Origin of the sequence: Xanthobacter variabilis (assembly GCF_043831965.2) — a bacterium.
Lineage (GTDB): Bacteria > Pseudomonadota > Alphaproteobacteria > Rhizobiales > Xanthobacteraceae > Xanthobacter.
On record NZ_CM195533.1, the window covers coordinates 674,513 to 732,044 of the forward strand.

Genomic DNA, 57,532 nt, shown 5'->3' on the forward strand with positions numbered 1-57,532 from the left:
TTCAGCCCGGCCCTCGGGCGCGGAGGAGGAGGAGGCGGCTGAGGAGGCGGCAAGGGCCATGCGGCCCGGTCCCATCCCCACCGCCACGACCACCAGCATCAATGGCACCACGCGCTTCATCTTGTCGGTCCAGGCCATCGCGTCGTTGAAACTCCGGCTCAGGTTCGCACCGGGCGGCAGGCCAGGAGGCCGTCGCCGGTCCCGATGCGCCTGGCTCCGCGGCCGCGTCCCCCGTCGCGGTCGGCGTCGGGCGAGCGGGGGCAGACCAGCTCGAACCGGCAGCCGCCGCCGGGCGCTTCCACCACCCGAACGGTGAAGTCATGGAGTGCGGCAATGGCCGCGACGATGCTGAGGCCCAGCCCGTTGCCATCGATGTGCCGCTCCGGAGCGGAGCGGTAGAAGCGCTTGAACACCTGATCCCGCTCCTGCACCGGAATGCCGGGCCCGGTATCCTCGACGCTGATCACCGGCGCGCCCTCCACCTCCCGAAGCCCCAGTCGCACGGCGCCCCCCTCGGGCGTGAACTTCACGGCATTGTCCACGAGGTTGGCCACGGCTTCGAAGATCAGGTCGCAATCGCCGGTCACCACCGCATCCCGCGCCGAGATGTCGACGGTCATACGGATCGCCTTTTCCTCCGCCGTCGGCTCATAGAGCTCGGCCACCTCGCGCAGCATCGGGGCGAGGTCGAAGGGCTGGAAAGCAGCCCGCCGGCGCTCGTGCTCAATCTCGCCGATGCGCAGCACGGCGGTGATGAGGGCCAGGGTCTGGTCGAGCCAGACCAGCGCCTGGTCGATGGTCTGCTGGAACTCCTCGATGCTCCGCGCCCCGTCGCGGCTGCGCTCCAGCCGCGCGCGCAGGCGGGTGAGCGGCGTGCGCAGGTCGTGGGCGATGCTGTCGCCCACCCCGCGCACCTCGTCCATGAGCCGCTCGATCTCCGCCAGCAGCACATTCACGCCGGCGGACAGCCGGTCGAATTCATCGCCCGTCCCGTTCACCGGTAGGCGATGCTGCAGATCCCCGCGCATCAGCTTGGCGAGCACCGCTTCGACAGAGGACACGCGCCGGCGGGCCTGCGCGGCCAGCACCACGCCGCCGAGAATGGAGAGCAGCAGCGTCGGCGCCGCCGCCAGCGCCAGGGCCCGCATCATCACGCTGCGGCCACGCTGCACCTCGTCCAAATCGTGGGCGACCACCAGTCGCTGCCCGTCATCGAGCCGCACGGCCACCGCCCGAAGCTCCTCGGAAACGCTCTGCCCGGCAAGCTGCACCGTCATCTGGATGCGCCGGGCGACGCCGTCGGTGGGCAGCCCCGCCGGGAAGTATCCCAGATTGCCGGCGACCGGCCGCCCATCGGGCGCGAACAAGGCGGCGAAGCGCACGCTGTGCAGGTCTTCCATCAGCCACATCTGCAGCCGGTGCGCGCTTTCCGCGGGGGCCGCGGCGGCGAACTGCGCCTCGTGCAGCACCATATGGTCGAGCTGCTCGCGCGCGAACGTCACCGTGCGCCAATACACGAAGGCGAACAGAGCGAGCGAAAGCAGCGCCGACCAGAGCGCGATGGCGAATGCCCAGCGAAAAGCGGTGGTCTTGAAGAGATTATGCATCGGGGCTGAAAACGAAGCCGACACCGCGAACGTTCTGGATCAGGCTCGGCTCACCCGGTCCATCGAGCTTGTGCCGCAGACGCCCGATATGGACATCCACGAGATTGGATTTCGGCACGAAATTATAGTTCCACACATCCTGGAACAGCATGGCGCGCGTGATGGTCTGGCCCGGGCGCCGCATCATGTATTCCAAAAGTCTGTATTCGCGCGGCAAAAGCTCTATCTCGCGCCCGCCGCGCTTGGCGGTGGAGGAGATGAGGTCCAGCTCCAGCGAGCCCACACGCAGCAGGGTTTCCTTCGGCTCCGCCGGCCGCCGCAGCAGCGCCTCAATGCGCGCCGCCAGCTCGGCGAAGGCGAACGGCTTGACGAGGTAGTCATCCCCGCCCGCGCGGAGGCCGCGAATGCGCTCGTCCACACTGCTGAGCGCGCTCAGCACCAAAGCCGGCGTGCGCACTCCCTCGCTCCGCAATTCCTGAAGCACGCTCAACCCGTCCCGCCCCGGCAACAGCCGGTCGGTAACGAGAATGTCCCAGGTCCGGTCCCGGGCGAGGTCGAGACCGGTGGGGCCGGTGTCGGCCCACTGCACCTCGTGCCCGCGCCCGCGCAGGTCCGCAACCACCTCCTCGGCGGTTTCCCGGTCATCCTCAATCAATAATACCTTGGCCATCCCACGTCCTTCGCCGGTTTTTCCTCGCATGGCCGGCTGATGCCTAAAGTCATAGCGCATTCCCGGGCGAGATAACTCTAAACTCGAATTTAATGGCTCCGATCGGCGCCATGACGTTTAAAGACATCGCTGCGATCCGCTGCCGGGCCTGTGCGGCCGGTGAACGGAAGAGGTGCGCCTGTCGAATGACGCCACCCTCGTGCAGACGAAGCAAATCGGCGACCCGCATCACATGACGACAACTGTCTGCGTGGACTGAAGACGCATGAATACAATTCAAAAAGGCATTATCGTCAGTGCTGCACTCGCCGCGCTGGGCACAACCGCCTCCTATTACATGCCACTCACCGCGGCCGAGGCGCCGCCGGTGAAGAGCGCGCAGGCCCCGGCCCCGCAGGTCGACGGCGATGTGGTGAGCCTGGCCCCTCAATTGCGCCAGGAGCTGGGCATCACCACCGCCAAGGCGGAGGAGCGCGAGATCCGGAAGGTCATCCGCACCCCTGGCATGGTCGCCTTCGACGAGCGGCGCGTGGCCCGTGTGAAGCCGCGCACCCAGGGGCGCGTGCTGTCCCTCGCCGTGCGTCCCGGCGACCAGGTGAAGGCCGGCGCGGTCCTTGCCACCCTCGACGCCAGCGGCGTGCTCGACGCGCGCAATGGCCTCGCCGCCGCCAAGGCGGCCCTGGCGGAGGCGCAGGTTGCCGCCAAGATCGCCGAGACCGCGCTCGACCGTGGCAATGTCCTCATCCAGAACGGGCGCGTGGCGCAGATCGACCTGGAGCGGCGGCAGGTGGATGCCGCCAAGGCCCGCGCCGCCGTCCAATCCGCCCAGGCCCAGGTGGACCTTTACGCCGCCCAGTATGAGCGCCTGGCTCCGCCGCCGGGGGAAGATCCCGGCACCAGCGCCATCATCTCCCCCATTTCCGGCGTGGTGGTGGACCTGGCCGTGACCCTCGGCGACGTGGTGGACACGGGCCGCGACGCCCTCACCATCGCCGACCCCTCGCAGGTGCTGGTGAAGGCCAACCTGTTCGGCGACGACATCGCGGTCGTGAAGGCCGGCGACCCGGCCGTGGTGACGGCGCCCGGCGTCGTGGAGCGGCAATATGAAGGCCGCGTCGCCTCGGTGAACCCGGCGCTCGACCCCACCACCAACACCGCGCCCGCACGCATCGAGATCGCCAATCCCGGCGGGGCGCTGAAGGCCAACATGTATGTCACCGCCGAGATCACCGCCGATCTCGGCCGGCGCGGCGTCACCGTGCCCGCGGGCGCCATCCAGCAGACCGAGGACGGCCCCGTGGTGTTCGTGGAACGCGCCGACGGCACGTTTGAGCGCCGCCCGGTGAAGCTCGGCCTGCAGCGCACCGACTGGGTGGAGCTGCGCGAGGGTGTCGCCGCCGGCGAGACCGTGGCCGGCACCGGCAGCTTCGCCTTGAAGGCGGTGCTGCTGCGCGCCCTGCTCGGCTCCGAGGAGTGAGGACACATCCATGAAAGCCTGGTTCTCCCTCCTCATCGCCCGCCGCCGGCTCATCCTGGTGCTGGTGCTGGCCGGTGCCATTGCCGGCCTCATCAGCGTCAAATCCCTCTCGGTGGACGCGGTTCCCGACATTTCGCCCAAGCAGGTGATGATCCTCACCCAGTCGCCCGGCCTCGGCCCGCTGGAGGTGGAACGCCTCGTGACCTTCCCGGTGGAGAACGCCCTGGCCGGCGCGCAGGGGCTGGAGAGCGTGCGCTCGGTGTCCCGGTTCGGCGTCTCGGCGGTCTACGCCACGTTCGAGGAAGGGATGCCGCTCGCCCAGGCGCGCGACGACGTGTTCCAGCGCCTCACCCAGGCCAAGGCCATGATGCCGCCCGGCGTGGGCGATCCGCAGATGGGCCCCATGGCCACCGGCCTCGGCGAGGTCTACCAGTTCGAGGTGCGCGGGCCCGGCTATTCGCCCATGGCCCTGCGGCGCCTGCTGCAATGGACCATCGCGCCCCGCCTGCGCCTCACCCCCGGCGTCGCCGACGTGAACATCTATGGCGGCGAGATGCCCACCTATGAGGTGCGCGTCTCATCCGACGCCCTGCGCCGCTACGGCGTCACCATGGCCCAGCTCTTCGCCGCGCTGGAGCAGAACAATTCCGCGCGCGGCGGCGCCTATCTCAGCCACAACGACCAGCAGGAAGTCATTCGCGGGCTTGGCCTGGTGAAGACCATGGACGATATCGCGGACATCGTGGTGGCCACCGGCGAAGGCGGCGTGCCCATCACCGTGCGCACCCTGGGCGAGGTGGTGGAGGCCCCCAAGGTGCGCCTGGGCGCGGTGACCCACGATGCCGCCGGCGAGACCGTGGTGGGCGTGGTGATGATGCAGTACGGCGCCAATGCCAGCGCCGTGGTCAACGCCATCAAGGAGACGGTGGCCGACCTCGACGCCCAGTTGCCGCCGGGGGTGGAGATCCGCCCCTTCTACGACCGGTCCACCCTCGTGGAGCGCACCATCACCACGGTGACGCACAATCTGGTGGAAGGCGCGGTGCTGGTCATCGTGGTGCTGTTGCTGATCCTCGGCAATCTGCGCGCCGGCCTCATCGTGGCGGCCGCCATCCCGCTGTCCATGCTCATCGCCTTTGCCGGCATGCGCGCGCTGGGCCTTTCCGGCAACCTCATGAGCCTGGGCGCCATCGACTTCGGCCTGATCGTCGACGGCGCGGTGGTGATGATCGAGAACGTGATGCGCCGCCGGGCCGAGGAGCCGGGCCGCAATGCCTATGAGGTGATCCGCGATGCCACCACGGAGGTGGCCAAGCCCATCGCCTTCGCGGTGGCCATCATCATCGTGGTCTATGTGCCGATCCTGTCGCTGGACGGGGTGGCGGGCAAGATGTTCCGCCCCATGGCCATCACCGTGATCCTGGCGCTCGCCGGATCGCTGGTGCTGACCATGACGGTGGTCCCCGCCCTGGCCGCCCTGTTCCTGGCGCGCGGGCGCATCAACGAGCATGAGACGCGGCTCGTGCGCGGCGCCCGCTGGCTCTACACGCCCACGCTGCAGCGCGCGACCCGCCATCCGGCGATGACGGTGGCGCTGACGCTCGCGGTGTTCGGCGTCAGCGTGTTCCTGGCGAGCCGGCTGGGCGGCGAGTTCCTGCCCAAGCTGTCGGAGGGCTCCATCGTCATCACCTCGGAGAAGCTGCCGGGCATCAACCTCGAAGCGTCGATCCGCACGGTGACGCGCATGGAGCAGGTGTTGAAGGAGTTTCCCGAGGTCAAGCGCGTGGTGTCCCTCACCGGCAGCGCCGAGATCCCCACCGACCCCATGGGGGTCGAGGCCACCGACACCTTCATCACCCTCAACGACCCCTCCACCTGGACCACCGCCCACACCCAGAACGAGCTGGTGGCCGCCATGGACGAGCGCTTGCGGGCCAAGGTGCCCGGCGTCTCCTTCAGCTTCTCCCAGCCGATCCAGATGCGCATGGACGACCTCCTGGAAGGCATTCGCGGCGATGTGGCCATCAGCCTCTATGGCGATGACCTGAAGGTGCTGCGCGAGAAGGCAGACGAGATCGTGCGGGTGGTCTCCGGCGTCGAGGGCGCGGCCGACGTGAAGGCGGAATCCCAGGCGGGCCAATCCTCCTTCTCCATCACCATCGATCGCGCCATGGCCGCGCGCTACGGCATCAACGTGTCCGAGATCCTCGACGTGGTCGAGAGCATCGGTGGGCGCACCGCCGGCATGGTCTATGGCGACGACAATTCCATCACCGACATCGTGGTGCGGGTGCCGCCCGAGGACCGGGGCGATGCCGAGCGGCTGCGCAACCTGCCGGTGGGCCGCTCGGGGCGCGCCATGGTGCCGCTCTCCCGCGTCGCCTCGGTGGAAGTGGCCTCAGGCCCGGCCCAGATAAGCCGCGACCGCCTGCAGCGCCGCATCTCGGTGCAGGCCAATGTGCGCGGCCGCGACGTACAGAGCTTCGTGGCCGAGGCGGAAGCCGCCGTCGCCGCCAAGGTGAAGCTGCCGCCGCGCTATTCCATGGTCTGGAGCGGCCAGTTCCAGAACATGCAGGCGGCAACCGCGCGGCTCGCCATCGTGGTGCCGGCAGCCATGGCGGCCATCGCCGTGGCGCTGGTGGTGATGTTCGGTGACGCGCGGGTCGCGGCGCTCATCTTCCTCAACGTGCCGGTGGCGGCCACGGGCGGCATCATCGCGCTCTATCTGCGCGACATGCCGTTCTCCATCTCCGCCGCCATCGGCTTCATCGCCACCTTCGGCATCGCCATCCTGAACGGCGTGGTGCTGATGAGCTATGTGCGCGACGAGGAGGCGCACGGCCTCTCGCCCCGTGCCGCCGCCCAGAAGGCCGCCGCCATGCGCCTGCGGCCGGTGATGATGACGGCCCTGGTGGCCAGCCTCGGCTTCCTGCCCATGGCGGTGTCCACCAGCGCCGGCGCCGAGGTGCAGCGCCCGCTCGCCACCGTGGTCATCGGCGGGCTGGTCTCGGCCACCCTGCTCACCCTGGTGGTGCTGCCGGTCATCTACCCTTACGTCGCCACCTTCGACTTCCGCCGCCCCTGGGCGCGCCAGGCCCGCCGCCGGCATTGGCCGGGGCAGCCGGCAGCCCCGGCGAGCGCCCCAGCCCGGATCGAGGAGCACGCTGCATGAACGCGTCCGCGCCCCGCGCCAGAACCGCGAAAGCAAGGCCCGCCTCGCCTGCGGCCGGCCCCTTCCCCTTCATTCCAAAAGGAAAAAGAAAATGAAGAACTCCATCCGCATGCGGCCGACCATGTCGGCGGGAGCAGCCCTCGCGTCGGTGATGCTGCTGTCCGTGCCCCTGGCCGACACCGCCAACGCCCTTGATCCTCGCCCGCAGACCTACCGCGCGCGGGCCAGGCACGACTTCCGCGATGTCCAGCTGGGGCTCTGCCATCCGGCGAACGGCAGCGGCAACGCGAAGTCCACCAAATGCAGCGAGGCCCGCCGGCAGCTCGAAGTGAAACAGGACGGCAACGCCAAATAAACAAACCGTCCTGCCCACCCCAGGGCCGCGGGCCGAGCGCCACAGGCGACCCGCCTCGCGTCGGCGGCCTTGGGGAAGGGGGCTGAGAGCGTTTTCGCGCGAGGTGGAGACCCGTCAAGAACGCGTAGGAAGTGGCTTTGTCGTGCGGAACGCAAAACAAAGCCCCCCAGGAGATCTCCCTGTCATCCACGACCAAGCGTTTATTTGGACCGGCACGCGAGAGCGGATCGAATATTGGCGCCCCGCCGCATCGCAATGAACTCGCTGAGACCGTCTCACGACACTCCCTCCAGAGACATCATATGCCTTCGCCAAGATTGACGAAGTCGTTGAGAAGCTGCGCCTCGTTCCGGCGCAACGGCCCCGACGTCCGGCAGAGAGCTTCCACCAGCCGCTGAACCTGCACGGCAATTTCCGGCACGGCGGTGACCTCCCAGTAGGATGGGCGCGTGAGGGGCCCCACCGCGAACAGCCAATCCGAGGGGTGGCCGTAGCGATCCAGAACCGCCGAGGCCCGGGTTGAGATGCCAAGTCCCAAGGGATCAGGGACAATGTGTCCCGCCTCACGCAGTCCGTCGAAGGGCGGCACGGCGAGCCCGGAGAAATCGGACCGCGGACCGGTGCAGTTGATGACCCGCAGCACCTCCAAGGTGAGCGTTCGGCCGGTGCGCTGCAGCTTCAAGGTTGCCGCGATGCCCCCCGGCACCGGCTCCAGGGCGGACAGGCGCCCCGCCATGACCCGGAGCTGACCGGTCTCGACAAGGCCGCGCAGACGCCGCGCGATGCGCGGGGCCATGCGGTGGCGGTGAATGTCCCAATAGGTGCGGGCGTGCCGCAGAAAGCGGGCCTGCGCCACCCGCGTCCAGTTGCTCCAGACGGCAGCCGCCGAGGGGCGCACCGCGTCCATCACCTTCTGCCAGGGCACGCCCTTTTCAGCCGCCTGCGCCACCATGGCCCGCACCAGGCGCAGCGCTCGCGCCGGATCGCCGGCCTCGGCCGGGTCGAGAAAGGGCTCGACGCCGGGATTGCCCGCCGCCACATGGCTGTGTGGCAGGAGGCCATGGCGCGACACGCTCCAGAGCGGCCCACGGTGCCCGCGCGCCGCAAGCCTCAGGGCCACATCCACCATGGTCAGCCCGGAACCGATCAGCAGCACCGGCGCATCGGACGGCACGGTGTTCAGATCCGCCCGGCACCACGGGTCCGGCACGAATAGCGGACTGTCATACACCCCATGGTCGCGCGATCGCGGCGGTTTTGGCGGAAGGTTTCCGGTCGCAAGAACCACATGGTCGCCCTCGATGCGCCGACCGTCGGCAAGCTGGACGAAGGGCATGGGGCGGTCGCCGACACGCACGACCTGCCCGCGCACACGCCGAAGCCGTCCATCATGGGCCGCGATGGCCTCTTCGAGCCGCTCGGCGAGATAGGCGCCGAACAGAGTGCGCGGCACGTAGGCCGAGGCGAGATCCCCGCCGGCTTCCTCCAGCGCCTCCGCAAGGTCGGCGCCCGACGCAGCCAACCACTGCGCGAAGCCGGGCTTCAGCCCCAGTTCCATGCGCGCCACGGGCACATTGAGCAGGTGGATGGGGTCGCAGGCCCCATAGGCCAGCCCCCGCCCGGCCTCCCGGGTACGCTCCACCAGCACCACGTCGAGGCCGCGCGAGGCGACCGCCAGGAGTGCGAAAAGAGTTCCGCTGAAGCCACCGCCGACGACAATCGCGGATCGCCGCGACCTGACCCGATTCAACATGCCTCGTCCGCTCCCCTCGGGCCAGGCTCAGGACGCCGACGCGCGGCGTTCCGCCGGGACGATGGCATTGCCGATGATCTCGCCGAACGGCCCGCGATGGTTGGTCACCGCCCCCGGGGCCCCGGTTTCGGCGGCGCGCGGCAGCAGCGGCAGGACGCTCTCGCCGAACCGGTAGGCCTCCTCCAGATGCGGATAGCCGGAGAGCACGAAGGTATCGATGCCGATGGCCATGTATTCCTTCATGCGCTGCGCCACCGTCTCAGGGTCGCCCACCAGGGCCGTGCCCGCGCCACCGCGCACAAGACCGACGCCGGCCCACAGGTTGGGGGCAACCTCCAGCCGGTCACGGCGCCCGCCGTGCAGCGCGCTCATCCGCCGCTGCCCTTCCGAATCCATGCGCGAGAACACCTGCTGCGCATCGGCGATGGTCTTATCGTCCACGTAGCGGATGAGTTCGTCGGCCGCCACCCAGGCCTCGGCCTGCGTATCACGGACGATCACATGCAGGCGGATGCCGAACGTCACCTCCCGGCCCAGGGCGGCGGCGCGGGCGCGGATATCGCGGATCTTGGCGGCCACCTGCGCCGGCGGCTCGCCCCAGCTGAGATACTTCTGCACCTGCCGCGCCGCCACATCATGGGCAGGCGCCGAGGAACCGCCGAAATACAGCGGCGGATGGGGCTGCTGCACCGGCGGATAGAGCAGCTTGCCGCCCTCCACCTTCAGGTGCTTGCCCTCGAAGGTGACCTCCTCGCCCTTCAGCAGGCGGGTGTAGACGTCGAGGAATTCGGCTGTGATCTCATAGCGCTCCGCATGATCGGAGAAGAAGCCGTCGCCGCGATTCTCCACCGGATCGCCGCCGGTGACCACATTGATCAGCGCCCGCCCGCCAGAGATGCGGTCCAGCGTTGCCGTCATGCGCGCGGCCACCGCCGGCGAGAGTAGGCCCGGCCGGACCGCCACCAGGAAACGCAGCCGCTCCGTGAAGCCCGCCAGCGCCGAGGCGACGATCCAGGAATCCTCGCATGAGCGCCCGGTTGGGATCAGCACGCCGTAATAGCCGAGCTGGTCCGCCGCCTGCGCGATCTGCCGCAGATAAGCAAGGTTCACCTCACGCGCCTTGTGCGAGGTGCCGAGATAGTGGCCGTCGCCGTGGGTGGGTAGGAACCACAGGACATTGGCCTGCTCGGCAGCGGGCAGGGACGGCTCGACGGCGTTCACGGACATGGGCGTGCTCCAGGCGGATCGGCAACGGGAACCGCGCGCGATCTATAATTTATAAAATCCGTAGAATTTATTGACTACATGAAGGCAGCCTGTCTATCCTTTTTTCCGATCCGCCGCTTTCGGCCCGTTCCGAAGGCGGTTCAGACCACCCGAGGGGCCGGCATCGCCGATGCAGGTCCGGTGCCCGCATGCCTACCGAGAGCTTAAAGATGAACGCTCACTCCACTGCGGATGCTGCCGCCGCCACCACGACCGCCGTGCTGCCGCCGGCTTCGCTCGCCTTCCGCGCCGCCATGCGCAAGCTCGCCGGGGCGGTGAGCGTCCTCACCGTCGGCGCGGGCGAAGAGCGCACGGGGCTCACCGCGACCTCGGTGAGCTCGGTGTCGGTGGAACCGCCGACCCTGCTCATCTGCGTGAACCGCACCGCCTCCTCTTTGGCGGCGCTGCTGAAGCACCGGACCTTCGCCATCAATGTGCTGCGCCCGCAGCACGAGGAGGTTGCCGGCCGCTTCGCCGGCCAGGACGGGCTGAAGGGCCCCGCGCGCTACGAAGGCGCCGACTGGACCCGCCTTTCCACCGGCGCCCCGGTGCTGGCCGACGCCCTCGCCGCCTTCGACTGCGAGCTGGAAGACGCCATCGAGCGGCACTCCCACGTCATCGTCATCGGCCGGGTGGTGGCCTCGCGCGTCACCGAGAATGCCGAGCCGCTCCTCTATTGGGCCGGCGGCTATCGCAGCCTCGCCCTCTGATCCAGTCTTGAAGCAAGGGGTTTCGCCCATGACATCCGGCATCACCCGCCGCCGCTTTGCCCTCGCCGCCGCAGCCCTGGCCGGCAGCCTTGCCCTCCCCACCGCGCCCGCATTGGCGCAGGAAAAGGTGGTGCGCATCGGCTACCAGAAGTACGGCACCCTCATCCTGCTCAAGAACAAGGGCCTGCTGGAGGAGCGGCTGAAGCCCTTGGGCTACACCGTGAAGTGGGCCGAGTTCCCGGCCGGTCCGCAGCTGCTGGAGGCGCTCAATGCCGGGGCCGTGGACTTCGGCAATACCGGCGAGGCACCGCCCATCTTCGCCCAGGCGGCCGGCGCGCCTTTGGTCTATGTGGGCTACGAGCCCGCCGCGCCCACGGGCGAGGCCATCCTGGTGCCCAAGGACAGCCCGCTGAAGAGCGTGGCCGATCTCAAGGGCAAGACGGTGGCCCTCAACAAGGGCTCCAACGTGCACTACCTGCTGGTGAAGGCGCTGGAGAAGGCGGGCGTGCCCTATGCCGACATCAAGACCGCCTTCCTGACCCCGGCCGATGGCCGCGCCGCCTTCGAGCGCGGTTCGGTGGACGCCTGGGCCATCTGGGACCCGTTCCAGGCGGCCGCCGAAAAGACCATCGAGGCGCGCACCCTGGCCGACGGCACCGGCATCGTTTCCAATTACCAGTTCTATTTCACCACCAAGGCCTTCGCCGAGCGCGCGCCGCAGGTGGTGGACGCCATCCTCGACGGCGTCGCCGAGATCGGCGCCTGGGTGAAGGCTAATCCGAAGGCGGCGGCCGCGCAGTTCTCGCCCCTCATCGGCATCCCTGCGCCAATCCTGGAAGTGGCCCTCGCCCGCCAGCAATATGATGTGAAGCCGGTGACGCCCGAGGTGGCGGCGGCGCAGCAGAAGGTGGCGGACGCCTTCTTCACCCTGGGCCTCATTCCCAAGCCCATCCGCATTTCCGACGCGCTCCGGCCGCCGAAGTCCTGAAGGCACCGGCGATGAGCTCCACACTGACTTCGGCGGCGGCATCTCCCTCCGCCGCCGAAAGCCTCCCCCAGGCCAGGGAGCCCAGCGCGCCCCGGATAACGGCTTACGTCCGGTCCGTCAGCCGCGCGTTGCTGCCCTGGGCCCTGCCGCTCGGCGCGCTGATCGGCTGGCAGGCGGCGGCGAGCCTCGGCCTCCTGTCCACGCGGGTGCTGCCGGCCCCCAGCGATGTCGCGCTGGCCTTCTGGCGGACGCTGAAGGACGGCTCGCTCATCGCCAATATCTCGGTCTCCACCGGGCGGGCGCTGGTGGGGCTCGCCATCGGCGGCGCCATCGGCCTTGCCCTTGGGGTGCTCAACGGGATCTGGCGGCCGGCGGAGACCATTTTCGATTCCACCCTGCAGATGCTGCGCAACGTGCCGCACCTCGCCATCATCCCGCTGGTGATCCTGTGGTTCGGCATCGACGAGGAAGCGAAGATCTTCCTGGTCGCCATCGGCGTCGCCTTCCCCATCTATCTCAACACCTTCCACGGCATCCGCACGGTCGACCGGGGGCTGGTGGAGATGGCGCGGGTCTATGGGCTCCCGCCCGGCGCCCTGTTCCTGCGCATCGTGCTGCCGGGGGCGCTGCCCTCCATCCTGGTGGGGCTGCGCTATGCGCTCGGCATCATGTGGCTGACGCTGATCGTGGCGGAAACCATCTCCTCCACCTCCGGCATCGGCTACATGACCATGAACGCCCGCGAATTCCTGCAGACCGACGTGGTGGTGCTGGGGGTGGTCGCCTACGCCCTGCTCGGCAAGCTGGCCGACAGCCTCACCCGCGCCATCGAGCGCCGGGCGCTGGCCTGGCACCCCGCCTATCAAGGCGAGGCGGGAGGCATCGCATGAGCGAGACCCTTGCGCCACGGCCCGGCTCCGCCACGGCACCCGCCCAATCGGCGGACATCCGCGCCACCTTCCGCCCCGCCGCGCCGCCGCCCGAGCCCTCCCTCCGCTGGGCGGGCTCACCCGTTCGGCTGGACGGCGTCACCAAGAGCTTCGGCAACCGGTCGGTGCTGCGCCGGCTCAATCTGGACATCCCCGCCGGCCAGTTCGTCGCCGTGGTCGGGCGCTCCGGCGGTGGCAAGACCACGCTCATGCGCCTCGTCTGCGGTCTTGACCTCGCGACATCCGGCGAAGTCTTCGTGGGCGACGGGAAAGTGAACGGCCTGATGCCGCAAGTGCGCCTGCTGTTCCAGGATCCGCGCCTGGCCCCCTGGCAGCGTGTGCTTGCCAATGTGGGCATCGCCCGTGGTCCCGGCTGGCGCGAGGCGGCCGACGCCGCGCTGCGCGATGTGGGCCTTGCCGACCGCGGGCGCGACTGGCCCAGCGTGCTCTCGGGCGGGCAGAAGCAGCGCGTGGCCTTGGCGCGGGCGCTGGTGTCCCGCCCCGGCGTGCTGCTGCTGGACGAGCCGTTCGGCGCCCTCGACGCTTTGACCCGGAGCGAGATGCACCGCCTCATCGAACGGATCTGGACCGAGCACGGCTTCACCGCGGTGCTCATCACCCATGACGTGGCCGAAGCGGTGGCGCTGGCCGACCGGGTGGTGGTGCTCCGCCAGGGCGAAGTCGCCCTCGACGTGAGCGTGGACCTGCCCCGCCCGCGCGCAGCCGCCACCACCGAGGCGCTGGAGCTGCAACGCCGCATCCTCGCCGCCGTGTGACGCCCGGGCGAGCACGAGAGCAGCGTGCGGAGGCGCAGGTTCTGCGGAAAGGGGGGCTTGGAGCATCTCCCCCATTTTTCGGGGTGGATGACATGCCTCGCGTGTTGAGTTCGCGCGTCTGTCTTATGCGAGCCGACGCGCGCGTGGTGTGAGGAAGTTCTATCCCCCTTGGGGTCGGCCTGCGGCGATCAGGGCCTTGCGCAGCCTCTCATGGGGCTCGCAACCGTCCGGGAAGCACAGCAGCCGCAGCAGCTCCAGATTTTTCTCCGCCTTGTCGAAATCCCCGACGGCGATGAACAGCTCGCCCTGATATTCCAGCGCGGGGCGATGGCCGGGATCATAGAACAGCGCTTCCTTGTACCAGCGCGCGGCTTCGTCATATCGCTTCAGGCTGCGGTTGGCGAAGCCCAGCAGATTATAGAGGTCGGCGTGCCGCACGGTGGCGGTGAGCGGCATCAGCAGCGCCAGCGCGCGCTCATAATCGCCGGCATAGAGAGCCGCGCGGCTCTCCGACAGATCCGGCAGGTCGGTGGAGGGCGCCGTGTCCATGGCGGCGGCTTCAGCCACAAGCGCAAAGGTGAAAAGGGCGGCGCAAAGGCCGCCCGTCCGGCGTGCCGCGCGCCGCCTCACGCGGCGTGCACGGATCGCCCGTCCTCTCCCATGGCGGTGAGGATGCGGCGCTTCACGGCCGCGAAGTCGCCGGCCGCCCGGTCGCGGGGGAAGGGCAGATCCACGGCAACCTCTTCGACAATGCGGCCCGGCCCGGCGGCCATCACCACCACCCTGTCGCTGAGAAAAATGGCCTCGTCCACGTCGTGGGTGACGAGAATCATGGTGGTGCCCTCCGCCTGCCAGATGCGCTGCAGCTCGCCTTGAAGGTGCACCCGCGTGAGCGCATCGAGGGCGCCCAGCGGCTCGTCGAGCAGCAGGATCTCCGGCCGGTTGACGAGCCCGCGGGCGATGGCGGCGCGCTGCGCCATGCCGCCGGACAGCTCGTGGGGATAGGCCTTCTCGAAGCCCGAAAGCCCCACCAAGGCGATATGCTCGGCCACGGTGGCGGCCTTCTCCCTCGCGCTCAGGCGCGCATTTTCCAAACTCAGCGCGATGTTCTGCTCCAATGTGAGCCAGGGCAGCAAACGGTGGTCCTGGAACACGATGCCGCGCGACAGCGCCGTGCCGGCGATGCGCGTGTCGTTCAGCAGAATGTCACCGCGATAGGTGTCGTCGAGGCCGATGATGAGGCGCAGCAGGGTGGACTTGCCGCAGCCCGAGGGACCGACGATGGACACGAACGCGCCCGGCGCCACGTCGAAGCTGACGCCGGAGAGCACGTGGACGAGGGGGCGGCCGGGCACCGCATAGGTCTTCGACACATTGCGGATTTCAAGATGCGCGGGGGAGGCCATGGGCGGTCCTTTCTCGCTCCGGGGGTCAGCCGTCATAGCCCTGCTTCCATTTCAGAACCCGCTTCTGGGCCAGGAACATGGAGCGGTCGATGGCAAAGCCGACGAGGCCGATGATGATCATGCACACCAGCAGCTGATCGGTGAGCAGCAGTCCCTGGGCGCGGAAGATGAGGAAGCCGAGCCCCTCGATGCCCGACAGGCCCTCCGCCACCACCACCAGCGCCCAGGCGAGGCCCGCCGCATAGCGCAGCGAGACCATGATGGAGGGCATGGCGGCGGGCAGGATCACGCGGCGCACCAGCTGCCAGCGCGTGAGCGTCAGCACCTGCGCCAGCTCGATATAGTTTTTCTCCACATTGCGGATGCCCTGCAAAGTATTGAGGAACACCGGGAAGAACACCGACTTGGCGATGACCAGGATCTTGGCCGGCGCGCCGATGCCGAGCCACAGCACGATCAGCGGCAGCCAGGCGATGCCGGGAATATGGCGGATGGTGTCGAAGGTGGGCCCGAAGAATTCCTCCACGCGCCGCGACAGGCCCGCCGCGATACCCAGCGCCACCGCCGCCAGTGAGCCATAGAGGAAGGCCTGCCCCACGATCCGGATGGAGGCCAGGAAATCGAAGGCCAGGTGCTGCTTGGTCACCATGGTCCAGAAGGCGGTGACCACCGTGAGCGGAGCGGGCAGGAACACCGGATCGATCCAGCGGTAAGCCGCCGCGATCTGCCACAAGGCAAGGATGAGGAAGGGCAGGATGAAGCCGGTGAGGTTGGGCAACCTCAAGCCGGCCCAGGCCGGAGCGGCGGGCGCCGGCAGGTCCACCGTGCCGGCTTCGATCGCCGCGGCCTCGATGGTGTCGGAAGTGTGGGCCATATCTGTCTCGTCGTGCTGTGTCGCGACCAGGCGATGAGGACAAGCAGGCGGGAGCCGGGCTCCCGCCGGCCGCTCAGTTGTAGATGGAATACGGGCCGCCGACGAAGAACCGGCCGTCCACGAAGGCGTTCACCTGCTCATCGGACAACTGCCGCTCGGCGAGGATGTCGTCGCCATTGGCCACGTACCAGGCCTGAAACGCCTTGATGGCGGAACGCGCCCGGTCGGCATTGGGCTCGCCGGCCATGAACTCCCACTCGCCCGCATGGGTGATCTGGAACTTGGCCACCTCCAGCGGCACGCGGGTCTTGTCGGAGATGATCTGGGCGGCCTCGTCCACATGGTCGAGGGTCCAGGCGCGGGTCTTCTCGCGGGCCGCGAGGAAGGCCTTCACCACCTCGGGATACTTGTTCACGAAGTCCCTGCGGGCGAAGTAGGTCACCCGCCCGGCATTGTTCACGTAGACGCCATCGTCAGGCGAATGGCCCACCACCTTCAGCCGGCCGGAAAGCCACGCCCCGGTGAAGGCGCCGGCGGCGAGATGCGCGGTGGTCGCGTCGGTCGCGCCCGAGAGCACGGAGGAGATGGCCACCGCCGAATTGTCGATGGAGGTGTAGCGGATGCGCCCCTTCTTCTCGCGGGAGTCGAAGGGTAGGCCGGCCTTGGTGGTGATCTCGAACGGCGACGACCAGTAGCAGGAGATGCGGGACGAGCCGAACGACTTGCCGTCGAGGTCGGCCACTGAATTGATCTTGTCGTTGTCGGCGCGGGCCAGGATGGGCGCGCGGTAGCGGTTGGACGGCTCCGAGGCCCAGATCACCACGCCGTCGAGCCCGTTGGCCCGGTGCACGGTCGCCGGATAAATCATGCGCTGGGCGATGGCGATGGCGCCGCCATTCACCGCCGCCGATTCCGCGCCGAGCAGATCCGCCGCGCCCGACGCGATGAGATTGACCTTCGTGGTGCCGATGGGCGCGAACTCTTCTTTGAAAAAGCCCTTCTCCTGCGCCACCACGGTCCAGGGCGTCAGCTGAAGATTGATGGCGGGCAGCGCTTCTGCGGCGCCAGCGGGACCGGCGGCAAGCGGCCCGCCGGCGGCAACGGTGAGCCCAAGGCCGAACAGGACACTCTTGAACGGGCCGGCGGGCGGGGTGCGGAAGGAGGGCATCGCGGGTTCTCTTGGCAGGAAAATCGGGGCTCCGGCATCAGCCGGCTTGCTATTTATATATATTCGATCATTTTTATCGACAAAAGCAAGCGGTCTTTCGTCCTTTCCCCCTGACGGGTCCGGCGCCGGTGCCTTCTCTGCCCGAAAGCCAGCCCCCGCCCTGTGTTCGCCGGTGGTCCGAGAATGATCTTCCTTTCCCGTCATCCCATTGTTCTTGCGTTGGTTCTCCTGCTTTCCGGGGCCGCGATCACAGTCGCCCTCGCTTTGCGGCCACTCCAAGCCCATGTTGTCGACGCCCCGCCGGAGCGGATTGATGGAGCCCTGCTGGCGCGCGCTTTGGGCGAGCGCCCGCTGCGGATCGGCGTCCCCTGGCTGCCGCCGCCGGATACGCCCGACATGCGGCTCTATGTGGAGGAGGGGTTCGAGCTTGACCTGGCCGCCGAGATCGCGGGGCGCTTCGGGGTGGAGCACCGGCTTATCCGCATCGCGCCCGGCGACGCCGCTCGGGCGCTCGCCTCCGCCGAGGTGGACCTCGTGCTCACCCGCACCGCGGAGGATGACCCGCTGCGCCAGGCCGCCCTCATCGTCGAGACCGGCTACCAGTCCGGCCAGAGCCTCGCCACCCGTTCGGATCGGCCGCTGACATCCTGGGACGCGTTGAAGGGGCAGACGGTCTGCGTCTCGCAGGCCAATGGCCAGGGCCGCGAACTCGCCGAGCGCCTGGGGGCGAGGGTGACCAGCGTGCGCGCGCCGGCCCCCGCGCTCATGCAGATGCGCACCGGCGACTGCGTGGCGGCGCTCCACGACCGCGCGTTGCTCGAACCACTGCTCGCCAAGGCCTCGTGGCAGAAATTCTCAGCCACCCTGCCGCCGGTGGAGTCCACCGCGCTGGTGGTGGCGGTGGCGCCGGCGCACGCCCGGCTCGCGGAGGCCGTGGGACGCATCCTCGCCACCGCAGCCGCGCCCCCGCGCTGGCGCCAGCGGGCTGAAAAATGGGCCTCGACGGTCTCGTTCGAGGTCTATCGCGATCAGGTGGCTGCCGATTGCCATTGAACCATTATGCCTCACGCGGGTCTGGCCCCGCGGCCGCGCTGATGCTGCTCACCCTGCTTGGAGCGGATGCCGGGGCGGAGCGGCCAGGGTTGCGCGCCATGCCGGCCAATGCCGCGAGCGCCCCCCGGCCACAGGCGGACGGCACCCCGCCCGCCCTTCTCGCCGACCTGCGCCGGGCCTATTCCGGGCCGCCGGAAACCTGGCCGGCGGCCGCCATCGATCCGGGTCGCACCATCCGCGAACTCGCGGCAGCGCCTGCGCCACCGGCACCCGGCCCAGCAGCCGCTTTGGGCGCGCGGCTGTTCTCGGATCCCGGCCTGTCTGTCGACGGGCGCGTGGCCTGCGCCGATTGCCATGATCCGGCGCAGGGCTTCACGACTGGGCGGAAGGTGGGCCTTGGCGTCGGTGGCCAGCCGGGCCGGCGCAACCCGCCCGCGCTCTTTTCGGTGGCACGACAGACCCATCTCGACTGGGACGGTCGCGGTACTGAGCTGGAAGGTGACATCGACGCGCTTTCTTCCCGCGAACCGGTATCCACTTCGCTCGAACACGCTCTGGCCGCGCGGGTCCTGGTCCCTCTCGCCGACGCCCGGGAGATGGGGCCGGCGGATATGCGCGCGCTGTGCGGCCAGCTCGCGAGCGCCACCTACGGCGCCGCCTTTACCGCGCTCTACGGCGCTGAAGGCGCCTCGCCGCGCACCCTGGCGGCGGCGCTTGTGGCTTATCTCGAAACCCTCGACACACAGAGCCGCTTTGACAGCTTCCTGCGCGGCGATCGCTCAGCGCTCACCGGCACCGAGCTGCACGGCCTTCACCTCTTCCGCACCAAGGCGCGCTGCATGAATTGCCACTTCGGGCCGCTGCTGACCGACGAGGGCTTCCACAATCTCGGCCTCTCCTTCTTCGGCGAGCCGGCGCAGGATCTGGGACGTTACGACGTCACCGGACGGGCGGAGGATGCGGGCCGGTTCCGCACGCCCAGCCTGAGGCATGTGGCGGCCACCGCGCCCTATATGCACAACGGCCTGTTTCCGACCCTCGAAGGCGTGGTCAACCTCTATAACCGGGGCGGCGGCGAGGTGTGGGCGCGCAATGCCGCGGAGGCCGCCCGGCCGCTCCATCAGGACGCGGCCCGGCGCTCCCCGCACATCCGCCCGCTCGGCCTCTCGCCCGAGGAGAAAGCCGCGCTGGTGGCCTTCCTCCGGACATTATGAGGGGCCCAGCGCAACGGGGCTCTATTCCGCCGCCACAGCCGGGGCGCTCGCCCGGTGGGCCGGGTGGACGGGGAAGGGCAAGCCGAGATTCTCTCGTAGCGTGGTGCCCTCATATTCCTTTCGGAACAGGCCCCGGCGACGCAGGATGGGCAGCACCTGCTCGATGAAGTCCTCGAGCCCGCCCGGCAGGTGCGGCGCCATGATGTTGAAGCCGTCGGCGCCCTCCTTCGCGAAGCGCTCTTCCAGCTGGTCGGCGATCTGCTCCGGCGTGCCCAGCACCTGCCAATGGCCGCGCGCCCCGGCAATGGACAGATAGAGCTGGCGGATGGTGAGATTGTCGCGCCGCGCGGCGTCGATCACCAATTGCTGGCGGCTCTTGGGCCCGTTGGTTTCGGGCAGATCGGTCAGCGGGCCGTCCACGTCATAGCCGGACAGGTCGGGCACGCCCATGATGGTGGACAGGAGCTGGAGGCCAACCTGCGGCTCGATGAGCCCTTGCAGTTCCTCGAACTTCTCCCGCGCCTCCGCCTCCGTCCGGCCGATGACGGGGAAGACGCCGGGCATGATCTTCACATGGTCCGGGTCGCGCCCGGCCTTGGCGGCGCGGGCCTTGATGTCGGCATAGAAAGCCCGGGCCTCGGCCAGGGTGCGGTGGGCGGCGAACACCACCTCGGCGCTGGCGCCGGCAAGATCGCGCCCATCCTCGGACGCGCCGGCCTGCACGATCACCGGATGGCCCTGTGGCGAGCGGGCGACATTGAGCGGCCCGCGCACCGAGAAATGCGGGCCGTGGTGGTCCAACTGATGGAGCTTGCGCGGATCGAAGAAGGCGCCCGACACCTTGTTGCGGATGAAGGCGTCGTCCTCCCAGCTGTTCCACAGCCCCTTCACCACCTCCACGAACTCGCGGGCGCGGTCATAGCGCACGGCATGGGGCGGGTGGCCATCACCGCGGAAGTTCGCCGCCTCCTCGTCTCCGGCAGAGGTGACGAGGTTCCACCCGGCGCGCCCGCCGCTCATGAGGTCGAGGGACGCGAACTGGCGGGCCAGGTTGAACGGCTCGTTGAAGGAGGTGGAGGCGGTGCCGATGAGGCCAATATTGTGGGTCACCACCGAGAGGGCCGACAGCAGGGTCAGCGGCTCGAAGCCCACATTGCGGGACGTCCGGCTCACCGAGCGGATATTGGTGTCGCGGATGCCCAGCGCATCGGACAGGAACAGCGCATCGAGCTTCGCGGCCTCGGCCAGGCGCGCAAGGCGCAGATAATGGTCAACCCGCACATGGGCATTGGCGGGCGAACGGGGATGACGCCACGCCGCGATATGGTGGCCGTCGGTCATCAGGAACGCGCCGAGCTTGATCTGCCGGGTCTTGGCCATAACGTCCTCGAATTGCCGTTCGGGAGGGCCGAGGGCATCTGGCCCCTCGCCCCTCCACCGTTCGTGAAGCGGTCAGCTTCCGCGGCGGCTTTCGAGCGCGGCCACCAGCGGGAGAGCAGCTACCCTGATCTCTATATTTGATAAAATCAATAAAATTTATTGTATTTAGAACAAGGCCCGCCTCCCCCCATCCACCGGCGCGCTCCGCCGTCACCGTCGACGGTGAGCTGAAGGGCCGTGGGGGCAGGGCGCCGATCCGCGTTGCGGCCCCCGGCAGGCGCCCGGCAGGCGCCCGCCCCAACCCCGCACGCCTCAAACCCCCGGTTCATGCCGCCTCGCCCATCATTGGCCGCTCAGGCGGCGGAGCCGGCGGCCGGGGCCCGCATGCGCTCGGACCGCCGGGCGCAACGCGCGGGCGGCCCCGCGCTCCGGCGCGGACGGGGCCGATGCCTTGCCAGCGGAGGGGCCGACCCGGATCGGTTCAGCGCAGGCCGAATCCCAGCGTCTCCAGCGCCTCGCGCATGCGGTCGCGCCCGCTCAAGGCTTCCGGACCACGCACGCGATGGAGGGCGGTCCGGGCCCAGCCCACCTGCGGCAGGCCCTGCCCCTGCTGGAATGCGGCCAGGGCTTCCTCGTAACGCTCCAGCGGTGCGGCGGGCAGGCTGGCGTCATAGCGCTCGCGATGCAGCACCAGCTTCTGCGAGAGGCGCGGCTTCACCTCCGCCGGGCGGGCGGGATCAGGATAGCCGACGCACAGGCCGAACACGCCGAGCACATTGGGCGGCAGGCCCAGCAACTCCGCCACCTCCTGGGGCCGGTTGCGCAGGGCGCCGATATAGACCCCGCCGAGCCCCAGGGCTTCGAGCGCGACCAAAGCATTCTGCGCGGCCAAGGCGGCATCGATGATGCCCACGAACAGGGTCTCGAGGTAATCCAGCCCTTCGGTGGGGGCATCGGCGCGACGGCCGATCTCCTCCAGTCGCGCCAGGTCGGCCAGCCAGACCAGCACAAGCGGCGCCTCGATCACATGCCTCTGGCCACCGGCCACCTCGGCCAGGCGGGCCTTGGTGGCCGGATCCTCCACCGCGACCACGCTGAAGGTCTGCAAGTTCGAGGAAGACGGCGCCGATTGCGCCGCCGCCACCAGGGTTTCCACCAGTCCCTCCGGCAGCGGCCGGTCCAGGAAGGCGCGCACCGAGCGGTGGGCGATGAGGCCGGCAATGGTGGGATTAATCAGGATGCCCTGGGGCGTCTCGTCCGTGCCGTAGCGGGCGTCGAGCAGGGATCGGGCGTTCGACATGGCAACCTCCACGGGGGATCAGGCGGAAACGGCGTTCGGGAGCGGTGCCGCGGCATCCGTCGCGCCCGGCCGGCGGAAGGCCGCCGCCGGATGGGTGGCCGGCAGGCGCGCGCCACGGCCGGGGAACAGCTTCTGCCGCAAGGTCCCCTCGCCATAGGAGGTGGGATAAACGCCGCGCGCCTGGAGCTCGGGCACCACCAGATCCACGAACGCTTCAAGCGTTTCCGGCGAGACCAGCCGGTTGAGGTTGAAGCCGTCCACGTCGGTGTCCTCCACCCAGGAGATCAGCTCGTCGGCCACGTCCCGCGGCGAGCCGACGATGAACGGCGCCCGCGCCCCGGTGGCGGACAGGGTGGCCAGATCCTTCACCTTCAGCGGCACCGTGCTGCGCAGGGTCAGGTTCTCCAGGGTGGATTGGATGGCATTGCTCTGCACATAGGCGATGGGCTCCTCGGGATCGGCCTTCGACAGGTCGACCCCGGTCCAGCCGGACAGCAAAGCGAGCTGCCCGGCCGTATCCACATGGCGCGCATAATCCGCCAGCAGGTCCTCGGCCTCGGCCCGGGTCGGCGCCACGATGACGGTGGCGCCCGCATACAGGCGGATGTCGTAAGGATCGCGGCCGGCGGCGGCGGCCTCCTGGCGGATGGACTTCACCGCATCGGCGAGGATGGGCCGGGTCTGGCCATTGAGGAAGATGCCCTCGGCATGGCGCGCGGCGAAGGCGCGCCCGCGCCCGGAAGTGCCGGCCTGGAACAGCACCGGCGTGCGCTGGGGCGAGGGCTCGGTGAGCTGGATGCCGTCCACCTGGTAATAGGGCCCGTCATGGACGATGCGATGCACCCGCGCGGGATCGGTGAAGACGCCCCGCGCCCGGTCGCGCCGCACGGCGCCATCCTCCCAGCTCGCTTCCCACAGCTGGTAGACGGCGGCGAGGAAATCCTCGGCCGCCTCATAGCGGGCATCGTGGGCACGGTTGGCCGCCTGGCCCATGCCCTTGGCGCCGCTGTCGAGATAGCCCGTCACCACGTTCCAGCCCACCCGGCCACCGGTCAGGTGGTCCAGGGTCGCGAAGCGGCGGGCGAACGCATACGGGTGCTCGTAGGTGAGGTTGGCGGTCACCCCGAAGCCGATATGCCGCGTGGCATGGGCCATGGTCGGCACCACCAAAGTGGGGTCGATCTGCGGGGTCTGCGCGGCGGTGCGCAGCGCGGTGTCGGGGCTTGCGCCATAGACGTCGTAGATGCCGAACACGTCGGCGATGAAGACGCCGTCGAACAGGCCGCGCTCGGCGGTCCGGGCCAGCTTCACCCAATAATCGAGGGTGTTGTAGTCCGCCGCCGTGTCGCGCGGATGGGTCCACAGGCCGGCCCAGGTGTGGCTCGGGGCCGCCATGTTGAAGGCGTTGAAGCGCAAGGGCCGCGATCGGCTCATGACAGGTCCTCCTGACGCGTCGCGAGGCGCGCTCTCAGCTGTAGAGGGGCGTGGGGGTGATGCGGCCGTTGAGGGCGTAATTGCCCACCTCGCGGGCCTTGTAGACCACCGGGTCATGCAGGGTGTGGGTGCGGATGTTGCGCCAGAAGCGGTCATAGCCGTAATGGCTGGCGGTGGCCCGCGCGCCCATCAGCTCGAAGATCTTCGAGGTGATCTCCAGGGCCGTGCGGCTGGCCTGGACCTTGGCGGCATAGATGGCGGCGGCGGCCACGTTGCGCTCGTCGGGCGAGAGGGCATTGCCCCGCGCCACCGCGGTCTCGAACGCGCCCGCAGCCACGTCCGCCAGCGCCAGCGAGGCGCGCAGCGCCACGTCGAGATTGCCGTAATGCTCAAGGATATAGGGATCCTCGCTGGCCCGCTCCACGCCGGAGGCCTGCCAGGGGCGGGAGATCGTGCGCACATAGCGGTTGGCCTCCGCCAGCGCCCCCTCCGCCGTGCCAAGATAGAAATTGACGATGAGGAGCTGGTGGAACGGCACGACCAGGCTGGTGCGCGCCGGTGGCGGGGCGGAAAGATCGCCCAGCACCTCGTCGCGCTCCACCTTCACATGGTCGAAGGTGATCGTGCCGCTTTCCGACAGGCGCTGGCCGAAGGCATCCCAGTCATTGCCATGGCTCACGCCCGCCCGGTCGCCTGGAACCACCAGCACCGCGAAGCCATTGCCCAGCGCCGCGCGCAGGGTGATGCGATCGGCCAGGGCCGCGTTGGAGGCGAAGGTCTTGCGCCCGTCAAGGCGGAAACCCTCGCCATCGGGCGTGAGCTGCGATTCCGGATCGCGCGGGTTGGAGGCCCCGCCCCAGAACCATTGCCCCGCCACCGAGGCCCGGGACAGGCGCTCCGCCTGGGCCGCGTCCGCGCGCCACAGGGCATTGGTGAGGTGCAGGTAATGGTAGGACAAAAGCTGGGCGATGGAGGCATCGGCGCGCGCCACCACGCGGGTCGCCAGCAGGGCATCGGTGAAGCGGCCGCCGCCCCCGCCATGCTCCACGGGATTGAGCAGGCTGAGCAGGCCGGCCTCGCGCAGCAGCGCCAGCTCGCGCACCGGCGAGGCGCCGGCATGGTCGCGTGCGGCGGCGTCGGACGCCAGCGCGTCGGCCACCGTGCGGGCGATGTCCACCCAGTCGGCGCCGGGGCTTCGCGCGGGCACGAGGGATGAGCGCGTGAGGGGTTGGTTCATGGGGAAAGGCTCCTGTCACGGAAATCGGGGGATGGATGCGCTCACCAGGCGGGCAGGATCGTTCCCTTGAACTTGGCGAGGATGAATTCCTTCACCGGCTCCGAGCGGTAGATTTCAATGAACTTGGCGATGCGCGGATCATCCTTGCGATCTGCGCGGGCGGCGAAGATCAGGGTGAAATAAGGCTTGGCCTCCGCGTCCGTGGTCTCCGCCACCAGCGCCGTGTTGAGGTCGAGGCCGGCCAGGTAGGCGTAGTTGGAGGAGACGAAGGCGGCGGCCACGTCATCGAGCGAGCGCGGAAGCTGGGCGGCGTCGAGCTCGACGAGCTGAAGCTTCTTCGGGTTCTCCACCACGTCGAGGATGCTGGCATTGAGGCCCGCGCCCGGCTTCAGCTTGATGAGCCCCGCCTTCTCGAACAGCAGCAGCGCGCGCGCCGCATTGGTGGGATCATTGGGGATGGCGATCTTCGCGCCGGCCGGGATGTCTTCGGCCTTCTTGAAGGTCTTTGAATAGATACCGGCCGGCACCAGCAGGGATTCCTCAAGACCCACCAAGTGATAGCCGCGCGCCTTCACCTGGTTGGCGAGGTAAAACTTGTGCTGGAAATTGTTGAGGTCGAGGTCGCCGGCCTCCAGCGCCGCATTGGGCTGGTTCCAGTCGCTGAACTCAATGATCTCGGCCGGAAGACCCTGCTGGGCCGAAAGCCGCGCCGCTTCGCGCAGTACGTCCCCATAGGGCCCGGCCGAAACGCCGACCTTCAGCGGCTTGTCGGTGCCCGGCGGCTGCGCTCCCGGCTGGGCAGCCGCCGGGCTGGCGAGCGCGGCCAGGGACAGGGCGACCAAAGCGGGGGCGAGAAAACGGAACAGGCGGGGAGGAAGGATGTTGATCATGGGATCCGTTGGGTTGGAGCCGGGCGGAGCGGCCGGAAATATCCGGCGGCGGCGATGGCAGTGCGTCTATATTTAATTATATTGATTGATTTAGTGAATTAAAATCAACGACGGCCCGATACCCCTGCCGTCATTAGGGCCCTGCCGCGACTAGGCCTCGGGGGCCCTTCTCACGCCTTCGGAAAGGCGCCCTCGAAGGCGGTTTCTGTGATGGGGCGGCGGCCATTGGGGCTCTCACCCTTATGGAAGCTCTCCGGCAGGATGGATTTGTCTCCGTGCCGGCCGATGGCGATGGCCGCCTCGATCTCGTAATCGTCCGGCACCTTGAGTTCTGAGCGGGTTTTTTCCACGTCGAAGCCGCCGATGCCGTGGGCGTGCCAGCCGAGCTTGGTCGCCTGCAGGGCGAGGCTTCCCCAGGCCGCCCCGGTATCGAAGGAATGGTTGCGCGCCGGCTGCGCCTCGGTGGTGCCGGGCCGCACGAAGGTCCTGGCGGAAAGGGCGATGATGAGCACCGCCGCATTCTTCGCCCATTGCTGGTTGTAGGGGATGAGCAGGCCGAGAAAGGTCTCGAACTCGGGCGTGCCGCGCCGGGCGTAAAGGAAGCGCCAGGGCTGCGAATTGAAGCTCGACGGCGCCCAGCGCGCCGCCTCGAACACGGCGTTGAGCTCGCCCTGCGGGATCTCCTCGCCGGTGAAGGCCCGCGGCGACCAGCGATCGAGGAACAGGGGCTCGATGGGGTGTTCCGCCTGGCGCGGCGTGACGGCAATGGTCATGGCTTCAGGAACCTTGTGTGAGGTTGAAAGGAGGCGCGCGGAGGCTCACAGCCGGAGCCCGGCCTGCTTCAGCAGCGGCAAGGTGGATTGCGCGAAGTAATCGAGATCGGGCGCGAAGTCGTGGAAGTTGAACTGCACGCCATCGATGCCCGCCTGCTTGAGGGCGGCGAGCTGCTCCACCACCTGCTCGGGCGTGCCGATGATCTCGATATTGCCGCCGAGGTTGAGGCCCTGCTTGTGGCGGGCATCGCTGCGGCCCTTCCAGGCCACGGCATCGCTCTCATAGCCGCGATGGCCGAACGAGGTGTGGGTCGGCTTAGGCACCCCCGCGGCGATGGCGCGCGCATAGGCATGGGCCTCGGCCTCCGTGTCGCGGCTCACCACGATGGGGTTGATGATGGTCTTCACCTCCCGCCCCCTGGCCCGCGCCCGCGCCTTGATGGCGGCGATATGGGCCGGCAGCGTCTCGAGGGCGCTGTCGATATGGGCCCCGCCCGGCGAGGTGATGAAGACGAGGTCCGAATGCTCGGCAGCGAAATCCATGCCCGCTTCCGAGCCGGTGGCAGTGACCAGGATGGGCCGCCCATAGCTCGGCTTCGGCGTGATGTAGCCGTTGACGATCTTCCACGGATTGAGCCGGCCCTCGTGGGAATAATTCTCGGTGTCGCGCCACAGGCGGCCGAGCACCTCGAACAGCTCCCCCGCCATCTCATAGCGCTGGTCGTGCTCGATGCGGTTCCAGCCGAACATCTCGTGCTCGATGGCGCGATGGCCGGTGACGATGTTGATGCCCCATCGCCCCTTGGAGATGTGGTCGAAGGTGGCGCCGATCTTGGCGATGTGCAGGGGGTGCCACGGCCCGTAGAGCACGTGGAGGGTGGAGATCAGCAAGATGTTCCGGGTGGTGGCCGCCATGGCGCCAAGCGCCACGAAGCTGTCGAGAGAGGCTTCCCCGTCATAGCCGCCCTTAGGCAGCCACTGGGTGCGCGAGAAGGCGATGTCGAAGCCCAGCGCGTCGGCCTTCTGCACCAGGGCCGCGTTGTAGTCGTAGGTCCAGCTGTTGCTGGTGGGGTGATCCGAGAAATGGATGTCCTGCAGGTTCAGGAACAGGCCCAGCATGAGCGGCTGGCGCGCCGCCCGCGACAGCGGGCTGTCGGGCAGATCAAGCGGCCCCGGAGCGCGGAGCGCGCCTTGCCTGACGCGACCGGAATGCGGGGCGCCGAGGGAAGCGGTGGAAACGGCGAGGGACATGGCAGACCTCCGGCGAGACGGACATGGGCGGTGGCCTTCCCCGGATGGACGGGGAAGAGCCCTGATCGCGGCCGCGCCGCTCCCGACGGCAGCGGTGCGGAACCGGGGGATCACGCGGTGGCGCGGGCCTCGGCGGCGTAGAGGCTGGGCGGCCGCGGCAGGCCGTAATGCTCGCGCAGGGTGCGGCCGGTATATTCGGCGCGGAACAGCCCCCGCCGCCGCAGGATGGGCACCACTTCCGACGCGAACAGGTCGAAGCCGGCCGGATACCAGGGCGGCATCACGTTGAAGCCGTCGGCGGCCCCGCTCTCGAACCAGAGCTGGATCTCGTCGGCGATCTTCTCCGGCGTGCCCACCGCCACATAATGGCCGCGCGCCCCGGCGAGACGGTCGATGAGCTGGCGCAGGGTGGGCTTTTCCCGCCTCACGATGTCCACCACCAGCTGGAAGCGGCTCGCCACCTTCCTGGTCTCGGCCGCGTCGGAGAAGGCGTCGAGCGGCACCGTCCCGTCCAGCGGAGCGCCGGAGAAATCGACGCCGGTGATCTGCTTCAGCTGGGTCAGCGAATATTCGGGCTGGATCAGCTCGTTGAAGGCGTCATGAAGCTGGCGCGCCTCGAACTCGCTCGATCCGATATAGGGGCTGACCCCGGGCAGGATCTTCACATGGTCCCGATTGCGGCCCAGCCCCTCCGCCTGCGTCTTGATGTCCGCATAGAAGGCGCGGGCGCTCTCCACCGTCTGATGCGCGGTGAAGATGGCCTCGGCATAGCGCGCGGCGAAGGAGCGGCCGTCGTCGGAGGAGCCCGCCTGCACATAGACCGGGCGGCCCTGCGGGCTGCGCGGGGTGTTGAGGGCACCTTTCACCCGGAAATGCCGGCCCACATGGTCGATGGGATGGATCTTGCGATCGTCCGCGAACAGGCCGGATCGGGGATCGGCGACGAGGGCATCGTCCTCCCAGCTGTCCCAGAGCTTGGTCACCACATCGACGAACTCGGCCGCGCGGGCATAGCGCTCGGCATGGCTCGGGGTCTCCGCGAGGCTGAAATTGCCCGACGCCTGCGGCACGGCGGTGGTGACGATGTTCCAGCCCGCGCGCCCGCCGGAAAGATGATCCAGCGAGGCATAGAGACGGGCGAGGTTATAAGGCTCGTAATAGGTGGTGGAGGCGGTGCCGATGAGGCCGATATGGCTTGTGGCCGCCGCGATGGCCGAAAGCCAGGTCAGCGGTTCCAGGCGGAAGCGCGAGGCGTAGCGGATATTGTCCACCTGCGCCGGGCCATCGGCAAAGAACACCGCATCGAGCTTCGCCGCCTCCGCCGAGCGAGCGAGGTCCTGGTAGAAGCCGATGTCCAGGAGCCGCTCCGGCCGCGCGCCGGGATAGCGCCAGCCGGCCTCGTGGTGGCCGCCCGGATAGATGAACAGGTTGAGGACGAGCTGGCGGCCGGCGGCCGTACGGTTCAGGGCGGGTGCCATGGGATCTCTCCTTTGATCGCTCAAGGCGTGACGGGGCAGAACAGGGGGCCGGCTCAGCCGGCGCGGGCGATGGCGGGGGCGGCATGCTCGACGGCGCGCGCCCGCGCCCGCTCGGCCACGCGCGCGGCGGCACCGCCTCCCCCGGTCAAGGGCGCGCGGCCCTCCACCGGGTGGCTGGGATCGGTGTAGAACTGGGTCGAGACGTGCCCCTCTGGCACAAGGGACGCCACCAGCGCCTCGTCTTCGGCGGTGAAGTCGTAATCGAGGGCCGCCACATAGGCCTGCCACTGCTCCGGAGTGCGCGGGCCGGCGATGGCGGAAGTGACCAGCCGGTTGTTCAGCACCCAGGAGAGGGCGAAGGTGGCGGCCGAGATGCCGCGCTCCGCCGCATGGCGGGCGATGGCCTGGGCGATGGCGACGGATTCCGGACGCCATTCCGTTTCCAGGATGCGCCGGTCGCCGCGCCCGGCGCGGCTGTCGGCGGCGGGCGCGGCGCCGGGAAGGTATTTCCCGGTCAGCACGCCGCGCGCCAGCGGCGAATAGGACACCACGCCGAGGCCGTGATGATGGGCGGCGGGAAGCTGCTCCACCTCGGCGGTGCGATCCACGATGTTGTAGAGCGGCTGGCTGGCGATGGGCCGGTCGATGCCGAGCTGATCGGCCAGGTGCGCCACCTCGCCGATGCGCCAGCCGCGGAAGTTGGACACCGCGAAATAGCGCACCTTGCCGGCGCGGATGAGGTCCGCCACCGCCCGCACCGCCTCGCTCAGGGGCTGGTCGAAGATGGCGCGGTGGAAATAGAGGATGTCGATATAATCGGTGCCGAGCCGCCTGAGGCTGGCCTCGGCCGCCTCGATCACCCATTTGCGCGACAGGCCCTGCCGGTTCGGCCCCTCCCCGCCGGGATTGGCGAGCTTGGTGGCGAGCACATAGGCATCGCGATCCGCCTTGATGGCGCGGCCCACCACCTCCTCGGTCGTACCCTTCTGGTAGGCGTCGGCGGTGTCGATGAAGAAGAAGCCGGCTGCCTTGGCCTGGTGGATGATGCGGTGGGAGGTAGGCTCGTCGGTGGGGCCGCCGAACATCATGGTGCCCAGCGCCAGCTTCGGCACCTTGAGCCCACTTCGGCCGAGATAGCGATAATCGGGGGAACTCAGCGAGGAGGTCATGGGAGCATCCTTCAATGGGGGGCGCCCGTGGGCGCGTGATGGCAGGCCACCTGCTGGCCGCCCCCGGCCGGGCGCAGCACCGGATCGGCCTCGGTGCACAAAGGCGTCGCGAGGGGGCAGCGGGGATGAAAGCGGCATCCGGCGGGAACGTTGCGCGCGCTCGGCAGGTCCCCCGAAAGGGGCGCGGCATGGCGCCGGCGCCCGGGTGTGGGCACCGCCTCCATCAGGGCGCGGGTATAGGGATGGAGCGGGCGGCTGAAGATCTCCTGCCAGCTCCCGGTCTCGACGATGCGGCCGAGATACATGACCAGCACCCGGTCGGCGAAATAACGCACCACCGACAAATCATGGGAGATGAAGAGATAGGAGAGGCCAAGCTCGGCCTTCATCTTCGACAAAAGGTTCAGGATCTGCGCCTGAATGGACAGGTCGAGCGCGGAGACCGGCTCGTCGCAGATGACGAGGCGCGGCGACAGGATGAGGGCGCGGGCAATGCCCAGGCGCTGGCGCTGGCCGCCCGAGAATTCGTGCGGATAGCGCGACAGTGCCGCGCGCGGCAGGCCCACCCGCTCCAACGCCGCGCCCGCCGCCTGCGCCCGCTCGGCGCGGCTGCCGAGGCCGTGCACCTCCAGCGGCCCCTTGAGGATCTCGGCCACGGTGTGGCGCGGGTTCAGGGAGGCGAAGGGGTCCTGGAACACCATCTGCGCCTGCCGGCGATAGCTCTTCAGCGGGCCGCCCTTCAACGGCCCCACATCCGTCCCATCGAACAGGATGCGCCCCGCCGTGGGGTCCACGAGGCGCATCAGCACCTTGGCGAGGCTGGACTTGCCGCATCCGGATTCACCCACAAGGCCCACCGTCTCCCCGGTGTTGACCGTGAACGAGACGCCATCCACCGCGCGCAGCATCTGGCCGCCCACGGCATAGCCGGCATGAAGGTCCTCAACCGACAGGAGCGGCATGGCACGCCTCCGAGACAGGTGCTGCTGTGGTGACAGGGCAGGCCGACAGGCGGCCGGGCGCGATGCTCACGAGGTCCGGCACGGCGATGCGGCACGCGGCACGCGCCAGTGGGCAGCGCGGGGCAAAGGCGCAGCCTTTCTCTCCGGCCGCCGAGGCGATGGATCCACGGATCTCGTTCAGCGGTCCCGCCGAACAATGCTGCCCCGCCTCAAGCCGGGGCGAGGCGGCGAGCAAGCCGCGCGTATAGGGGTGCAGGGGAGTAGCAAACAGCGCCTCGAACGGCGCTTCCTCCACCTTGCGGCCCGCATACATCACCGCCACCCGGTCCGCCCATTCGGCCACCACGCCCAGATCGTGGGTGATGAGAAGCAGGCCCATGGAAAGGTCCCGCCGCAGCGCGTCCAGAAGGTCCAGCACCTGCGCCTGGATGGTCACGTCCAGCGCCGTGGTGGGCTCGTCGGCGATGAGCAGGCGCGGGGAGCAGGCCACCGCGATGGCGATCATCACCCGCTGGCGCATGCCACCGGACAATTCGTGGGGATATTCCGCCACCCGCCGCTGCGGCTCCGGGATGCGCACGAGGTCGAGGAGCTCGACCGCCCGCGCCCGCGCCGCCCGGCGCGAAAGCCCCTGGTGGAGGCGCACCACCTCGGCGATCTGGTCGCCCACGCTGAGCACCGGGTTGAGGGCGGTCATGGGCTCCTGGAACACCATGGCGATGTCGCGCCCGCGCACGTCGCGCAGCTCCCGGTCGCCCAGGCGGGCAAGGTCGCGCCCACCGAACAGCACCTCGCCGGAGGCGATGCGCGCCCGCTCGGGCAACAGGCGCAGCAGCGCCAGAGCGGTGAGCGACTTGCCGGAGCCGCTTTCGCCCACCAGCGCCACCGTCTCGCCCGGCTCCACCGTGAGCGAGACATCGCGCACCGGCGTCGCCCGGGGGAAGGCGATGGAGAGGCCCCGCACGTCGAGAAGCGCGCTCATCCCTGGCCCTCCCCCGACAGGCGCGGATTGAGCGCGTCGTTGAGGCCGTCGCCGATGAGGTTGAGGGCGAGCACGGTCGCGACGATGGCAAGCCCCGGCACGGCGGCGAGGTACCAGGCCGTGCGCAGAAGCTCCCGCCCGGCGCCGATCATGGACCCCCAGCTCACCACATTGGGGTCGCCCAGCCCCATGAAGGAGAGCGCGCTTTCCATGAGAATGGCGGTGGCCACCGTCACCGAGATGAGCACGATCACCGGCGGCAGGGCATTGGGCAGGATCTCGCGGAAGATGATGCGGGCATGCCCGTAGCCCAGCGCGTGGGCAGCGGCCACGAACTCCTTCTCCTTCAGCGCCCGGAACTGGGCCCGCACGAGCCGCGCCACCTGCGGCCACGACACCGCGCCGATGGCCAGGGCGATGGACGGGATGGACGGCGCGGCGATGGCCACCAGGACGATCAGCAGGATGAAGCTGGGAATGGTCTGGAAGATCTCCACCAGCTTGACCAGCCCGTCATCCACCGCCCCGCCGAAATAGCCGGCGGTGGCGCCGATGAGAATGCCGGCGAGGAGCCCCACAATGGCGGCGGACGCGCCGATGAGGAGGCTCACCCGCGCCCCGTGGACCAGCCCCGCCAGCACGTTGCGCCCCAGGGCATCGGTGCCGAGGGGAAAGCGCGGATCCTGCCCCGGCCACAGCAGCGGGCGGCCCGCCATCTCCAGCGGATCGTCCGGGAAGAGCAGCGGCGCCAGCAGTGCCGCCGCCGTCACGAAAACAAGGATGAGGCAACCGGCCACCGCGGTCGGATTGGCGAGGAAGGCCCGGAGCGCCCGGCGGCCGCTGGCGGGCGTGAGGCGCTGCACCTCCTGCGTCGCCGCGCGGGCGGCATCGGGGGCATGGACATTGGGCCACGCCTCGGCCTCGGGGGAAGGCGGCAGGTTCTGCTCGCGGCTGGCCGCGACGCGGGCGCCGGCGGTTCGATTGAAGGTGTCCGTGCCGTGCATCAGCGCACCTCGATCCGCGGGTCGAGCGCGGCCTGCAGGATGTCGATGGCCGCATTGATGGCCACCACCAGCAAAGAGGAGAGCAGGAGGATGCCCAGCAGCACGTGGAAATCGCGCCCCAGCACCGCCTCATAGGCGAGCCGCCCCAGGCCCGGCCAGCTATAGACCGTCTCCACCACCACCGCTCCGCCGAGCAATCCGGCGAGATGAATGCCGGCCATGGTGGTGACGGGGATGAGCGCGTTGCGCAGCACGTGGCGGGTGGCCACAGCGAACGGCGAGAGCCCCTTGGCCCGTGCGGTTCGCACATGGTCCTGGGCCTTCACCTCCAGCATCTCGCCGCGGGTGAGGCGGGCATAGATGGCCACGTAGAACAGCGCCAGGGACAAGGCCGGCAACACCAGATAACGCGCCCGATCCAGCAGCATTTCGCCACCGGAGAGCCCGGCGCCGATGGTCTCGGCGCCGCCGCTGGGCAGCCAGCCCAGCTTCACCGCGAACAGCACGATGAGCATCAGCCCGATCCAGAAGCTGGGAATGGAATAGAACAGCAGCGAGAGCACGCTCAGCACCTTGTCCGGCACGCGCCCGGCAAAGCTCGCCATCACGGCGCCGAGGGCGATGCCCGTCAGCAGCGCGAAGCCGAGCGCGGCGCCCATGAGGCTCAAGGTGTTGGGCAGGCGCTCGGCGATGAGGGCCGCCACCGGCTGGTTGTAGCGTGGCGAGATGCCGAGGCTGAAATGAGTGAGGTTCCACAGATAGGCGCCGAGCTGCTGCAGCACCGGCAGGTCGAAACCGAACTTCGCCTTCAGCGCCGCCAGGGTTTCCACCGTCGCCGCGCCCGCTTCACCCGCCAGCACGTCGGCGGCATCGCCGGGCGCAAGGCGGAGCAGGAAGAAGTTGAGGATGACGATGCCGACGATGGTCGGCACCGATTGCAAGGCCGTGCGGCGCACCGCCGTGAGGATGCGGGGAAGCTGCCTCATGGCCGGCCCCGCCAGATGCTGTCGCGGCCCATGGCTCAGGCCTCGATATAGACGTCGGCGAAGGACGCATCGACGCCGGTCACGCCGATGGTGTGGTTCTTCACCTTCCGATTGAAGATCGTCACGCCGTCGGGGGCGAGGAGGCCGACGGCGGCGACATCGTCGTGCACCAGCTTCTGGAAATCGAACCAGAGCTGGCGGCGCGCCTGCGGATCCCTCTCGATCGCCGCCGCCTCCAGGAGACGATCGACCTCCGGATTGCTGTAGTGCGAGGCATTGGAGAACGGCAGCCCGATGCGGAAGTTCCTGGACCACAGCGTGCGTTGCACGCCGAGGGTGGGATCAAAAAGGTTCTGCAGGGATTCCAGAGTAATGTCGAAGTCGCGGCTGGTATATGTCTTCTGGATATAGGTCGCGAAATCGAAGAATTGGAAATCCACCGGAATGCCCACCTTGGCCAGGGACTGTTTCACGAAGTCTCCGGCGGCCTGGGTGTTGAACGGGTTGGCATAAAGGCGCAGCGCAAAGCGCGTGCCGTCGGCCTTGCGCGGGTAGCCGGCCTCGTCCAGCAGAGCGTTGGCGGCCTTCACGTCGTAGCCGTAGGGCTCGAGGGAAGGATCGACGAAAGCCTTCAGATTGGGGCTGATGACCGAGGCCGCGACCTTGCCATAGCCGAAATAGACCACGTCCAGCAGCTTCTGCAGATCGATGGCCTGTGCGATCGCCAGCCGCACGCGCCGGTCCTGGAGCTGCGGCCGCTCGAAGTTGAAATAGAGCTGGGTCATGCGCCCGGCATAGTCATAGCCCCGCGTTTCCGCCCCGAGGCCAGGCAGCGCCGAGACCCGCGCCAGGTCCGCATAGGGCACCGGCGGGCCACCGGCGAGATCGAGCTCGCCGGCCTCGAATGCAGCGGAACGGGCGCTCTGGTCGGCGATGAAGCGCACCACCACGCGGTCGAGATAGGGCTTGCCCGCATCCCAGTAATCGGGGTTCCGCTCAAGGATGATGTGACTACCCCGCACCCATTCCTTGAAGAGGAAGGGGCCGGTTCCGATGGGCGCCGAACCGTTCTTGTTGGTGAGAGGGTCGGTGCCCTCATAGATATGCTTGGCAACGATGGGTGATTCGTTGGCGTCGAGCGCGGTGAGAAGATAAGTCGCCGGCTTCGACAGGCGGATGATCACCGTATGGTCATCCGGCGTCTCCACCGCCGTGACCGAGGCGAAGGTGCCGCGTCCGCGCGGGTGAATCTTCTTCAGGAGCTCGATGGAATAAGCAACGTCCGCCGCCGTGAAGGGCTGGCCGTCGTGCCACTTCACCCCCTCGCGCAGCTTGAAGGTGTAGGTGAGCCCGTCGGCGCTGACGTCCCACCGGGTGGCAAGGGCGGGCTGGGGATTGAAGTTGAGGTCATAGGTGAGGAGCCCCTCCGTCACCTTGGGCGAGATGCGCTGAGTCGGCCCTGCCGTGTGGGCGATGGTCACCAGGGTCGACGGCTCATGCTCGACCAGGAAGCGCAGCACGCCGCCCTTGACGGGCGCTGATCCCGCCCCCTCCGCCTCATCCTTGGCCCAGGCCGGCGCGAAGGCGCCACCGCTGCCGAGAAACAGCGCGGCAGCCCCGGCCAGAACCGTGCGCCGGTGGATTTCCACACGGAAAGTCAATGACTTCGCGGACGAGGCGGGGGCGGGAGGCAAGGGCATCTCCTTCGAGGCTGATCGGGAAGCCAACGATAGGGGCACGGCACATTTCGTCAATTGATTTTATATAAAATCGATGCATTAACTGAACTAAAGCGCGATCACGGTCCCGTCGCCCGGCGACGTGCTTGCCCGCGGACCCGTGCCCGAGCTGCCCGCCATACCCCGAAGCCCGCGAAAGGAAGGCCCATGAGCAGTGCCACGCCCGCCCTCGCCTACTCCGCGGAGGCACCCGCCTTCGTGCCCCGTCACATCGCCGTGCATCCGCTCACCGGCCATATCGGTGCCGAGATCGACGGGCCGGACCTGTCCCGACCGCTGGCGCAGGACGTGGTGGACGAGATCCGCGCCGCGCTCCTGAAGTGGAAGGTGGTCTTCTTCCGCGACCAGCCGCTCACCCACGCGCAGCACGTCCAGCTGGCGCGCGCCTTTGGCGCCCCCACCATTGGCCACCCCGTGTTCGGCTTCGTGGAGGGTCATCCGGAGGTCTATTCCATCGGCCGAGATCGCTTCGCCACCCGCCATACGGGCGAGCCGCTGATCCGCCCCTGGACCGGCTGGCACACGGATGTCACCGCCGCGGTGAACCCACCTGCCGCCTCCATCCTGCGCGGCGTGGTGATCCCGCCTTATGGCGGCGACACCTTCTGGACCAATCTCGCGGTGGCTTACGAGGCGCTCTCCCCCACCCTGCGGGGCTTCATCGACACGCTACGCGGCGTCCACGCGTTCTCCCCGCCTGAAGGCCAGAACGCGACCGCGGACTTCAACGACCGGAACCGGCGCCGCCCGCTGGAGAGCGAGCACCCGCTGGTGCGGGTGATTCCGGAGACCGGCGAGCGGGTGCTGTTCGTCAGCCCTTCCTTCCTGAAGCGCATCACCGGCCTGTCGCCACGCGAGAGCCAGCAGATCCTGGAGCTGCTGTTCGAGCACATCACCCGGCCGGAATTCACCGTGCGTTTCCGCTGGCGGGAAGGCTCCATCGCCTTCTGGGACAACCGGACCACCGCCCATCTCGCCCCACGCGACATCTACAGCCTCGATTTCGACCGCCAGCTCTATCGCATCACCCTCAAGGGCGAGGTGCCGCTGGGCGTGGACGAGCGCCCCTCCACCGCCATCGAGGGCGATCCCCTCGATGCGTTTTCCGCCGGCCACTCCTGAGAGCGATCCCTCCCGGCGAACCTCGCCGGGCCTGCCTGAACCGCAGGCCCGGCCTTTTTTCCTTCACCGGCGGACCGACCCGTCCGACCGACACAGACAGAAGCGCTTGCCCCCCATGAGCCGTGACCGCCTGTTCCTGATTTCCCCGGGCTTCGAGGACCCCGCCGTCCCCGGACGCGCTTTCTTCTGCCCCCACTGCAACCAGGTGGAAGGCGTGCTCGCCGCCAACCCCAGGCTCACCGAGGCGATCGACGTGGTGCGGGTGCCGTTCGCAACACCCCGCGCGCCCGTCGTCGCCCTGCTTGGCGAGGAGAATCAGAGCCTGCCGGTGCTGATTTTCGGCGATACGGCCCCCGCGCCCGCCGATGCCCTCAGCCACCAGGGCCTGCGCTTCGTCACCGACACCCGCCGCATCCTGGAGCTGATCGCCGAACGCCACGGCGTGCCCTTCCCCCATTGAGCGACGCCGTCGCCCACCCACAAGGACCTGTCACATGAGCCAGATCGACGACGCCTGGGGCGCCGGCCCCTCCGAACGCTATGAAACGCTCGCGAGCCGGTTCCGCCCCATCTTCCGCACCATCCGCGAGAGCGCGGTGGACCGCGAGCAGACCCATCGCCTGCCGCGCGAGGAAATCGCAGCCCTCAAGGCGTCCGGCTTCACCACGCTGCGGCTGCCGCAGGACGAGGGGGGCTTCGGCGCCACCTTGCCCGAGCTGTTCAACCTCTTGATTGAGCTGGCGGAAGCCGATCCCAACGTCACCAACGCCCTGCGCGCCCATTTCGGCTTCACCGAGGAAGTGCTGAACTCCCCCTTCAAGGATTATCGCGACCGCTGGGTGAAGCGCATCGCCGCGAGGGAAACCACCGGCAGCGGCTTCTCCGAGGCGGAAAACACGGTGGGGCACTTCTCCACCCGCCTCGTGCGCGACGGCGACAACTGGCGCCTCGACGGCGAGAAATACTACACCACCGGCTCGCTCTTCGCCGACTGGATCAATCTCGGCGCCGATGACGAGAATGGCGAGCTCATCCTGGCCCAAGTGCCCACCAGCGCCCCCGGCGTGACCATTCTCGATGACTGGGACGGCTTCGGCCAACAGCTCACCGCCTCGGGCACGGCGCGGTTCAAGGACGTCACCCTGAGCGACGACCTCATCAATCCGCAGCGCAAGCGCTTCCGCTATTCGGTGGCTTTCTACCAGCTGGTCCACCTCGCCACCCTGGCCGGCATCGGGCGGGCGGCGGCGGGCGACGTGGCGCGCCTGGTGGGCGCCCGCAAGCGCGTGTTCAGCCACGGCAATGCCGATCGCGCCGGCGCGGACCCGCAGATTCTCCAGGTGGTCGGCAAGGTGCGGGCCAGCGCCTATGGTGCCGGCGCTACCGTGCTGAAGGCCGCCGAGGCGCTGCAGCGCGCCTTTGAGGCACGGGAGCGGGAAGGCTCCGAGGGACAGGACCTCACCGCCGCGGTCGCGGACCTGGAAGTGAACCAGGCGGTCACGGTGGTGACCTCTCTCATCCTCGACGCCACCACCCTTCTGTTCGACGCCCTCGGCGCCTCGTCGGCCAAACGCGGCGTGGGGCTCGATCGCCACTGGCGCAATGCCCGCACCCTCTCCTCGCACAATCCACGCATCTATCGCGAGCGGATCGTCGGCGATTTTGCGGTCAACGGCACCTGGCCGCCCGGCGCCTACCGTGTGGGCATCGCCGCTGGCCATGCGCGTTGACACACACACCCGCGCATCCGGATCCGCCCCGGGCGCGCGGGTGTGCCCAAGAGGGGCAGTTCTGCCGCCGGACAAGAATTTATATTAAATCAATTGACATTATATATTATAAACAACCATCATCTGAAAAGGCTGCAGCCCCCGTCGGCGCTCCCTCCTCCCCACGGCGCCCCCAACCAGTCGAAGCGCCCGCCACGCGCCCCGGCGACGCCGCGCCAGGCATTCCCTGACCAGCCCTCCCCGACCGGGCGTTGCCGACCCCACATGAACACAGGCGAAAGGAAAAGACAGATGCCGACCCGCCGGATCCTCGGACGCCTTCTCGCGCTTGGTCTTGCCGTTGGCGGCGCGCTATGCGCCGTGCCCGCCTTCGCCGAAGGCGTGTTGCGCATCTCGCAGCAGTTCGGCACCCTCTACACGCCCTTTCATGTCATGAAAGAGAAAAAGCTTATCGAGAAGCATGGCAAAGCTTTGGGCGTCGACATCACGGTGGACTGGACGCGCCTGTCCGGCGGCGCCGCGGTCAATGATGCCCTGCTCGCCGGCAACATCGACATCGCATCCGCCGGCATCGGGCCGTTTCTCATCTTGTGGGACAAGACACGGGGCACGCCGAACGAAGTGAAGATCGTCGGCGCGTTCGGCGCACAACCGAATTATCTGCTCACCAACAATCCCAACGTAAAGACCATCAAGGACTTCACCGAGAAGGACAAGATCGCCATGCCGGTGGCTGGCGTCTCGGTGCAGGCGCGGATTCTCCAGTTGGCCAGCGAGCAGACGTTCGGGCCCGGCAAGGCCAAGACGCTCGACCCCTTGATGGTGACGCTGCCGCATCCCGACGCCACCGCCGCGCTGATCTCCGGCAGCACGGAGATCACGGCTCATCTTTCCAATCCGCCATTCCAGAACCAGGCGTTGAAAAGTCCCAACGTTCACAAGGTGTTTTCGTCCTACGACATCTTTGGTGGCCCGATCACGCCCACCGTGGCCTATGCCACGGAGAAGTTCCGCAAGGAAAATCCCAAGACCTACCAAGCCTTCTTCGACGCCTTTGCCGAGGCAACCGAATGGGTGAAGGCGCACAAGACGGAAGCGGCCGCGATCTATGTGCAGGTCGAGCAGTCGAAGCTCGATCCGGCCTTCATCGAAGAAGTGCTCTCCAGTCCGGACACGCAATACACCCTCGTTCCGAGTGGTACGCTCAAGTTTGCCGATTTCATGAACCGTATCGGCGCCATCAAATCCAAGCCCGCAAGCTTCAAGGACTATACTTTCGAGGACCTGCACGCCGGCTCCGGATCGTGAGCCGTTGCGGATGAGCCCCCTTCCATCCACGCTGCCGCGTCCGCAGGCGCCAGTATTGGAGGCGCGCGGCCTCACCCTGGATTACCCGAGCCCCCAGGGCCCGGCGCGCGCGGTGACGGATGTCAGCTTCCGCGTCGCGGCCGGCGAGCGACTGGTGCTGCTGGGTCCGTCAGGATGCGGAAAATCCTCCATCCTCAAGGCGCTTGCGGGTTTCCTGAAGCCGGCGGCCGGCGCCGTGGAAATCCGCGGCAAGACCATCACCGGCCCGGGGCCGGACCGCCTCGTGGTGTTCCAGGAGTTTGACCAGCTCCTGCCCTGGAAGAGCGTGCGCGACAATGTGGCCTTCCCTCTGCGGGCCGCGCGCCGGCTCGGCTTGAAGGAGGCGCGCGCCCGTGCCGCCGTGGCGCTGACAAAAGTAGGCCTGGGCCGCGCCCTCGACGCCTATCCCCACACCCTGTCGGGCGGCATGAAGCAGCGCGCCGCGATTGCCAGGGCGCTGGCGGCCGAGCCCGACGTGCTGCTGATGGACGAGCCCTTTGCCGCCCTTGATGCCCTGACCCGCCGCACGCTGCAGGAGGACCTGCTGGCGCTCGCGCAGGAGCAGGGTTTCACCCTCGTGTTCGTCACCCATGCCATCGACGAGGCCGTGCTGCTGGGCACCCAACTGCACCTGCTGGCGGCTCATCCCGGCCGCACCATCGCCACGTTCGACACCTCGGGCCTCGGTCTTGCGGAGCGCGGCACCGCGCCGTTCGAGGATGTCGTTCGTCAAGTCCATGACCTGCTGTTCACCGGCGGAGCTCTCCATGTCTGACCAAGCCGCTCCTGATGACGCGCTCGGGCGAGCCGACAGCGTCATCACGTTCGAAGCCCGCGGCAGCAAGGGGTCCGTCCAACCGAGGGCATCCACGCTCAGCGATAGCCTGCGCCGGCTTTGGAAAGCCACGCTCGTTCGCCGGCTGGTGATCCTCGCGGCGCTGGCCGCGCTCTGGCAGGCGGCCGCGCTGTGGCAGAATAACCCGCTGCTGTTTCCCACCTTCACCGACATGGCGCAGGCGCTCGTCACCGGCCTCAGGGACGAAGACCTGTTTCCCTCCGCAGTGGCATCGCTCTGCGTTCTGGTGAAGGGCTATGCCATTGCGATCCTACTGGCGCTCGCGCTGGTCTCGACCGCCATCGCCCTGCCCTTCGTCAGGGAAGTGCTGCTGACGCTGACGGCCATGTTCAATCCGCTGCCAGCCATCGCGCTGCTGCCCCTGGCCATGCTCTGGTTCGGTCTCGGTGAGGCCAGCCTGCTGCTGGTGATGGTGCACGCCGTGCTGTGGCCATTCGCGCTCGCGGCCCTGACCGGCTTTGAGCTGGTGCCCGAGACACAGCGCCTGGTGGGACGCAATTACGGCCTTCGGGGCCCCTCCTATGTGGTGCTCATCCTGATCCCGGCGGCGCTGCCCTCGCTGCTGTCGGGGCTGAAGATCGCCTGGGCGTTCGCCTGGCGCACGCTGATCGCGGCGGAGCTGGTGTTCGGCGTCTCCTCGCGCTCGGGCGGGCTCGGCTGGTACATCTACCGTAACCGCAACGAATTGCTCACCGACAAGGTGTTCGCCGGCCTCGTCTCGGTGATTCTCATCGGGCTTGCGGTGGAAGTGATTTTCCGCGCCATCGAGCAGGGCACGGTGCGCCGCTGGGGCCTCCAGCGCTGAACGGCGGGGGCGAGAACCTCACCCCACACTGCCAACACCATGCCGAGGCCCATGGACAGGCGATCGGAGAGCGGCACCCGAGAGGGGCTTGAACGGCACCCGTCACCGCTGGGAGGCGCGCGGATGCCCCCCGGGGGCCTTGAAGCTCGGCCCCCGGGGAGCCGGCCAGCTGGGGGCTGGCTTTGGTCGCCCCCGGGGGAACACGGCGCGCCGGAAGCCGAAAGGGATTTCAGAAGAAGCCCTTGGCGGGAAGCGGCGTGCCCTTCAGCAGCAGGGCGCCGATGGCCTGTGCCTTGTAGCTCGAGGGATTGTGGGACGCGATGGTGCGCGCATTGCGCCAGTGCCGGTCCAGATTGGCGCTGCGCTCCGTGGCGGAGGCGCCACCCGCATCGAACAGCAGCGAGCCGGAACGCAAAGCCAGATCGTCGATCACCAGCTTCGCCTGGGCTGCCGTCCGCGCGGCCTGCGCCCCCAATTCCGCGGCCGCCTCGCCGCGGTCGCGGGCATCGCTCGCCCGGTCGAGGGCCTCGGCGGCGGTGAGGATGAGGGATCGCGCCGCGAGGGCGTTGGCCGAAAGCTGGCCCACCACCTGCTGCAGGAAGGGGTCATCCGCCGGCGTCGGCGTCGGCGCATAATAGAAGCTGCGCTTGCGCCGCTTCACCAAGGCTATGGCATCGTTGAGGATGGCCTGCACGATGCCCGCCACCACAGTGGTGAGGAAAAGCTGGGCCTGGGTGTTGGAATAGGCAAGGCCATAGCCGCGCTCCGGCGTGTCGAAGACCGCCTCGTCCGCCTCCACCCGCACATTGTGGAAGCGGGTGGTGCCGGAAGCGGTGAGGCGCTGGCCCGCCCCGTCCCAGTCGTCGAGGATCTCGATGCCCTCGCGCCGGGTGGGGATGATGACGGCCGCCACCCGCCCCTTGTCGTCGGCCGCGCGCACCAGCATGGAATCCGCGAACAGCGTGCCGGTGGAATAGTATTTCACCCCCTCCAGGCGGAAGCCCTCCCCTTCGGGGATGAGGCGGGTGTCCGGTGCGAAGCCGCCGGCGGGCAGGGAGCCGGCCTCGGTGGAGGCAAGGCCGAAGATGCCGCCTTCGCGCACCAAAGCCTGCCACGCCCGGCTGCGGGCATCATAGGGCTGGCGGGCATATTGCTCGGCCACCGTGAAGTGGTTGCGGAAGATGTGGGCGACATTGGCATCGGCCGCCGCCAGTTCCAGCGTGAGCCCATAGACCTGCCGGAAAGTGGCGCCGGCGCCGCCATCGACCTTGGCGAGCCGCAGTGCGCCGAAGCCGGCCCGCTTCAGGAGTTCAATGGCCTCGAACGGCAGGACGCGGTCGCGCTCACGCTCGGACGCGCCCGCGCCGATCTGGTCGAACAGGCTCCTCCACTGCGCCGGGTCGGCGCCAAGGGGGTGCGTGGGCTGGACGGAAGCGGGAATGACGGGCTTGTTCATGACAGTTCCTGGGATGAGGGGCAGAGCGCAGACCGATCAGAGCTGGGCGAGATGGTCGGAAACGGTGATGGGCTCTGGGAGGATCTTCCGCGCCACCAGCCAGTCCGCCGCCTGCTGCAGGTCGGCGACGAATTTCTTGTCGGAGACCGGGATCAGCGTGTAGTGCCGCTGACGCGCGATGAACTGGTCGCGGATGATGTCGCTGTAGCCGGCGCGCTTCTGCACGATGGTCTCGGCCTCGACCACATTGGCGTTGGTCCAGCGGGCCTCGGCCTCATAGGCCGCCACCACCGCCTTGACGATCTGCGAATTCTGCTCGGCGAAGGCGCTGCTGGTGAGATACGAGCTGTAATCGATGAAGAAATCGAGGTCGCGGCCTTCGACGAAGACATCGTGCGCCTTGTAATCCTGCCGCGCGATGTCGACTCCCGGGCTCCACATGGACCAGGCATCCACCTTGCCGGACGCCAGCGCGGGAGCCGCATCGGGCGGATTGAGATAGACGAACTTCACCTTGGAACGGTCGATGCCGTGCTTTTCCAGGGCGGCCACGAGCAGGAACTCGCCCAGGCCCGAGCGGTTGACCGCCACCGAGCGGCCGACCAGATCCTCCACCTTGTCGATGCCCGAGCCGTCCTTGGCGATGATGGCGGTGGTGCGCGGCTCGTAGAGCACGAACTGGGTGAACACCAGCGGCGAGCCGGCGATGATGGCGGCCAAGGCCGGCGTGGTGGAACCGCCGAAGCCGAAATCAGCGCTGCCGCCGGTGACCGCCTGCAGCGTCGGCGCATGGTTGGGGAAGGGCCCGAGCCATTCCACCTTGATGCCCTGGTCGGCCAGCGTCTTCTCGAACACGCCCCGCTCCTTGGCGATCAGGGTGAGGCCATGGAAGCCCCAGGTGAGACGCACCGTGTCCGTATTGCGCGTATCCGCGGCCGCCCGCGCGAGGGTGGGCGCGAGGACGGCGGCGCCGAGGCCCGCCGCCACGGAAGAGAGGAAGGCACGGCGGGAGGGGGAGAGGAAGCTCGACATGGGGTTCTCTTGGCTCATTCTTCAAGATCTGGGGGTTGAGGCTCAGGCCGCAGCCGGGTCGTGCGCAACACCGAGCTCCGCCAGCAGCTGCGCGCGGCTGGCGGCCGGCGCGCCGGGTTCCGGCGAACAATGCTCCGCCGCGATGGCGCCGCCGCGCATCACCAGGATGCGGTCGGCGAGCGCGATGGCCTCATCCACGTCGTGGGTGACGAGCAGCACGCCGGGCCGGTGGCGCGCCACCAGCGCCTTCACCAGCCCGTGCATGCGGATGCGGGTGAGCGCGTCGAGGGCGGCGAAGGGTTCGTCGAGCAGCAGCAGCTCCGGCTCCTGCACCAGCGCGCGAGCCAGGGCCACGCGCTGCGCCTGCCCGCCGGACAGGTTGCGCGGCCAGTCGTCCAGCCGCCCGCTCAGGCCCACTTCCGCCAGCGCCGCCCCAGCCTTCTCCCGTGCCCCGGCTGCGTTCAGGCCCAGGGCCACGTTGCGCCACAGGCTGTCCCACGGCAGAAGGCGATGTTCCTGAAACACCACCGCCGGCCGCCCGGGTGCCTCGATGCTCCCGCCGTCGATGGGATCGAGCCCCGCCAGGGCCCGCAGAAGGGTGGTCTTGCCGCAGCCGCTCTCACCCAGGAGCGCCACGAACTCGCCGCGGCCAATGACGAGGTCCAGCCGGTCGATAATGACGCGCGGCCCATAGGCGCGCCGCAGCCCCGTGACGCGGACCGCAGGGCGGCGGGAAAGGAGCGCGCCGCTCATCGTCCCGTCCCGCCGAAATTGGGATGCCAGGCCAGAAGCCGCCGTTCCAGGAGGCGCGCGGCGGAATCCGCCGCCACCCCGATGAGGGCGTAGATGACGATGGTCAGCACCACCACGTCGGTGCGCAGGAACTCCCGCGCATCCATGGCCAGAAAGCCGATGCCCGCCTCCGCCCCGAGGGTCTCGGCCACCACCAGCGCCAGCCACGCCGTCGCCAGCGAATAGCGCACGCCGGTGAGAATAGACGGCAAGGCGCCCGGCAGCACGATGCGGCGGATGAGCGTGAAGGTGGAAAGCCCCTGCACCCGGCCGAGCTCCAGCAGCTTCGGATCCACCTGCCGGATCCCCAGGGTGGTGTTGATGTAGATGGGGAAGGCGACACCCAGCGCCACGAGGAAGATCTTCTGCCCTTCCCCAACGCCGAACCAGACGATCACCAGCGGCAGCAGCGCGAGGAAGGGGATGGCGCGCACCATCTGCACGCTGCGGTCCAGCAGGGCCTCGGCGATCCGGGAAAAGCCCACCAGCACGCCCAGCGCGAACGCGATCGAGCCGCCGATGACAAAGCCGATGGCCGCCCGCAGCAGGCTGGTGCCGAGATCGGACAAGAGGCTGCCGGAAATGGTGAGCTTCACGGCGGTGGCGAGCACCTTGCTCGGTGCCGGCAGCACCTGGGGCGTCACATAGCCTTGCCGGGCGAGGAACTCCCAGACCGCGAGCAGCGCCACAGGCACCGCCCAGGACAGCAGGAACAGCCCCCGCCCGCCCAGCCGCGCGGCGGGCCTGCGCGGCCGCGCCAGCGTGCCCGGGGCCGGGTCGGAACGGGATAAGACAAAGGGGGTGACGGTTTCGACCTGGCTCACGGGGACCTCGGTTCAGCAGGGATGGGGGCGTCAGACCGCTTGCGCGGGGGCGGCGGTCACCGGCCCGCCCGCTGCCGGGCGCCGGCCCAGGCGGGGGAAGACCTCCGCGGCGAACCGCGCCAACTCCGCGCGCAGGGGCTGGAACTGGAGCATGAACAGCTCGACGCCGGCGGCGTGGAAGGCGGCGATGCGCTCGGCCACCTGGTCATAGCTGCCCACCAGCCCGGCCGCGGTGCCGCCATTGGTGCCGACGCCCTGCGCCTTGGCGAAGGTCTGGATCATCACCACATTGGGGTCGGTGCGCGCGGTCATCGCGGCCTTGGCGGCCGCATCCTTCGTGGCCAGGGCGAGCAGCCGCTGGTACTCCTGCTCCGCCTCGCGCTCGGTCTCCCGGGCAATGACGAAGGCGGCGAGACCGAAGCCCAGGGGCGCACCGCGACGCGGCCTGCGGGCCACATCGGCGATGATCGCCTTCACGTCCGCGATGGGCTGGCCATTGATGAAGAAGACATCGGCATGATCGGCCGCGAGCGTCCGCGCCGCCTCCGACTCTCCGCCGAGATAAATGCGCGGGCGCGCGCGGGTGGGGCTGGTGGGCGCCAGGCGATAGTCGGTGATATGGAAGTGCTCGCCTTGGTGCGTCACGCTCTCGCCGCGCAGGAGCTTCTCCACCACGAAGATCCATTCGCGCCCATAGGCATAGCGCGCATCATGCTCGCCGAAGGGGATGCCGGCCTTCTCGAATTCGGCCCGGTTCCAGGCATTCACCAGATTGAAGCCGAACCGGCCGCCGGAGATGTTCTCGATCTGCAGCGCCATCTTCGCCAGCACCACCGGGTGGTAGAGATAGGGCTTGATGGCGGCCAGGATCTCGATGCGGCTGGTGAGGGCGGCGAGGGCCGCGCAACCCGTCCACGCTTCCAGCTGGTCCTTCTCGGGCAGATGCGGATTGACGGTGTGCTGCGCCACCAGGGTGGCGTCATAGCCCAGCGCCTCGGCCTGAAGCACGGTGTCGCGATTGTGGGCCCACGAGGCATCAAAAGGCTCGGCGGTGTCCTGCCAGGCCGCGCGCGGCCCATGCACAGGCGCCCAGACACCAAGCCGCAACGGGGAAGAGGTCATCTCGTCACCATAATTTATAATATCGATAGAAAAGATATATTATTGGCCAATGTCAACCCCGCGCTTGCGTCGATGGCAACAGGCAGACCGCTCCCGGGCCTGCAGAGCGGCGAGAGAAACCGCATCGCTCCGGTCCGATGCTGCGCGACGTCGGACACAACCGGCGGCCATCCGGAGCTGAGCCGGCGACGATGCAGCACGAGACACCACAGCGCTCCGGCCAAGGGTTCGATCGCGGCGAAGGGCCCGAGGCACAGCACACGTTCTGGCCCACGGGCGGCCCGGGCGGTCCCGGATTGGGATAGCGGGGAGAGAGGGGGCAGGGCTGCGATCCCGGCACCGATAGGGCGCGCGTCGGCCGGCGCGCGGGCGTCTCGATCCCTTATCAAGGGCGCCTTTCCCGAAGGCGGAATGCACACGGCCCTGCACCACGGCGACGGATTACCGGGCCGCGGCGTGGCATCCTCTCGTCAGTACCGAACTTGGTCTTCAAGCCCAGGGATACCCGCTCTCAGGAAGCAGCGGCGTTAATTCAAAGCCTAGGCGAATGGAGGCAGCCTCCGAGGCGAGGGGGGCGCCGGCCTACCAAGACCGCAATCGTGCCGCCGTCCCCTCCGCCGCTTTCTCAGGGGGCAACCAAAAGATCGGGAATGCGGGCCCGACCGCGAGGCGAAGGGCAACGCCTCCCGGGACCTTGAATGCCCATTCTCCGCCCAGGGGCGGTCATGGCGCGGAAGCTTAGGTGGCGCGGAAGGTCAGGTGGCGCGGGCCGACGCCAGCTGAACGAAGACAAAGCCGCATGGCTCGGCCCAGCCAACATCCGGTTCAGGGGCAAAGCCGGTCACCGGCGAGGCCAGTCGGGGGCGACGCCATGCCCGGCACATGGCCGACCACACGCCTGATCTCTTGATGGCTGATCTCTTGGCTGAGCTCTTGGCTTGCGGACCCAGACGCTCCTCGCGCCGCGCCGGCCTCCCCGCGTGCGGGGGGAAGGAGCGGAGCCCTGCCCCTCCATGCGCCCGGGCTGTCTCTCCGCGCAAGCTCCGGTGGAGCGCGCCGCGCCGAAATGGCCGGGACAGGCGCCGGCTCCGGCAACAGCCTTCCAACGTCGCACCAAACGGCGGGAGTCGGTTCAAGCGTGATTTCGCGCGCGGCCCGCGCCAGACCGCGCGATGACCGACGCAGCATGGCCGAGCTTCACCGCCCGCGCGCTCGACGGGGATGCAGCATCACCGATCGGAGCGCGGGAAAAGCCAGCCTCATTGTCGCGCGGCGCGGGCGTTCCCCCGCCGCGTCGCGTTCAGCCCAGCAGGTCCTTGAGCGTGAGGGCGATGACTTGCGTGGCCTTATCGAGGTCGGAAAGGCGCAGATTCTCATCCGCCCGGTGGCCGTTGGCCTCCTCGATGGTGTGCGGGCCGGCGCCGTAGAGCACCACGGGCACGCCCGCTTCCGCGTAAAGCCGCGCGTCGGTGTAGAGCGGCACGCCGGTGGCGCGCACCTCCTCGCCCGTCACCGCCGAAGCGTTGCGGCAGATGATGTCGGCGAGGCGCTTCGCCCCCTCCCCCGGCACCAAAGGTCGCGCCAGCAGGATGCGCCGCACCGCCACCCGCGCCTTCGGAGAAGCCGCCGCCGCGCGGGCGATCACGCCACGCACCTCCTCTTCCACCTGCTCCGGCGTCTCGTCCGGAATGATGCGCCGGTCGAGGCGGAAGGTGACGCGGTCGGGCACCACATTGGTGTTGATGCCCCCCGAGATGAGCCCCACATTGAGCTGCGGCGCGCCAATGCCCCCCACCTCCGACACCTTGTCCTTCAACGTATCGCGATAGGCATAGAGGGCGGAGAGGATGCCGGTCGCCGCCTCGAGGGCGTCGACGCCGGTGGCGGGAATGGCGGCGTGGGCGGACTTGCCCGTCACCTCCACCTCAAGGTGCAGGCAGCCATTGTGGGCCCACACGACGGAATAGGCGAAGCCGGCGGAAACGGCATAGTCGGGCTTGGTGAGCCCCTGGGCCAGGATCCAGCCCGGCCCCACCTCGCCGCCAATCTCCTCGTCATAGGTGAAATGCAGCTCCACCGTGCCCTTCAGCGGCAGGCCCGAGCGCTTGAGGGCGTCGAGGGCAAAGGCATAGGTGGCGAAATCCGACTTGGAGACCGCGACGCCCCGGCCATACATCACCCCGTCCACCACCTCGGCGCCATAGGGGTCGTGTGTCCATCCCTCGCCGGGGGGCACCACGTCACCGTGGGCATTGAGGGCGATGGTGGGCCCCTCCCCGAAGCGGTGGCGGACGATGAGGTTGGTCACCGAGATCATGCCCGCCGCCTTCACCACCGCGTCCGGCACCTGGTGGCGCTCCACGGTGAAGTCCAGCGCCTCCAACAGCTCGGCCGCGCGGGCGGCATGGGCGGCGCAGTCGCCGGACGGGTTGTCGGAAGGCACCTTCACCAGCTCGGCCAGGAAGCGGCGCTGGTCATCGGCGCGCTCCGCGATGAGGCGCCGCAGCAGATCGGCGTCGGTGATGGTCATGGATCGATCCTCGAATGGCAGATGCCGCCGGTCATCCCGCAGCCAAGGCGCTTTTAGGGACGGCAGCGCAGGTGCGGCGGCATGGCACGCGCCGCTCCCCGGTGCAACGGCGCCCGGTGGCAACGCAAGTGCTCGCCGCTTCTCCCCGCGCGCGGTGAGCGGGAAGCACAATGACACGCGGAGCGTCGCCGGAGCGCCCCGCCCGCAGTGGAAAATGCTGGATTTTCCGCACTCTGCGCCCCATTCGGCCGCGCCCTATCCGGCCTCGCACAAGGCGGAAACGGCATAGACGGGACCTATCACAGAGGGCATTGCAGCGCGCACCGGCAAAGGTGTTTTTCCCGCCACGACGGCTCGCAGACGAGGGGCACGAGCCTCCCCGGCCGCTTGACATTTAAGCAGCCCTGCCGTGCCAGAAACCGCGTTGAGGCGCGGGCTCGTCCCGCCAAAGTCCGGCACGGAAGGCGACCGGCCGATACACGGTCGCCCCCCCGCGCTCGCCTTGAGAAGCCGCCGGACCTTCTGACCCCACGCCGGGCACTCCCCCGATCGGCGCTTCTCGCCCACCACCGCTGTGCCCCCAAATCTCCCACACAAGCGGGAGGGGGAGCGGCCCACGGCCGCGCGGGTCCGGCCCGCATTGAAGAGCCACCCGACCGTGGCAGCGGGATCGCCGGCCGCATCCGGGGCGATCCGTGATCGGTGCGGGCTCTCCGCCACTGCGGCCGGTTCTCCACGCCTCCCCGCATGCGTAAAAGCGAGCGACCGGACAGCCAGCCCCCGCATTGCTCTCGCTCGCCTCGAAGAGCCGCTCGACCCTGGCCGCCGGATCGCCAGCCGCACGCGGGGCGATCCGTGATCAGGCGCCGCTCTCCCCGCCGCAGCCGGCTCCCTTCCCCGCATGCGGGGAAGGCGCGACCGGGCGGCCAACCACCGCATTGCTCTGGCCCGCCATGAAGAGCCACCTGACAACTACGGCCGAACCTCCAGCCGCACGCGGAGGACCCGTGATCCGCGCTGGCTCTCCGCCACTGCGGCCGGTTCTCCACCCCTCTCCCGCAGGCGGAGAGAGAGCGACCGGGCGGTCATCCACTGCATTGCTTGGCCCGCCGCCTCGAAGGGCCGCTCGACCGTGGCCGCCGGATCTCCAGCCGCGCGCGGGACGATCCGTGATCCACGCTCGCCCCCCGCAAGCGGGAGGGAGGGGTGTGAACCGGGGTGCTGGGGCGGAGGGGCGCGGTGCCATTGCCCTGGCGACCGCCGGATGGCGATGGGCCACACGCGCACGCGCCACGGCTACGGCGGCCGCGCGCGGCGGCCCACTTGGCGGCGCGGCTATTCCGCCGCCTGCGCGCGGATGGGCGCCGGGGCACGGAAGCGCATGAGCAGTTCCGCCTCCTCTGCCTTGGCCGCCTGGAGCTGCCGTACCTTCACCGGACCATAACCCCGGATCTTCTCCGGGATCGAGGCCAGCGCCACGGCCAGGGCGTGATTGCCGCCGTCGAGATCGGCGAGCACTTCGCCCATCAGCCGTTCGTAATCGGTGATCAGCGCCCGTTCGGTCCGCCGCTCTGCACTGCGTCCAAAGGGGTCCAGCGCCGTGCCGCGCAGCCCCTTCAGCTTCGCCAGCAGCCCCAGGGCCCGCAGCATCCAGGGCCCGAAGCGCATCTTGCGCGGCTCGCCGGTTGCCGGATCGGGGCGGGCGAACACCGGCGGGGCGAGATGGAACTCGAACTTCAGATCACCCTCGAAGGCCGAGGCCACCTGCTTGAGGAAAGCGCCGTCCGCATAGAGCCGCGCCACCTCGTATTCGTCCTTGTAGGCCATGAGCTTGAAGAGGTTGCGCGCCACCGCCTCGGTCAGGTCGGTGCGGCCGGGGGCGGCCTCCGCCTCGCGCCGGCGCACCTTGGTCACCAGCGCCTGATAGCGCGCGGCATAGGCGGCATCCTGATAGCGCGTGAGCTCCTCCACCCGCCGCGCGATGACCTCGTCGAGGTTTTGGGACAGGCGGCGGGCATCGCTCTGCGCCCCCGCCCCGCTCTGGGGTGCCACCAGGGCCTCCACGGCGGCGGGATCGTGGGCGGCGCGACGGCCCCACAGGAAGGCCGCCTGGTTCATGGCCACCGCCTCGCCATTGAGCGCGATGGCCTGGTTCAGCGCCTCGGCGGAGACCGGCAGGGCGCCGAACTGGTAGGCATAGCCCAGCATGAAAATGTTCTGCGCCAAAGACGAGCCGAACAAGGCAGTCGCCAGCCGGCTCGCCTCCACGAAATGGGTGTTACCCTCCCCCGCGGCCGCGCTGATGGTGCTCCGGATGCGCGCCGTGGGCAGGGAATAGTCGGCGTTGCGGGTGAAATCGCCGGGCATCACCTCGTGGGTATTCACCACCACCAGGGTTTCGCCCGGCTTCACCGCCGCCAGCACCTTGCGCGTGCCCGCCACCACGATGTCGCCGCCCAGCACCACATCGGCGCCGCGCGCCGGAACGCGGATGGCGGTGATGTCCGCCGGATCGTTGGCAAGGCGGATGTGGCTGTAGACAGCCCCGCCCTTTTGGGCGAGGCCGGCCATGTCGATCATGCCGCAGGCCTTGCCTTCCAGATGCGCCGCCATGCCCAGCAGCGCGCCGATGGTGACGACGCCGGTGCCGCCGACGCCGGTGGCGATGATGGAATAGGTGCCGTGGATCTGCGGCAGCGCCGGCTCGGGCAGCTCAGGCCACGCCCCAGCCCGACCCGCAATGGCTTCCGCCTTCCTCGGCTTCGCCCCGTGCACGGTGACGAAGGAGGGGCAGAAGCCGTTCACGCACGAAAAGTCCTTGTTGCAGGAGGATTGGTCGATCTCCCGCTTGCGGCCCCATTCGGTTTCCAGCGGCTGCACCGAGACGCAGTTGGACTTCACGCCGCAATCGCCGCAGCCCTCGCACACCCGCTCATTGATGATGACGCGCATGTCCGGGTCGGCGAACGCGCCGCGCTTGCGGCGGCGGCGCTTTTCCGCCGCGCAGGTCTGGTCGTAAATGAGCACGGTAACGCCGGGAATGGCCGCCAGTTCGCGCTGCACCGCGTCCAGCTCGTCCCGGTGATGGATGGTGAGGCCCGCCGGCCAGAGGGTGCCGGCCGGATATTTTTCCGGCTCGTCGGTCACCACCACCACGCGCTCGGCACCCTCCGCCGCCACCTGGCGGGCGATGACGGGCACGGTGAGATCGCCGTCGTGGCGCTGGCCGCCGGTCATGGCCACCGCGTCGTTGAACAGGATCTTGTAGGTCACGTTCACCCTGGCGGCGATGGCCGCGCGCAAGGCGAGATAACCCGAGTGATTGTAGGTGCCGTCGCCCAGATTCTGGAACACGTGGCCGCGCTTGGAGAAGGGTGCCTCGCCCACCCAATTGGCGCCCTCGCCGCCCATCTGGGTGAAGCCGGTGGTCTCCCGGTCCATCCACTGCACCATGTAATGGCAGCCAATGCCCGCATAAGCGCGCATGCCCTCCGGCACCTTGGTGGAGGAATTGTGCGGGCAGCCGGAGCAGAAATAGGGAATGCGGGTGGCCACGTCCTGGGTCGCGTCCAGCGCCTTCTGCGCCTCCTCCAGCCGCGCCACGCGGGCCGCGATATCCGCGATGGGCCCATAGGCCAGGAGCCGCTTGCCGAGCGCGATGGCGATGTCGTTGGGGTCGAGCGCGCCCTTCACGGGGAAGAGCCAGTTGCCGCTTTCGTCCTTCTTGCCGATACAGACCGGCTGGTTGGCGGTGCCGTAGAGCTCCTCGCGCACCTGCACCTCGATGAGGGAGCGCTTTTCCTCCACCACCATGATGAGGTCGAGCCCGCGGGCGAAGTCCCTCAGCCCCTCGGTCTCCAGCGGCCAGGGGCAGCCCACCTTCCAGATGCGGATGCCCAGGTCGTTGGCGCGCACCTCGTCGATGCCCAATTCGTCCAGCGCCAGGCGCACGTCGAGATAGCTCTTGCCCACCGTGGCGATGCCGATGCGCGCGCGCGGCCCGCCCGAGGTGACGAGGCGGTTGAGCCGGTTGGCCCTCAGGAAGTGCAGCACGGCATCACGCTTGTGCTCCTGCAGCCGCTCTTCCTGGGCGATGGCCGTGTCGCCCAGGCGAATATTGAGCCCGCCCGGCGGCATGATGAAATCGGCGGGATGGATGATCTCCACCCGGTCCAGCCGGCCATCCACGATGGCGGTGGACTCAATGGTGTCCTTCACCGCCTTCAGCCCCACCCAGGCGCCGGAGAAGCGCGAGAGGGCCCAGCCATAAAGGCCATAGTCGATGATCTCCTGAACACCGGCCGGGTTCAGCACGGGGATCATCACGTCGACGAAATGGAACTCGCTCTGGTGGGCGGTGGTGGAGCTCTCGCAGGTGTGGTCATCGCCCATCAAAGCCAGCACGCCGCCATGCTTCGAGGTGCCCGCATTGTTGGCGTGGCGGAACACGTCGCCGGAACGGTCCACCCCCGGCCCCTTGCCGTACCAAAGGCCGAACACGCCGTCGAACCGCCCCTCGCCCCGCAGTTCCGCCTGCTGGGAGCCCCACAAAGCGGTGGCGGCGAGATCCTCGTTGAGGCCCGACTGGAACTTGATGTCATTGGCCTTGAGGATCTTCTCGGCGCGGGTGAACTGCTGGTCGAGCCCGCCCAATGGCGAGCCGCGATAGCCGGTCACATAGCCCGCCGTATTGAGGCCGGCCTGCCGGTCGCGCGCCTTCTGCATCAGGGCCAGGCGCACCAGCGCCTGGGTGCCGGAGACGAACAGCCGTTCCTGTGAAAGGTCGTATTTGTCGTCCAGCGAGACCGACTTCAATGCCATGGAGCGCCTCCGTGCCGGCTCGTCTTTCGGCCGCCACCGCCCCCGCCCGGATCGCTCCGGACTGCGGCCAGATGGGCGGCCCTCAGCCGTTCAACTTTAGGCTGACACGGAGTGTCGCACCCGGCAATTTCGTTGTTTCCGCTCCCGGCGCAACGAAATTGCTCTCTAAACGGGCATGACGAATTTTAGTGCAATGCAAGATGGAAAGAACGGCGGCGCAGCACGCGCAAGGGCCCACCGCCCCGCAGCGCAGCAAGAATCGGACGCTTTCAGGCATCGGAACCCGCATGGGAGGCCCTGCACGGGAAACCCTGCACCGGACCCGGCGTGGGCACAGAGCGCGGCGGGGTGGCGGGCGTCAGCCCGGCAGCAGCCGCTCGCTTTCCAGGTAGCCCGTCAGCAGGGCAAGGCCGAACAGCATGACCAGCACGGCGGCGCTCAGTTCCACCCCGCCGCGCAGGATGCTGCCCCAGCGCCCGTCGCCGCCAGCCAGCCAGACCGCGAAGCGCTTGCCGTACACGGCTAGGGCGGCGATGCCGGTGACAGTGAGGGCCGTGCCCAGCCCCATCGCGAAGGCGGACATCACCCCGCTCATGAACACCCCCTGCGAGAGGGCGAAGGTGAGCACCAGGATCGCGCCGGAGCAGGGCCGCGCGCCGGCCGAGACCACCGCCACCAGGGCCCGCCGCCAGCCGCCATTGGCGACCAGCACCGGGTCGGGCGCATGAGCATCGCCACAGCCGCAATCGGCGCCGTGCGGCTCTTCGCCCCGCAGGGCGCGCAGCAGGCTCCGCCCCTTGGTGAAGGTGAGATAGAGCCCGAACAGGGCGATGCCGCCATAGGCCGCAATTTCCACCACGTTCATGGCCCGCGCCATGGACACCGCGGTGGCTCCGAGCAGCACCGCCAAGATGCCGACGAAAGCGATGGCCGCCACCGCCTGCACCATGCCCGCCGCCAGCGACAAGAGCGCGCCGCGGCGCAGGGTGCCGCCATCTGCCAGCAGGTAGGAGGAGATCACCGCCTTGCCGTGGCCGGGACCGGCCGCGTGGAACACGCCATAGGCGAAGGAGAGGCCCACCAGGAAGAACGCGCCGTGGCCATCGGTCTTGGCGGCCCGCACGGCCTGCACCAGGGCGCGATAGAATTCCGCCTGTCGGGCGATGATGTAGCCGCCGATGCCGGACGGATGCACCCCACCCCCAAGCCCGAACGGCGTGGCCCGGGCGCCGCCGGGCGCCGCCCCCTGGCTCACCGCCTGTCCCAGGGACTGGGCGAAAGCGAAATCGGGGAAGAACAGAAGCGCCACCAGCAAGGCGAACGCCGCAAGGCTCACCGCCACCAGCACGGCGCCGGCGAGCCACTTGGCCGAAGCAGAGGCCGGAGCCATCCAGGTGCTTGGCGTCACGGGCACTTCACCGTGATCTTGTCGGCATATTGGGCGCCGTAATTGCTGGAGGCCGACAGCTTCGCGAAGAAGGATTCGTCGAGCGGCGAATTCTGCTGTTCAGGCGAATCCACCTTCATGCTGCAGCTCGCGGGGGCGCCCACCATCTTGGCCGGATCCTTCTCGGCGAAGGTGAAGGAGATGAAGTAGGTGGGGTCGTAGATATCCACCGTCAGCGTTCCCTTGGCGGGGAAGGGTTTCTTCAAAGGCAGCGTGAAGTGGAGGGTCAGCGCGTCGTCGGTATAGGTCAGGTAGTAGTCGATGGGATCATCGAAGGCGAGCTTCGCGGTGGCCGACTTGGCCGTGACGAAATAGTCATACTCCTTCAGCGAATCCACGTTCACCTGGGCGAGCGGCTTCAGCACGTCGTCGCCATAGGTGCCGTCCTTCTGCTTCTCGAGCCCCTGGAGCGCGAAGGCCGTGAAGGCTTCGTCGAAGGTCCAGGCCTGGCGCAGCCCCGTCAGGTCGCCGTCAGGCCCGTAGACGAGCTCGGTGCGCATGGTGACCCACACGTGCGGGTGGGCGGATGCCGGGCGCGGCATCGCGGCGGCGATCGTCAGCACAAGGGCCAACAGCGCGAAACGCATCATCATGTTCGCTCCATCCTCACCCCTGCCTCACCGTTGCTGATTCTCCGCCCGACGCCGGCTCGCTTTGCTGCTCTCGCCTGGAAACGTGCCGGAATGGTGGCGGCGCAGGCCGCCCCACGCCAGCCGGCCGCCCGGGCGCGCCCCGTCAGTTGCTCTCCAGCATCTGCTTCAGGGCGACGCGGAAATCGCTTTCGATGTCGGGCCGCGAGAGGGCATAGGCCACATTGGCCATGAGGAAGCCGATCTTGGAGCCGCAGTCATAGATGGCGCCGTCGAAGGTGACGGCGTAGAAATTCTCCTGCTCCTTCAGCTTCAGCATGGAGTCGGTGAGCTGGATTTCACCGCCCGCGCCGCGCTCCTGCTTGGCGAGCAGGTCGAAGATGGTGGGCTGGAGGATGTAGCGGCCGGAAATGGCAAGGTTGCTCGGCGCGGTGCCGGGCTTGGGCTTTTCCACCATCTGCGTGATGGCCTGGGCCTTGCCGTGAGAGGCGCCAGTGCCAACGATGCCATATTGGTGGGTCTGGTCGTCGGGCACTTCGTACACCGAGAGCATGTTGCCGCCGGTCTCGTTATAGGCCTCCACCATGGTGGCGAGGCAGCCCTTGCCGTTCTTGGCCATGTGCAGCATGTCCGGCAGCAGCAGCGCGAACGGCTCGTCGCCGATGAGGTCGCGCGCGCACCAAACCGCATGGCCCAGGCCGAGAGGCAGCTGCTGGCGGGTGAAGGAGGTGGTTCCGGCCTTCGGGGTATCGCGGTCGAGCTGCTCCAGCTCCTTGGTCTTGCCGCGCTCCTGCAGGGTGCGCTCCAGCTCGAACTGGCGGTCGAAATGGTCCTCGATCACGGCCTTGTTGCGCCCGGTCACGAACACGATGTGCTCGATGCCCGCCGCCCGGGCCTCGTCCACCACATGCTGGACCACGGGGCGGTCCACCACGGTCAGCATTTCCTTCGGCACCGCCTTGGTGGCCGGAAGGAAACGGGTGCCGAGGCCCGCCACGGGCAGAATGGCCTTGCGAATGGGCTTACGCATATCGTGAAGTCCGCCTTGACTTTTT

The 57,532-nt window shown here is 68.6% G+C and carries 48 protein-coding genes (1 of these 48 only partly in view); 15 read left to right on the forward strand and 33 right to left on the reverse strand.

Annotation, left to right across the window (positions count from 1 at the left end; all coding sequences use genetic code 11):
- The 3 genes in view from V5F26_RS02970 to V5F26_RS02980 are tightly spaced (at most 20 nt apart) and all read right to left on the reverse strand, a layout consistent with a single transcriptional unit that may run on beyond the window.
- A protein-coding gene (locus V5F26_RS02970) for a hypothetical protein (RefSeq protein WP_394057999.1) crosses the window boundary here: on the reverse strand, positions 1-138 show its 5' portion. It extends 393 nt beyond the left edge of the window; the window shows 138 of its 531 coding nt (coding positions 1-138); the start codon lies at positions 136-138; the stop codon falls past the left edge of the window.
- A 20-nt stretch (positions 139-158) separates the two neighbouring features.
- On the reverse strand, positions 159-1,607 hold the full coding sequence (locus V5F26_RS02975) for a sensor histidine kinase (protein WP_394947675.1): 1,449 nt from the start codon (positions 1,605-1,607) through the stop codon (positions 159-161).
- A complete protein-coding gene (locus tag V5F26_RS02980; protein ID WP_394058003.1) occupies positions 1,600-2,277 on the reverse strand; it encodes a response regulator transcription factor in 678 nt (225 codons plus the stop codon). Before V5F26_RS02980 ends, V5F26_RS02975 begins: the two co-directional genes overlap by 8 nt.
- Positions 2,278-2,542: 265 nt before the next feature.
- Here V5F26_RS02980 and V5F26_RS02985 point away from each other — a divergent pair, with 265 nt between their 5' ends.
- From V5F26_RS02985 to V5F26_RS02995, 3 genes are all read left to right on the forward strand, one after another.
- A complete protein-coding gene (locus V5F26_RS02985) occupies positions 2,543-3,754 on the forward strand; it encodes an efflux RND transporter periplasmic adaptor subunit (protein WP_394058005.1) in 1,212 nt (403 codons plus the stop codon).
- Positions 3,755-3,764: 10 nt separating this feature from the next.
- Complete coding sequence (locus tag V5F26_RS02990; RefSeq protein ID WP_394058007.1) at positions 3,765-6,926, forward strand: efflux RND transporter permease subunit; 3,162 nt, start codon at positions 3,765-3,767, stop codon at positions 6,924-6,926.
- A gap of 91 nt (positions 6,927-7,017) precedes the next feature.
- Positions 7,018-7,281 (forward strand): hypothetical protein, encoded by a 264-nt coding sequence (locus V5F26_RS02995; protein WP_394058009.1) that lies wholly within the window; start codon positions 7,018-7,020, stop codon positions 7,279-7,281.
- Positions 7,282-7,579: 298 nt separating this feature from the next.
- On the opposite strand, the gene V5F26_RS03000 is transcribed toward V5F26_RS02995, so the two are convergent.
- On the reverse strand, positions 7,580-9,034 hold the full coding sequence (locus V5F26_RS03000; RefSeq protein WP_394947676.1) for an FAD/NAD(P)-binding protein: 1,455 nt from the start codon (positions 9,032-9,034) through the stop codon (positions 7,580-7,582).
- A gap of 27 nt (positions 9,035-9,061) precedes the next feature.
- Positions 9,062-10,261 carry an FMNH2-dependent alkanesulfonate monooxygenase gene (ssuD, locus tag V5F26_RS03005; protein WP_394947677.1) on the reverse strand — a complete coding sequence of 400 codons (1,200 nt, stop codon included), beginning with the start codon at positions 10,259-10,261 and terminating at the stop codon, positions 9,062-9,064.
- 209 nt (positions 10,262-10,470) lie between these two features.
- Here ssuD and V5F26_RS03010 point away from each other — a divergent pair, with 209 nt between their 5' ends.
- From V5F26_RS03010 to V5F26_RS03025, 4 genes are read left to right on the forward strand one after another with little or no spacing between them, the layout of a single operon-like run.
- The gene (locus V5F26_RS03010; protein ID WP_234053142.1) at positions 10,471-11,010 is read left to right on the forward strand and encodes a flavin reductase family protein; all 540 of its coding nucleotides are present in this window, start codon (positions 10,471-10,473) and stop codon (positions 11,008-11,010) included.
- A gap of 28 nt (positions 11,011-11,038) precedes the next feature.
- Positions 11,039-11,998 (forward strand): sulfonate ABC transporter substrate-binding protein, encoded by a 960-nt coding sequence (locus V5F26_RS03015; RefSeq protein WP_394058014.1) that lies wholly within the window; start codon positions 11,039-11,041, stop codon positions 11,996-11,998.
- A gap of 11 nt (positions 11,999-12,009) precedes the next feature.
- Complete coding sequence (ssuC, locus tag V5F26_RS03020) at positions 12,010-12,888, forward strand: aliphatic sulfonate ABC transporter permease SsuC (RefSeq protein WP_394947678.1); 879 nt, start codon at positions 12,010-12,012, stop codon at positions 12,886-12,888.
- On the forward strand, positions 12,885-13,703 hold the full coding sequence (locus V5F26_RS03025; RefSeq protein ID WP_394058018.1) for an ATP-binding cassette domain-containing protein: 819 nt from the start codon (positions 12,885-12,887) through the stop codon (positions 13,701-13,703). Before ssuC ends, V5F26_RS03025 begins: the two co-directional genes overlap by 4 nt.
- A gap of 159 nt (positions 13,704-13,862) precedes the next feature.
- Here the strand turns inward: V5F26_RS03025 and V5F26_RS03030 are convergent, their stop codons facing one another.
- From V5F26_RS03030 to V5F26_RS03045, 4 genes are all read right to left on the reverse strand, one after another.
- Positions 13,863-14,252 carry a tetratricopeptide repeat protein gene (locus V5F26_RS03030; protein WP_394947679.1) on the reverse strand — a complete coding sequence of 130 codons (390 nt, stop codon included), beginning with the start codon at positions 14,250-14,252 and terminating at the stop codon, positions 13,863-13,865.
- Positions 14,253-14,329: 77 nt separating this feature from the next.
- On the reverse strand, positions 14,330-15,109 hold the full coding sequence (locus V5F26_RS03035; protein WP_394058022.1) for an ABC transporter ATP-binding protein: 780 nt from the start codon (positions 15,107-15,109) through the stop codon (positions 14,330-14,332).
- A gap of 25 nt (positions 15,110-15,134) precedes the next feature.
- Entirely contained in the window at positions 15,135-15,983 is an 849-nt protein-coding gene (locus tag V5F26_RS03040; RefSeq protein WP_394947680.1) for an ABC transporter permease, read from the reverse strand.
- Positions 15,984-16,056: 73 nt separating this feature from the next.
- Complete coding sequence (locus V5F26_RS03045; protein WP_394947681.1) at positions 16,057-17,151, reverse strand: ABC transporter substrate-binding protein; 1,095 nt, start codon at positions 17,149-17,151, stop codon at positions 16,057-16,059.
- Between the two features lie 183 nt (positions 17,152-17,334).
- Between V5F26_RS03045 and V5F26_RS03050 the strand changes: the two genes are divergently transcribed.
- On the forward strand, positions 17,335-18,204 hold the full coding sequence (locus V5F26_RS03050; protein ID WP_394947682.1) for a transporter substrate-binding domain-containing protein: 870 nt from the start codon (positions 17,335-17,337) through the stop codon (positions 18,202-18,204).
- Between the two features lie 41 nt (positions 18,205-18,245).
- On the forward strand, positions 18,246-19,418 hold the full coding sequence (locus tag V5F26_RS03055) for a cytochrome-c peroxidase (protein ID WP_394947683.1): 1,173 nt from the start codon (positions 18,246-18,248) through the stop codon (positions 19,416-19,418).
- 21 nt (positions 19,419-19,439) lie between these two features.
- Here the strand turns inward: V5F26_RS03055 and V5F26_RS03060 are convergent, their stop codons facing one another.
- The 14 genes from V5F26_RS03060 to V5F26_RS03125 form a co-directional block, all read right to left on the reverse strand.
- Positions 19,440-20,798 carry an LLM class flavin-dependent oxidoreductase gene (locus V5F26_RS03060; protein ID WP_394947684.1) on the reverse strand — a complete coding sequence of 453 codons (1,359 nt, stop codon included), beginning with the start codon at positions 20,796-20,798 and terminating at the stop codon, positions 19,440-19,442.
- 481 nt (positions 20,799-21,279) lie between these two features.
- Entirely contained in the window at positions 21,280-22,098 is an 819-nt protein-coding gene (locus V5F26_RS03065) for an NADPH-dependent oxidoreductase (protein ID WP_394947685.1), read from the reverse strand.
- Between the two features lie 18 nt (positions 22,099-22,116).
- A complete protein-coding gene (locus tag V5F26_RS03070; protein ID WP_394947686.1) occupies positions 22,117-23,532 on the reverse strand; it encodes an LLM class flavin-dependent oxidoreductase in 1,416 nt (471 codons plus the stop codon).
- Between the two features lie 34 nt (positions 23,533-23,566).
- On the reverse strand, positions 23,567-24,769 hold the full coding sequence (locus tag V5F26_RS03075) for an acyl-CoA dehydrogenase family protein (RefSeq protein WP_394947687.1): 1,203 nt from the start codon (positions 24,767-24,769) through the stop codon (positions 23,567-23,569).
- Positions 24,770-24,810: 41 nt separating this feature from the next.
- Complete coding sequence (locus V5F26_RS03080) at positions 24,811-25,659, reverse strand: MetQ/NlpA family ABC transporter substrate-binding protein (RefSeq protein WP_394947688.1); 849 nt, start codon at positions 25,657-25,659, stop codon at positions 24,811-24,813.
- Between the two features lie 170 nt (positions 25,660-25,829).
- Positions 25,830-26,432, reverse strand: a complete 603-nt coding sequence (locus V5F26_RS03085; RefSeq protein WP_394947689.1) for a nitroreductase family protein — start codon at positions 26,430-26,432, stop codon at positions 25,830-25,832.
- Between the two features lie 45 nt (positions 26,433-26,477).
- Positions 26,478-27,683 (reverse strand): LLM class flavin-dependent oxidoreductase, encoded by a 1,206-nt coding sequence (locus V5F26_RS03090; RefSeq protein WP_394947690.1) that lies wholly within the window; start codon positions 27,681-27,683, stop codon positions 26,478-26,480.
- A gap of 110 nt (positions 27,684-27,793) precedes the next feature.
- Positions 27,794-29,161 carry an LLM class flavin-dependent oxidoreductase gene (locus V5F26_RS03095; protein WP_394947691.1) on the reverse strand — a complete coding sequence of 456 codons (1,368 nt, stop codon included), beginning with the start codon at positions 29,159-29,161 and terminating at the stop codon, positions 27,794-27,796.
- A 53-nt stretch (positions 29,162-29,214) separates the two neighbouring features.
- Entirely contained in the window at positions 29,215-30,330 is a 1,116-nt protein-coding gene (locus V5F26_RS03100) for an aldo/keto reductase (protein ID WP_394947692.1), read from the reverse strand.
- Between the two features lie 11 nt (positions 30,331-30,341).
- A complete protein-coding gene (locus V5F26_RS03105; RefSeq protein WP_394058046.1) occupies positions 30,342-31,292 on the reverse strand; it encodes an ABC transporter ATP-binding protein in 951 nt (316 codons plus the stop codon).
- Entirely contained in the window at positions 31,273-32,274 is a 1,002-nt protein-coding gene (locus tag V5F26_RS03110; RefSeq protein WP_394947693.1) for an ABC transporter ATP-binding protein, read from the reverse strand. The genes V5F26_RS03105 and V5F26_RS03110 overlap by 20 nt, the downstream gene beginning before the upstream one ends.
- Complete coding sequence (locus V5F26_RS03115; protein WP_394947694.1) at positions 32,271-33,278, reverse strand: ABC transporter permease; 1,008 nt, start codon at positions 33,276-33,278, stop codon at positions 32,271-32,273. Before V5F26_RS03115 ends, V5F26_RS03110 begins: the two co-directional genes overlap by 4 nt.
- Positions 33,278-34,264, reverse strand: a complete 987-nt coding sequence (locus V5F26_RS03120) for an ABC transporter permease (protein WP_394947695.1) — start codon at positions 34,262-34,264, stop codon at positions 33,278-33,280. The genes V5F26_RS03115 and V5F26_RS03120 overlap by 1 nt, the downstream gene beginning before the upstream one ends.
- A 35-nt stretch (positions 34,265-34,299) precedes the next feature.
- Positions 34,300-35,913 carry an ABC transporter substrate-binding protein gene (locus V5F26_RS03125; protein WP_394947760.1) on the reverse strand — a complete coding sequence of 538 codons (1,614 nt, stop codon included), beginning with the start codon at positions 35,911-35,913 and terminating at the stop codon, positions 34,300-34,302.
- Positions 35,914-36,150: 237 nt separating this feature from the next.
- On the opposite strand from V5F26_RS03125, the gene V5F26_RS03130 reads away from it, so the two are divergent.
- From V5F26_RS03130 to V5F26_RS03155, 6 genes are all read left to right on the forward strand, one after another.
- A complete protein-coding gene (locus V5F26_RS03130) occupies positions 36,151-37,125 on the forward strand; it encodes a TauD/TfdA dioxygenase family protein (RefSeq protein WP_394947696.1) in 975 nt (324 codons plus the stop codon).
- 115 nt (positions 37,126-37,240) lie between these two features.
- Entirely contained in the window at positions 37,241-37,585 is a 345-nt protein-coding gene (locus tag V5F26_RS03135; protein ID WP_394947697.1) for a DUF3088 domain-containing protein, read from the forward strand.
- Positions 37,586-37,619: 34 nt separating this feature from the next.
- Positions 37,620-38,855 (forward strand): acyl-CoA dehydrogenase family protein, encoded by a 1,236-nt coding sequence (locus V5F26_RS03140; protein ID WP_394947698.1) that lies wholly within the window; start codon positions 37,620-37,622, stop codon positions 38,853-38,855.
- A gap of 291 nt (positions 38,856-39,146) precedes the next feature.
- Positions 39,147-40,163 carry an ABC transporter substrate-binding protein gene (locus tag V5F26_RS03145; protein ID WP_394058060.1) on the forward strand — a complete coding sequence of 339 codons (1,017 nt, stop codon included), beginning with the start codon at positions 39,147-39,149 and terminating at the stop codon, positions 40,161-40,163.
- Between the two features lie 10 nt (positions 40,164-40,173).
- Positions 40,174-40,977, forward strand: coding sequence for an ABC transporter ATP-binding protein (locus V5F26_RS03150; protein WP_394947699.1), 804 nt, complete (start codon positions 40,174-40,176; stop codon positions 40,975-40,977).
- Positions 40,970-41,863, forward strand: a complete 894-nt coding sequence (locus V5F26_RS03155; RefSeq protein ID WP_394947700.1) for an ABC transporter permease — start codon at positions 40,970-40,972, stop codon at positions 41,861-41,863. The genes V5F26_RS03150 and V5F26_RS03155 overlap by 8 nt, the downstream gene beginning before the upstream one ends.
- Positions 41,864-42,092: 229 nt before the next feature.
- On the opposite strand, the gene V5F26_RS03160 is transcribed toward V5F26_RS03155, so the two are convergent.
- From V5F26_RS03160 to galU, 10 genes are all read right to left on the reverse strand, one after another.
- Entirely contained in the window at positions 42,093-43,319 is a 1,227-nt protein-coding gene (locus V5F26_RS03160; protein ID WP_394947701.1) for an acyl-CoA dehydrogenase family protein, read from the reverse strand.
- A gap of 36 nt (positions 43,320-43,355) precedes the next feature.
- The gene (locus tag V5F26_RS03165) at positions 43,356-44,351 is read right to left on the reverse strand and encodes an NrtA/SsuA/CpmA family ABC transporter substrate-binding protein (protein ID WP_394947702.1); all 996 of its coding nucleotides are present in this window, start codon (positions 44,349-44,351) and stop codon (positions 43,356-43,358) included.
- Positions 44,352-44,393: 42 nt separating this feature from the next.
- A complete protein-coding gene (locus V5F26_RS03170; RefSeq protein ID WP_394058068.1) occupies positions 44,394-45,104 on the reverse strand; it encodes an ABC transporter ATP-binding protein in 711 nt (236 codons plus the stop codon).
- Positions 45,101-45,904, reverse strand: a complete 804-nt coding sequence (locus tag V5F26_RS03175) for an ABC transporter permease subunit (protein ID WP_394058209.1) — start codon at positions 45,902-45,904, stop codon at positions 45,101-45,103. Before V5F26_RS03175 ends, V5F26_RS03170 begins: the two co-directional genes overlap by 4 nt.
- Positions 45,905-45,997: 93 nt before the next feature.
- Positions 45,998-47,089 carry an LLM class flavin-dependent oxidoreductase gene (locus tag V5F26_RS03180; RefSeq protein WP_394947703.1) on the reverse strand — a complete coding sequence of 364 codons (1,092 nt, stop codon included), beginning with the start codon at positions 47,087-47,089 and terminating at the stop codon, positions 45,998-46,000.
- A gap of 1,300 nt (positions 47,090-48,389) precedes the next feature.
- Positions 48,390-49,619, reverse strand: a complete 1,230-nt coding sequence (locus V5F26_RS03185; RefSeq protein WP_394947704.1) for an ArgE/DapE family deacylase — start codon at positions 49,617-49,619, stop codon at positions 48,390-48,392.
- Between the two features lie 1,335 nt (positions 49,620-50,954).
- Positions 50,955-54,440: an indolepyruvate ferredoxin oxidoreductase family protein gene (locus V5F26_RS03190; RefSeq protein WP_394947705.1), complete on the reverse strand. Its 3,486-nt coding sequence runs from the start codon at positions 54,438-54,440 to the stop codon at positions 50,955-50,957.
- A gap of 358 nt (positions 54,441-54,798) precedes the next feature.
- Positions 54,799-55,830 (reverse strand): nickel/cobalt transporter, encoded by a 1,032-nt coding sequence (locus tag V5F26_RS03195; protein WP_394058074.1) that lies wholly within the window; start codon positions 55,828-55,830, stop codon positions 54,799-54,801.
- A gap of 14 nt (positions 55,831-55,844) precedes the next feature.
- Positions 55,845-56,480: a DUF1007 family protein gene (locus tag V5F26_RS03200; RefSeq protein ID WP_394058076.1), complete on the reverse strand. Its 636-nt coding sequence runs from the start codon at positions 56,478-56,480 to the stop codon at positions 55,845-55,847.
- Between the two features lie 142 nt (positions 56,481-56,622).
- Positions 56,623-57,507, reverse strand: coding sequence for a UTP--glucose-1-phosphate uridylyltransferase GalU (gene galU, locus V5F26_RS03205; protein ID WP_234053179.1), 885 nt, complete (start codon positions 57,505-57,507; stop codon positions 56,623-56,625).
- Between the last annotated feature and the right edge of the window lie 25 nt (positions 57,508-57,532).

Bases quoted from the DNA above. Each gene is read 5' to 3' on its own strand.
- V5F26_RS03145 (WP_394058060.1), top strand. From the start codon at position 39,147: ATGCCGACCCGCCGGATCCTCGGACGCCTTCTCGCGCTTGGTCTTGCC.
- V5F26_RS02975 (WP_394947675.1), bottom strand. From the start codon at position 1,607: ATGCATAATCTCTTCAAGACCACCGCTTTTCGCTGGGCATTCGCCATC.
- V5F26_RS02990 (WP_394058007.1), top strand. From the start codon at position 3,765: ATGAAAGCCTGGTTCTCCCTCCTCATCGCCCGCCGCCGGCTCATCCTG.
- V5F26_RS02985 (WP_394058005.1), top strand. From the start codon at position 2,543: ATGAATACAATTCAAAAAGGCATTATCGTCAGTGCTGCACTCGCCGCG.
- V5F26_RS03170 (WP_394058068.1), bottom strand. From the start codon at position 45,104: ATGAGCGGCGCGCTCCTTTCCCGCCGCCCTGCGGTCCGCGTCACGGGG.
- V5F26_RS03015 (WP_394058014.1), top strand. From the start codon at position 11,039: ATGACATCCGGCATCACCCGCCGCCGCTTTGCCCTCGCCGCCGCAGCC.
- V5F26_RS03115 (WP_394947694.1), bottom strand. From the start codon at position 33,278: ATGCACGGCACGGACACCTTCAATCGAACCGCCGGCGCCCGCGTCGCG.
- V5F26_RS03100 (WP_394947692.1), bottom strand. From the start codon at position 30,330: ATGACCTCCTCGCTGAGTTCCCCCGATTATCGCTATCTCGGCCGAAGT.
- V5F26_RS03055 (WP_394947683.1), top strand. From the start codon at position 18,246: ATGCTGCTCACCCTGCTTGGAGCGGATGCCGGGGCGGAGCGGCCAGGG.
- V5F26_RS03000 (WP_394947676.1), bottom strand. From the start codon at position 9,034: ATGTTGAATCGGGTCAGGTCGCGGCGATCCGCGATTGTCGTCGGCGGT.
- V5F26_RS03040 (WP_394947680.1), bottom strand. From the start codon at position 15,983: ATGGCCCACACTTCCGACACCATCGAGGCCGCGGCGATCGAAGCCGGC.
- V5F26_RS03090 (WP_394947690.1), bottom strand. From the start codon at position 27,683: ATGTCCCTCGCCGTTTCCACCGCTTCCCTCGGCGCCCCGCATTCCGGT.
- V5F26_RS03195 (WP_394058074.1), bottom strand. From the start codon at position 55,830: ATGGCTCCGGCCTCTGCTTCGGCCAAGTGGCTCGCCGGCGCCGTGCTG.
- V5F26_RS03010 (WP_234053142.1), top strand. From the start codon at position 10,471: ATGAACGCTCACTCCACTGCGGATGCTGCCGCCGCCACCACGACCGCC.
- ssuD (WP_394947677.1), bottom strand. From the start codon at position 10,261: ATGTCCGTGAACGCCGTCGAGCCGTCCCTGCCCGCTGCCGAGCAGGCC.
- V5F26_RS03155 (WP_394947700.1), top strand. From the start codon at position 40,970: ATGTCTGACCAAGCCGCTCCTGATGACGCGCTCGGGCGAGCCGACAGC.
- V5F26_RS03085 (WP_394947689.1), bottom strand. From the start codon at position 26,432: ATGACCATTGCCGTCACGCCGCGCCAGGCGGAACACCCCATCGAGCCC.
- V5F26_RS02995 (WP_394058009.1), top strand. From the start codon at position 7,018: ATGAAGAACTCCATCCGCATGCGGCCGACCATGTCGGCGGGAGCAGCC.
- V5F26_RS03135 (WP_394947697.1), top strand. From the start codon at position 37,241: ATGAGCCGTGACCGCCTGTTCCTGATTTCCCCGGGCTTCGAGGACCCC.
- V5F26_RS03110 (WP_394947693.1), bottom strand. From the start codon at position 32,274: ATGAGCGCGCTTCTCGACGTGCGGGGCCTCTCCATCGCCTTCCCCCGG.
- V5F26_RS03130 (WP_394947696.1), top strand. From the start codon at position 36,151: ATGAGCAGTGCCACGCCCGCCCTCGCCTACTCCGCGGAGGCACCCGCC.
- V5F26_RS03095 (WP_394947691.1), bottom strand. From the start codon at position 29,161: ATGGCACCCGCCCTGAACCGTACGGCCGCCGGCCGCCAGCTCGTCCTC.
- V5F26_RS03025 (WP_394058018.1), top strand. From the start codon at position 12,885: ATGAGCGAGACCCTTGCGCCACGGCCCGGCTCCGCCACGGCACCCGCC.
- V5F26_RS03200 (WP_394058076.1), bottom strand. From the start codon at position 56,480: ATGATGATGCGTTTCGCGCTGTTGGCCCTTGTGCTGACGATCGCCGCC.
- V5F26_RS03070 (WP_394947686.1), bottom strand. From the start codon at position 23,532: ATGAGCCGATCGCGGCCCTTGCGCTTCAACGCCTTCAACATGGCGGCC.
- V5F26_RS03080 (WP_394947688.1), bottom strand. From the start codon at position 25,659: ATGATCAACATCCTTCCTCCCCGCCTGTTCCGTTTTCTCGCCCCCGCT.
- V5F26_RS03060 (WP_394947684.1), bottom strand. From the start codon at position 20,798: ATGGCCAAGACCCGGCAGATCAAGCTCGGCGCGTTCCTGATGACCGAC.
- V5F26_RS03190 (WP_394947705.1), bottom strand. From the start codon at position 54,440: ATGGCATTGAAGTCGGTCTCGCTGGACGACAAATACGACCTTTCACAG.
- V5F26_RS03065 (WP_394947685.1), bottom strand. From the start codon at position 22,098: ATGTCGAACGCCCGATCCCTGCTCGACGCCCGCTACGGCACGGACGAG.
- V5F26_RS03120 (WP_394947695.1), bottom strand. From the start codon at position 34,264: ATGAGGCAGCTTCCCCGCATCCTCACGGCGGTGCGCCGCACGGCCTTG.
- V5F26_RS03165 (WP_394947702.1), bottom strand. From the start codon at position 44,351: ATGTCGAGCTTCCTCTCCCCCTCCCGCCGTGCCTTCCTCTCTTCCGTG.
- V5F26_RS03050 (WP_394947682.1), top strand. From the start codon at position 17,335: ATGATCTTCCTTTCCCGTCATCCCATTGTTCTTGCGTTGGTTCTCCTG.
- V5F26_RS03105 (WP_394058046.1), bottom strand. From the start codon at position 31,292: ATGCCGCTCCTGTCGGTTGAGGACCTTCATGCCGGCTATGCCGTGGGC.
- V5F26_RS03150 (WP_394947699.1), top strand. From the start codon at position 40,174: ATGAGCCCCCTTCCATCCACGCTGCCGCGTCCGCAGGCGCCAGTATTG.
- V5F26_RS03075 (WP_394947687.1), bottom strand. From the start codon at position 24,769: ATGAACCAACCCCTCACGCGCTCATCCCTCGTGCCCGCGCGAAGCCCC.
- galU (WP_234053179.1), bottom strand. From the start codon at position 57,507: ATGCGTAAGCCCATTCGCAAGGCCATTCTGCCCGTGGCGGGCCTCGGC.
- V5F26_RS03030 (WP_394947679.1), bottom strand. From the start codon at position 14,252: ATGGACACGGCGCCCTCCACCGACCTGCCGGATCTGTCGGAGAGCCGC.
- V5F26_RS03045 (WP_394947681.1), bottom strand. From the start codon at position 17,151: ATGCCCTCCTTCCGCACCCCGCCCGCCGGCCCGTTCAAGAGTGTCCTG.
- V5F26_RS03185 (WP_394947704.1), bottom strand. From the start codon at position 49,619: ATGACCATCACCGACGCCGATCTGCTGCGGCGCCTCATCGCGGAGCGC.
- V5F26_RS03140 (WP_394947698.1), top strand. From the start codon at position 37,620: ATGAGCCAGATCGACGACGCCTGGGGCGCCGGCCCCTCCGAACGCTAT.
- ssuC (WP_394947678.1), top strand. From the start codon at position 12,010: ATGAGCTCCACACTGACTTCGGCGGCGGCATCTCCCTCCGCCGCCGAA.
- V5F26_RS03180 (WP_394947703.1), bottom strand. From the start codon at position 47,089: ATGACCTCTTCCCCGTTGCGGCTTGGTGTCTGGGCGCCTGTGCATGGG.
- V5F26_RS03035 (WP_394058022.1), bottom strand. From the start codon at position 15,109: ATGGCCTCCCCCGCGCATCTTGAAATCCGCAATGTGTCGAAGACCTAT.
- V5F26_RS02980 (WP_394058003.1), bottom strand. From the start codon at position 2,277: ATGGCCAAGGTATTATTGATTGAGGATGACCGGGAAACCGCCGAGGAG.
- V5F26_RS03160 (WP_394947701.1), bottom strand. From the start codon at position 43,319: ATGAACAAGCCCGTCATTCCCGCTTCCGTCCAGCCCACGCACCCCCTT.